The sequence below is a fragment of the Actinoplanes sp. TBRC 11911 genome (assembly GCF_012933445.1).
Taxonomy (GTDB): Bacteria; Actinomycetota; Actinomycetes; order Mycobacteriales; family Micromonosporaceae; genus Actinoplanes.
On the sequence record NZ_JABBNC010000001.1, the window covers coordinates 572,431 to 629,027 of the forward strand.

The 56,597-nt window shown below is 69.6% G+C and carries 53 protein-coding genes and 2 pseudogenes (2 of these 55 only partly in view); 24 read left to right on the forward strand and 31 right to left on the reverse strand.

What is annotated here, in order from left to right; all coding sequences use genetic code 11:
* On the reverse strand, positions 1-2,380 hold the start of the coding sequence (locus tag HH310_RS02440) for a protein kinase domain-containing protein (protein WP_169173685.1). The gene continues 2,975 nt to the left of window position 1, outside the view; the window shows 2,380 of its 5,355 coding nt (coding positions 1-2,380); its start codon is at positions 2,378-2,380; its stop codon lies off the left edge, out of view.
* A 207-nt stretch (positions 2,381-2,587) separates the two neighbouring features.
* Between HH310_RS02440 and HH310_RS02445 the strand changes: the two genes are divergently transcribed.
* Positions 2,588-3,376, forward strand: a complete 789-nt coding sequence (locus HH310_RS02445) for an SDR family NAD(P)-dependent oxidoreductase (RefSeq protein ID WP_169173686.1) — start codon at positions 2,588-2,590, stop codon at positions 3,374-3,376.
* A gap of 1 nt (position 3,377) precedes the next feature.
* Here the strand turns inward: HH310_RS02445 and HH310_RS02450 are convergent, their stop codons facing one another.
* From HH310_RS02450 to HH310_RS02465, 4 genes are read right to left on the reverse strand one after another with little or no spacing between them, the layout of a single operon-like run.
* The gene (locus tag HH310_RS02450) at positions 3,378-3,845 is read right to left on the reverse strand and encodes a hypothetical protein (RefSeq protein ID WP_169173687.1); all 468 of its coding nucleotides are present in this window, start codon (positions 3,843-3,845) and stop codon (positions 3,378-3,380) included.
* Positions 3,846-3,861: 16 nt separating this feature from the next.
* The gene (locus HH310_RS02455; protein WP_169173688.1) at positions 3,862-4,662 is read right to left on the reverse strand and encodes a hypothetical protein; all 801 of its coding nucleotides are present in this window, start codon (positions 4,660-4,662) and stop codon (positions 3,862-3,864) included.
* Positions 4,663-4,681: 19 nt separating this feature from the next.
* Entirely contained in the window at positions 4,682-5,005 is a 324-nt protein-coding gene (locus tag HH310_RS02460; protein WP_169173689.1) for a hypothetical protein, read from the reverse strand.
* A gap of 6 nt (positions 5,006-5,011) precedes the next feature.
* Positions 5,012-5,764: a hypothetical protein gene (locus HH310_RS02465; RefSeq protein ID WP_169173690.1), complete on the reverse strand. Its 753-nt coding sequence runs from the start codon at positions 5,762-5,764 to the stop codon at positions 5,012-5,014.
* Between the two features lie 90 nt (positions 5,765-5,854).
* Between HH310_RS02465 and HH310_RS02470 the strand changes: the two genes are divergently transcribed.
* Entirely contained in the window at positions 5,855-7,126 is a 1,272-nt protein-coding gene (locus HH310_RS02470; RefSeq protein WP_169173691.1) for a glycosyl hydrolase family 8, read from the forward strand.
* Here HH310_RS02470 and HH310_RS02475 read toward each other — a convergent pair.
* Entirely contained in the window at positions 7,101-7,757 is a 657-nt protein-coding gene (locus HH310_RS02475) for a TetR/AcrR family transcriptional regulator (protein ID WP_169173692.1), read from the reverse strand. The genes HH310_RS02470 and HH310_RS02475 overlap by 26 nt on opposite strands.
* Before the next feature lie 160 nt (positions 7,758-7,917).
* Between HH310_RS02475 and HH310_RS02480 the strand changes: the two genes are divergently transcribed.
* Positions 7,918-9,234 carry an MFS transporter gene (locus HH310_RS02480; RefSeq protein ID WP_169173693.1) on the forward strand — a complete coding sequence of 439 codons (1,317 nt, stop codon included), beginning with the start codon at positions 7,918-7,920 and terminating at the stop codon, positions 9,232-9,234.
* Between the two features lie 62 nt (positions 9,235-9,296).
* Here HH310_RS02480 and dxs read toward each other — a convergent pair whose 3' ends face one another.
* The 3 genes and pseudogenes from dxs to HH310_RS02495 all read right to left on the reverse strand — a co-directional run bounded on the left by dxs (position 9,297) and on the right by HH310_RS02495 (position 14,687).
* Positions 9,297-11,195 carry a 1-deoxy-D-xylulose-5-phosphate synthase gene (dxs, locus tag HH310_RS02485; RefSeq protein WP_169173694.1) on the reverse strand — a complete coding sequence of 633 codons (1,899 nt, stop codon included), beginning with the start codon at positions 11,193-11,195 and terminating at the stop codon, positions 9,297-9,299.
* Between the two features lie 4 nt (positions 11,196-11,199).
* A pseudogene (locus HH310_RS02490) lies at positions 11,200-14,075 on the reverse strand (multifunctional oxoglutarate decarboxylase/oxoglutarate dehydrogenase thiamine pyrophosphate-binding subunit/dihydrolipoyllysine-residue succinyltransferase subunit); the annotation flags it as partial.
* Positions 14,076-14,117: 42 nt separating this feature from the next.
* Positions 14,118-14,687, reverse strand: a complete 570-nt coding sequence (locus HH310_RS02495) for a TetR/AcrR family transcriptional regulator (protein WP_169173695.1) — start codon at positions 14,685-14,687, stop codon at positions 14,118-14,120.
* Between the two features lie 79 nt (positions 14,688-14,766).
* Between HH310_RS02495 and HH310_RS02500 the strand changes: the two genes are divergently transcribed.
* On the forward strand, positions 14,767-15,570 hold the full coding sequence (locus tag HH310_RS02500; RefSeq protein ID WP_312033772.1) for an aminoglycoside 3'-phosphotransferase: 804 nt from the start codon (positions 14,767-14,769) through the stop codon (positions 15,568-15,570).
* Here HH310_RS02500 and HH310_RS02505 read toward each other — a convergent pair.
* Positions 15,540-16,505, reverse strand: coding sequence for a helix-turn-helix domain-containing protein (locus HH310_RS02505; protein WP_169173697.1), 966 nt, complete (start codon positions 16,503-16,505; stop codon positions 15,540-15,542). The two genes, HH310_RS02500 and HH310_RS02505, sit on opposite strands and share 31 nt — an antisense overlap.
* Before the next feature lie 249 nt (positions 16,506-16,754).
* Here HH310_RS02505 and catA point away from each other — a divergent pair, with 249 nt between their 5' ends.
* Positions 16,755-17,588 (forward strand): catechol 1,2-dioxygenase, encoded by an 834-nt coding sequence (gene catA, locus HH310_RS02510; RefSeq protein ID WP_169173698.1) that lies wholly within the window; start codon positions 16,755-16,757, stop codon positions 17,586-17,588.
* A 5-nt stretch (positions 17,589-17,593) separates the two neighbouring features.
* Here catA and HH310_RS02515 read toward each other — a convergent pair whose 3' ends face one another.
* On the reverse strand, positions 17,594-17,839 hold the full coding sequence (locus HH310_RS02515) for a hypothetical protein (protein ID WP_169173699.1): 246 nt from the start codon (positions 17,837-17,839) through the stop codon (positions 17,594-17,596).
* Positions 17,840-18,034: 195 nt separating this feature from the next.
* Between HH310_RS02515 and HH310_RS02520 the strand changes: the two genes are divergently transcribed.
* The 4 genes from HH310_RS02520 (at position 18,035) to HH310_RS02535 (ending at position 20,752) form a co-directional block, all read left to right on the forward strand.
* Positions 18,035-18,595 (forward strand): hypothetical protein, encoded by a 561-nt coding sequence (locus HH310_RS02520; protein ID WP_169173700.1) that lies wholly within the window; start codon positions 18,035-18,037, stop codon positions 18,593-18,595.
* Positions 18,596-18,627: 32 nt separating this feature from the next.
* Positions 18,628-18,993 (forward strand): hypothetical protein, encoded by a 366-nt coding sequence (locus HH310_RS02525; RefSeq protein ID WP_169173701.1) that lies wholly within the window; start codon positions 18,628-18,630, stop codon positions 18,991-18,993.
* Between the two features lie 1,006 nt (positions 18,994-19,999).
* On the forward strand, positions 20,000-20,257 hold the full coding sequence (locus tag HH310_RS02530; RefSeq protein ID WP_169173702.1) for a hypothetical protein: 258 nt from the start codon (positions 20,000-20,002) through the stop codon (positions 20,255-20,257).
* Positions 20,258-20,272: 15 nt separating this feature from the next.
* Positions 20,273-20,752, forward strand: coding sequence for a hypothetical protein (locus HH310_RS02535; protein ID WP_169173703.1), 480 nt, complete (start codon positions 20,273-20,275; stop codon positions 20,750-20,752).
* Between the two features lie 88 nt (positions 20,753-20,840).
* Here the strand turns inward: HH310_RS02535 and HH310_RS02540 are convergent, their stop codons facing one another.
* Both HH310_RS02540 and HH310_RS02545 read right to left on the reverse strand, forming a co-directional pair.
* On the reverse strand, positions 20,841-21,044 hold the full coding sequence (locus HH310_RS02540) for a cold-shock protein (RefSeq protein WP_109600809.1): 204 nt from the start codon (positions 21,042-21,044) through the stop codon (positions 20,841-20,843).
* Between the two features lie 340 nt (positions 21,045-21,384).
* Positions 21,385-22,077 carry a hypothetical protein gene (locus tag HH310_RS02545; protein WP_169173704.1) on the reverse strand — a complete coding sequence of 231 codons (693 nt, stop codon included), beginning with the start codon at positions 22,075-22,077 and terminating at the stop codon, positions 21,385-21,387.
* A gap of 184 nt (positions 22,078-22,261) precedes the next feature.
* Between HH310_RS02545 and HH310_RS02550 the strand changes: the two genes are divergently transcribed.
* From HH310_RS02550 to HH310_RS02560, 3 genes are all read left to right on the forward strand, one after another.
* Entirely contained in the window at positions 22,262-22,546 is a 285-nt protein-coding gene (locus HH310_RS02550) for a hypothetical protein (protein WP_169173705.1), read from the forward strand.
* Between the two features lie 79 nt (positions 22,547-22,625).
* Positions 22,626-23,414, forward strand: a complete 789-nt coding sequence (locus HH310_RS02555) for a maleylpyruvate isomerase family mycothiol-dependent enzyme (protein ID WP_169173706.1) — start codon at positions 22,626-22,628, stop codon at positions 23,412-23,414.
* Between the two features lie 85 nt (positions 23,415-23,499).
* Positions 23,500-23,814: a hypothetical protein gene (locus HH310_RS02560; protein ID WP_248293561.1), complete on the forward strand. Its 315-nt coding sequence runs from the start codon at positions 23,500-23,502 to the stop codon at positions 23,812-23,814.
* A 37-nt stretch (positions 23,815-23,851) separates the two neighbouring features.
* Here the strand turns inward: HH310_RS02560 and HH310_RS02565 are convergent, their stop codons facing one another.
* Entirely contained in the window at positions 23,852-24,565 is a 714-nt protein-coding gene (locus HH310_RS02565) for an alpha/beta hydrolase (RefSeq protein ID WP_169173707.1), read from the reverse strand.
* 116 nt (positions 24,566-24,681) lie between these two features.
* Here HH310_RS02565 and HH310_RS02570 point away from each other — a divergent pair, with 116 nt between their 5' ends.
* Positions 24,682-25,335 carry a TetR/AcrR family transcriptional regulator gene (locus HH310_RS02570; RefSeq protein WP_169173708.1) on the forward strand — a complete coding sequence of 218 codons (654 nt, stop codon included), beginning with the start codon at positions 24,682-24,684 and terminating at the stop codon, positions 25,333-25,335.
* On the opposite strand, the gene HH310_RS02575 is transcribed toward HH310_RS02570, so the two are convergent.
* The 3 genes from HH310_RS02575 to HH310_RS02585 form a co-directional block, all read right to left on the reverse strand.
* Positions 25,336-26,757 carry a DHA2 family efflux MFS transporter permease subunit gene (locus HH310_RS02575; RefSeq protein ID WP_169173709.1) on the reverse strand — a complete coding sequence of 474 codons (1,422 nt, stop codon included), beginning with the start codon at positions 26,755-26,757 and terminating at the stop codon, positions 25,336-25,338.
* 51 nt (positions 26,758-26,808) lie between these two features.
* Positions 26,809-27,240, reverse strand: coding sequence for a MerR family transcriptional regulator (locus HH310_RS02580; RefSeq protein WP_169173710.1), 432 nt, complete (start codon positions 27,238-27,240; stop codon positions 26,809-26,811).
* 62 nt (positions 27,241-27,302) lie between these two features.
* The gene (locus tag HH310_RS02585; RefSeq protein WP_211191626.1) at positions 27,303-28,256 is read right to left on the reverse strand and encodes an MsnO8 family LLM class oxidoreductase; all 954 of its coding nucleotides are present in this window, start codon (positions 28,254-28,256) and stop codon (positions 27,303-27,305) included.
* Between the two features lie 320 nt (positions 28,257-28,576).
* Between HH310_RS02585 and HH310_RS02590 the strand changes: the two genes are divergently transcribed.
* On the forward strand, positions 28,577-29,389 hold the full coding sequence (locus HH310_RS02590) for an AraC family transcriptional regulator (RefSeq protein ID WP_169173711.1): 813 nt from the start codon (positions 28,577-28,579) through the stop codon (positions 29,387-29,389).
* Between the two features lie 91 nt (positions 29,390-29,480).
* Here HH310_RS02590 and HH310_RS02600 read toward each other — a convergent pair whose 3' ends face one another.
* Positions 29,481-30,779 (reverse strand): FtsX-like permease family protein, encoded by a 1,299-nt coding sequence (locus HH310_RS02600; RefSeq protein WP_169173712.1) that lies wholly within the window; start codon positions 30,777-30,779, stop codon positions 29,481-29,483.
* Entirely contained in the window at positions 30,776-31,510 is a 735-nt protein-coding gene (locus tag HH310_RS02605) for an ABC transporter ATP-binding protein (protein WP_169173713.1), read from the reverse strand. Before HH310_RS02605 ends, HH310_RS02600 begins: the two co-directional genes overlap by 4 nt.
* Before the next feature lie 84 nt (positions 31,511-31,594).
* Here HH310_RS02605 and HH310_RS45195 point away from each other — a divergent pair, with 84 nt between their 5' ends.
* Positions 31,595-32,482 (forward strand): TetR/AcrR family transcriptional regulator C-terminal domain-containing protein, encoded by an 888-nt coding sequence (locus tag HH310_RS45195; protein ID WP_312033776.1) that lies wholly within the window; start codon positions 31,595-31,597, stop codon positions 32,480-32,482.
* On the opposite strand, the gene lysX is transcribed toward HH310_RS45195, so the two are convergent.
* The 3 genes from lysX to HH310_RS02625 are packed head-to-tail and all read right to left on the reverse strand — an operon-like array spanning position 32,483 to position 37,306.
* Positions 32,483-35,842: a bifunctional lysylphosphatidylglycerol synthetase/lysine--tRNA ligase LysX gene (gene lysX, locus HH310_RS02615; protein ID WP_169173714.1), complete on the reverse strand. Its 3,360-nt coding sequence runs from the start codon at positions 35,840-35,842 to the stop codon at positions 32,483-32,485. It abuts the gene before it with no gap.
* Positions 35,839-36,699 carry a hypothetical protein gene (locus HH310_RS02620; RefSeq protein ID WP_169173715.1) on the reverse strand — a complete coding sequence of 287 codons (861 nt, stop codon included), beginning with the start codon at positions 36,697-36,699 and terminating at the stop codon, positions 35,839-35,841. Before HH310_RS02620 ends, lysX begins: the two co-directional genes overlap by 4 nt.
* A 31-nt stretch (positions 36,700-36,730) precedes the next feature.
* A complete protein-coding gene (locus tag HH310_RS02625) occupies positions 36,731-37,306 on the reverse strand; it encodes a hypothetical protein (RefSeq protein ID WP_169173716.1) in 576 nt (191 codons plus the stop codon).
* Between the two features lie 137 nt (positions 37,307-37,443).
* Between HH310_RS02625 and HH310_RS02630 the strand changes: the two genes are divergently transcribed.
* Positions 37,444-38,262, forward strand: coding sequence for an alpha/beta fold hydrolase (locus HH310_RS02630; protein ID WP_169173717.1), 819 nt, complete (start codon positions 37,444-37,446; stop codon positions 38,260-38,262).
* A gap of 70 nt (positions 38,263-38,332) precedes the next feature.
* Here HH310_RS02630 and HH310_RS02635 read toward each other — a convergent pair whose 3' ends face one another.
* From HH310_RS02635 to HH310_RS02650, 4 genes are all read right to left on the reverse strand, one after another.
* Positions 38,333-39,496 carry a monooxygenase gene (locus HH310_RS02635; protein WP_312033777.1) on the reverse strand — a complete coding sequence of 388 codons (1,164 nt, stop codon included), beginning with the start codon at positions 39,494-39,496 and terminating at the stop codon, positions 38,333-38,335.
* A gap of 120 nt (positions 39,497-39,616) precedes the next feature.
* Positions 39,617-40,402 (reverse strand): cyclase family protein, encoded by a 786-nt coding sequence (locus HH310_RS02640; RefSeq protein WP_169173718.1) that lies wholly within the window; start codon positions 40,400-40,402, stop codon positions 39,617-39,619.
* Between the two features lie 41 nt (positions 40,403-40,443).
* Entirely contained in the window at positions 40,444-41,259 is an 816-nt protein-coding gene (locus HH310_RS02645; protein ID WP_169173719.1) for an alpha/beta fold hydrolase, read from the reverse strand.
* Positions 41,260-41,336: 77 nt separating this feature from the next.
* Positions 41,337-43,664, reverse strand: a complete 2,328-nt coding sequence (locus HH310_RS02650) for a tetratricopeptide repeat protein (RefSeq protein ID WP_169173720.1) — start codon at positions 43,662-43,664, stop codon at positions 41,337-41,339.
* A 165-nt stretch (positions 43,665-43,829) separates the two neighbouring features.
* On the opposite strand from HH310_RS02650, the gene HH310_RS02655 reads away from it, so the two are divergent.
* The 3 genes from HH310_RS02655 to HH310_RS02665 all read left to right on the forward strand — a co-directional run bounded on the left by HH310_RS02655 (position 43,830) and on the right by HH310_RS02665 (position 47,068).
* Complete coding sequence (locus HH310_RS02655; RefSeq protein ID WP_169173721.1) at positions 43,830-44,771, forward strand: AraC family transcriptional regulator; 942 nt, start codon at positions 43,830-43,832, stop codon at positions 44,769-44,771.
* Positions 44,772-44,906: 135 nt separating this feature from the next.
* The gene (locus tag HH310_RS02660) at positions 44,907-46,301 is read left to right on the forward strand and encodes an FAD-binding oxidoreductase (RefSeq protein ID WP_211191627.1); all 1,395 of its coding nucleotides are present in this window, start codon (positions 44,907-44,909) and stop codon (positions 46,299-46,301) included.
* A complete protein-coding gene (locus HH310_RS02665; RefSeq protein ID WP_169173722.1) occupies positions 46,298-47,068 on the forward strand; it encodes an MIP/aquaporin family protein in 771 nt (256 codons plus the stop codon). Before HH310_RS02660 ends, HH310_RS02665 begins: the two co-directional genes overlap by 4 nt.
* Here the strand turns inward: HH310_RS02665 and HH310_RS02670 are convergent.
* From HH310_RS02670 to HH310_RS02680, 3 genes and pseudogenes are all read right to left on the reverse strand, one after another.
* Positions 47,042-47,320 carry an acyl carrier protein gene (locus HH310_RS02670; protein ID WP_169173723.1) on the reverse strand — a complete coding sequence of 93 codons (279 nt, stop codon included), beginning with the start codon at positions 47,318-47,320 and terminating at the stop codon, positions 47,042-47,044. The two genes, HH310_RS02665 and HH310_RS02670, sit on opposite strands and share 27 nt — an antisense overlap.
* A gap of 118 nt (positions 47,321-47,438) precedes the next feature.
* A pseudogene (locus tag HH310_RS02675) lies at positions 47,439-47,591 on the reverse strand (alpha/beta hydrolase); the annotation flags it as partial.
* Between the two features lie 122 nt (positions 47,592-47,713).
* On the reverse strand, positions 47,714-49,156 hold the full coding sequence (locus HH310_RS02680; RefSeq protein WP_312033779.1) for an MFS transporter: 1,443 nt from the start codon (positions 49,154-49,156) through the stop codon (positions 47,714-47,716).
* 54 nt (positions 49,157-49,210) lie between these two features.
* Here HH310_RS02680 and HH310_RS02685 point away from each other — a divergent pair, with 54 nt between their 5' ends.
* Complete coding sequence (locus tag HH310_RS02685) at positions 49,211-49,627, forward strand: MerR family transcriptional regulator (protein ID WP_169173725.1); 417 nt, start codon at positions 49,211-49,213, stop codon at positions 49,625-49,627.
* 51 nt (positions 49,628-49,678) lie between these two features.
* Complete coding sequence (locus HH310_RS02690; protein ID WP_169173825.1) at positions 49,679-51,145, forward strand: ATP-binding protein; 1,467 nt, start codon at positions 49,679-49,681, stop codon at positions 51,143-51,145.
* Between the two features lie 71 nt (positions 51,146-51,216).
* On the opposite strand, the gene HH310_RS02695 is transcribed toward HH310_RS02690, so the two are convergent.
* Together HH310_RS02695 and HH310_RS02700 are read right to left on the reverse strand one after the other, a co-directional pair.
* Positions 51,217-52,362 carry a glycosyltransferase gene (locus HH310_RS02695; protein WP_169173726.1) on the reverse strand — a complete coding sequence of 382 codons (1,146 nt, stop codon included), beginning with the start codon at positions 52,360-52,362 and terminating at the stop codon, positions 51,217-51,219.
* A 176-nt stretch (positions 52,363-52,538) separates the two neighbouring features.
* Positions 52,539-54,203, reverse strand: coding sequence for a kelch repeat-containing protein (locus HH310_RS02700; RefSeq protein WP_169173727.1), 1,665 nt, complete (start codon positions 54,201-54,203; stop codon positions 52,539-52,541).
* Positions 54,204-54,472: 269 nt separating this feature from the next.
* Between HH310_RS02700 and HH310_RS02705 the strand changes: the two genes are divergently transcribed.
* The 3 genes in view from HH310_RS02705 to HH310_RS02715 are tightly spaced (each overlapping or abutting the next) and all read left to right on the forward strand, a layout consistent with a single transcriptional unit that may run on beyond the window.
* Positions 54,473-55,594 carry an ABC transporter ATP-binding protein gene (locus HH310_RS02705; RefSeq protein ID WP_169173728.1) on the forward strand — a complete coding sequence of 374 codons (1,122 nt, stop codon included), beginning with the start codon at positions 54,473-54,475 and terminating at the stop codon, positions 55,592-55,594.
* Positions 55,591-56,244 carry an ABC transporter permease gene (locus tag HH310_RS02710; protein WP_169173729.1) on the forward strand — a complete coding sequence of 218 codons (654 nt, stop codon included), beginning with the start codon at positions 55,591-55,593 and terminating at the stop codon, positions 56,242-56,244. The genes HH310_RS02705 and HH310_RS02710 overlap by 4 nt, the downstream gene beginning before the upstream one ends.
* Positions 56,241-56,597, forward strand: the beginning of a protein-coding gene (locus HH310_RS02715; RefSeq protein ID WP_169173730.1) for an ABC transporter permease. The gene runs 447 nt beyond the window's last position; 357 of the gene's 804 nt are visible here — the first part of the coding sequence; the start codon lies at positions 56,241-56,243; its stop codon lies off the right edge, out of view. Before HH310_RS02710 ends, HH310_RS02715 begins: the two co-directional genes overlap by 4 nt.

The window sequence follows — 56,597 nt, forward strand, 5'->3', positions numbered from 1 at the left end:
CGATGGCCTCGGTGAAACGGTTCCGGTGCGTCAGCCCCTTCACCTGCAGCGCGGTCGCGGCCCGGCGGTCCAGCACGGTGGCGGCCAAGCCCTCGAGCGCCCGGTAGTCGTCGTCGGCCTCGTCGAGACGTCCCAGGCTGAACAGCGCGGCGTGATGCAGGGTGTGCAACTCGATGAGGGCGTCGGTGCCGGAGTCGTCGGCCAGCGTGAGCGCGGCCGACAGCAGCGCGTGCACCAGCGCGAACTCGCCGATCTGCGCCACCTCGTCGGCGGCGCGTCGCAGCAGAGCGGACACCGCGCGGCGTTCGCCGGGCTCGGTGACCGCGGCGGCCACCGGCAGGTATTGCTCCGCGGCGACGGCGAAGAGGGACGGCTCGGCCGCGAGCCGCCGCGCCATGGCCAGATGCAGCTCGGCGCGCCGGTCCGGGCCGAGCCCGTTCAGCACGTCCTCCCGGATCCGGTCGTGCCGGAACCGCACCGCGTCCTCGGCGCCGGCCTCGGTCGCCAGGATGCCGTCGCGCAGGGCCGGCTCCAGCAGGTCCGGCACCTCGCCCGGTGCGGCGATCGCGATCTCGAGCACGCTCAGCTTGGCGCGGCCGCCGAGGCAGGCCATCGCCTCCACGGCCCGGCGGGACCGCTCCGGCATGGCCGCGACCCGGGCCGCCGACAACCCGCCGGCCTCGGCCTGGGTCAGATGCGCGCGGACCGCCGCCGGGTCCCACCGCCAGCCGTCCGGCGCGGCGGTCAGCACGCCGTCGCGGCGCAGCGCGTTGAGCAGTTCCACGGTCTCGTACGGGTTGCCGTGGCAGTGTGGCTGCAGCACCTCACCCAGTTCGTCCGCGGCGGCGGGGGCGACGTGCAGCGTCTCGCTCAGCATGGCGACGAGGTCGGGCCCGGTGAGATTTTCCAGCGCCACGTGCGGCACCGCGGCCTCGCTCCAGCGCTCCAGCATGGCGGCCAGCGCGTGCGACGGGTCCACGTGGCCTTCCCGGTACGCGGCGACCAGCAGCAGACCCTCGGACCCCTCGTTGCTGAGCACCATGTCGACGAAACCCAGCGGGACGCCGCCGCCCCACTGCAGGTCGTCGATGAAGACCACGAGCGGGCGTCTCTTGGACGCCACCGCGCGCAGCGCCCCCGCGGCCACCATCTGCGCGCGCACCCCCGCGGTCAGCGGGTCACCCAGCTCACCCGGCCCGAGCAGCGTCGCGAACTCGGGCACCACCGTGGCGAGCAGGCCCGCGTTCGCGCCCAGCGCGCGCAGCATCCGGACCCGGATCGGGGCGACCTCGTCCTCGGGTTCGGCCAGCAGCAGCCGCCCGAACGAGGTGAAGGCCTGCTGGACCGCGTTGAACTCCTGATCCCGGCGGTACTCGTCGAACTTGCCGGCCACGAACCAGCCGCCGCTGGCGGTCACCACCGGCCGCAGCTCGTCGGTCAGCGCCGTCTTGCCCACCCCGGGCACGCCGCTGATCACCACTCCGGCGCATCGCCCGGCCAGCGCCTCCGCGAACGCCGCCTTGAGCACGGCCACCGGCTCGTCGCGGCCGACCAGCCGGGACGGTGGCAGCAGCCGGACCGGGAAGTCACGCTCGCCGACCCGGAACCGGCCGGGCTCGTCGCCCATCCGCGACAGGTCGTGCACCAGGCCGTCGGCCGACTGGTACCGGTTGTCCGGTTCCTTCTCCAGCAGATGCAAGATGATCTTCGAAAGCGGTTCCGGGAGGTCGGCGGGCGGGTCCGGCAGCCGGGCCAGGTGATCATGGATGAGACGCAGCGGATCGCCGGTGCCGAACGGGGGCTCGCCGGTCCCGAGTTCGTACAGGACCGCGCCCAGCGCGTACAGGTCGGCCCGCTGGTCGACGGCGCGGCCGGTCCGGCCGGTCTGCTCCGGCGCCAGGTACGCCAGCGTTCCCGGGATCTCGTTGTGGTGGGTGAACTCCGGGCGGATCTCGGCGATCGACGCGGCCAGGCCGAAGTCCACGAGAGTCGGCGTGCCGTCCGCGGCGACCACGATGTTGGCCGGGGTGAGGTCGCGGTGAATCACCTCGCGGCGGTGCACCTCGGCCATGGCGCGGGCCAGCGCCAGCGCGAACCCGGCCAGGTCGTGCGCGGGCAGCGGTTTCGGCAGATCCGCCAGGGTGCTCTCGCCGGCGTCGGCCAGCACGATCGTGCCGTCGTGCGACGACTCGTCGGCCAGCTGAGCGACACCCGTGACGCCGCGCATCCGCTCCAGGATCGCGGACTCGTGCCGCAGCCGGCGCCCGGCGTCCGGCCCGAGGGGTTCCTTCATGATCAGCGTGCGGCCGGCGCGCGACAGCCGGGTGACGCGTGTGCGGGCGCTTTCGTGCACGACCGCGAACCGAACGGGCGGATCCACGCCGTCCACCATCCCGCACCTCCACGCCTGACCGCAGACCGTACGCCCTGGTCCGCCCCCATCCTTACGCGTACGGACAGGCGAACGCGACTGTTGACCGTCCGGAGATCGGCACACAGCGCGAACGCCATCAGTACTGGACGTTACGTGAAGCAGCAGTTTACGTTTGACGCGACGTGTTCACAATCACAGAACGGGAGGCGCGTGATGGCCGGACGCGTGGCCGGAAAAGGCATCGTCATCACCGGCGCCGGGAGCGGCATGGGCCGGGCGATCGCGCTGGGCATGGCGGCCGAGGGCGCCGTCGTGGGCGTGCTGGACGTGGACGCGGTGGCCGCCCAGCGGGTCGCGAGGGAGATCGCCGGCATGTCCGCGCCGCCGGCCGTGGCCCTCGCGGCCGACGTGTCGCAGCGCAAAGAGGTCGCCGCCGCGCTGGACGCGTTCGTCGCCCAGGCCGGCCGGCTGGACGTGCACTTCAACAACGCCGGCTTCAACCGCCCGATGCACCTGCTCGACGTGACCGAGGAGAACTGGCACTCCATCATGGACGTGAACGCCCTCGGCGTGCTCATCGGCATCCAGGAGGCGGCCAAGCGCATGATCCCGAACGGGCGCGGGAAGATCATCAACACCTCGTCCATCGCCGGCCGGCAGGGATATGCCAGCTTCGCGCCGTACTGCGCGAGCAAGTTCGCCGTGAACGCCCTGACCCAGGCCGCCGCACGAGCCCTGGCCGAACACAACATCACGTGTACGGCGTTCGCGCCCGGCGTCGTCGACACTCCGCTGTGGACGCAGCTCGACGCCGACCTGATGGGCATCGGCGACTCGGCCCGGCCCGGCCAGGCGATGGCCGACTTCGCCGCGGGCATCCTGCGCGGGCGACCGGCCGAGCCCGGCGACCTCGTGGGCACGGCGCTGTTCCTGGCGTCGGCCGACTCCGACTACATCACCGGCCAGGTCATCATGGCCGACGGCGGGATGGTGCTCGTCTGACCTACGCCGCGAGGGCCCGGTCGTGCGCCTTGACCATCGTGTTCGCGCCGTTGCCGAAGACGTAGAGCGCCACGCCCATCAGCAGCGCGGTCCCGAGGCTCCACCACTCGCCGGACAGCCCGCGCACCACCCCGAACACGATCAGCGCCAGCAGTGTCGTCAGGCAGGCGAGGCGCACCCGCCGGCTGACCCGTCGTGCCGCCTCCAGCGCACCGCGCGCGACGGTGCCCTGATCGAGCGTCCGGCGAATCCGGCGCGTCGTCACGGTGAGAACGATCGCCGCCACCCCCAGCACCACTCCGCCGGCGGCGAGCGGCAAGCCGGCCGCCTCCCCGGCGACGAGCAGCGTGATGCCCCCGACGGTGAGCGGCGTGACCAGGATCAAGACGATGATCAGAGCCAGGAGCATGCGGGTGCCCGCGCGCTGCATCAGGGCCGGGTCCGGTACGCGTACGCGGTCGTCGCTCATGTCCTCTCCGGGGACGTCAGGAGGTACGGAGGTGCCAGTTCGTGGTGTTGTCGTCGCTGAGGCTGCCGTCCGCGATGATCCCGGTCGTCGAGCGCGGCCAGTAGCCCTGCGGGAAACCGTCGTTGTTGTTGACCCGTTGTAGCAGGTCCTTGTACTGGGAGGAAATCGCTGTCAGATAGGCGATCGAGGCGCCCACGACCGCGGTGATGATGCCCAGCGCCTTCAATGTCGACGCGGCCGCACCGGCTGCGGCGGGTGGTGCGCCGACGCCGGTGGAGGCGGCCGCTCCCCAGCCGGTCAGCTCGATGATGAACGGAACGATCGCCGCGAGGATGCCGAGCCAGAACGCGATGATCCCGCCGGCCACCTTGGTCAGCGCGTCGTCGAGATCGTCGGTGGCCGCCTTGATCGCGGCCAGGGCCTTGCTCTGATCCGGCAGCGTGCCGAGGTAGGCGGTCGCGGCCGGGCCCTGCCACCGCTCGTCGATCTCGGTCTGGCCGGTGGTGGCCTGCGACATGAGGTCGGTGGCGCGCTTGCCCACCTGCTCGGTCCACGAGGTGCCGTGATTCCACAAGGTCCACGGGACGCCGGGGCGGGTGAAGAACTTGCCGATCTCGGAGCAGAGCTTCTCGATCAGGTCGACCAGCCGGTTCAGCATGTCGGTCACGCCGTCCCAGAGCGGCCCGAGCCACCGGCCGACGCTGTTGCACGCGTCGATGATCTTGTTGGTGAGGTCGACGGCCTGCTGCAGCCCGTTCTCGACCCGGGCGAGGGTGTCGTTGAACTCGGCGTCCGACAGCGGCAATGCCACGCCCATGGCGACGATCTCCTGTCCGTCAGTAGATGCCGGTCATCCGGTGCACGGTGTTGATCTCGTCCTGCTCGTAGCCGTCGGCCGCCGCCCGCAACGCGCCGGCCAGCTCGTTGAAGTTCTCGGCGCCCTCGTTCAGCAGGCGATACAGCCTCATCTGCAGGAGCTGGTAGGTCTCCGTCAGGCCGAGCTGGTCGGCCAGGTAGGAAAAATGCAGCGCGCTCAGCTGCAGTTGCCCGGCGACACCCGCGGCGTCACGTAACTCCGCGGCGCCCGCGTCCCACGTCGAGGCGTCCTGGCGCAGCGCCCCGATCGCGGCCTTGACCTGCTGTTCGTTCGGCGGTGGCACGTCGGTTCACCTCTGCGGGTCGGTGGGCGGGGCGGCGAGGCCGAGGGTGGACAGCAGCGTGGCCGGGTCCGAGGTGAACCGCTCCAGCTCCGGGAAGGGCCACCGGCCGGTGATCGAGGAAGCCTCATCGGCAGCGGCGTAGCCGTCGCGGATCGCCGCCGTGATCGCCGCTCCGACGTCGCGCCCGGCACGCTCGCCGACCCGTAGCCCGGTCAGCTCACCACCGGTCAGCGTCGCCGTCACCTGGTCGTGGGCATCGCGTCCGGTGGTGATCGCGCGGCTTCGGGCGCTCGCCTCGCGGGCCAGGTCGTCGAGGCGGTCGGTGGCGTCCTGCAGCAGATACCAGAGGTCGCGGACCGTGCCGCCGTCGGCCGCGGTCGACGGCGGCGCCGAGAGCCTGGTGCCGGCGTCGGTGCCGACGGCCGCCGCCCACGTCTCCATCCGCCGGTTGCCCGCCTCCCGAAAGGCGAACAGCACGGCGTCAGCCAGCTCCTGGGCCGTCAGGTGCGCCCGCCACCCCGGCAGGACCTCGACCGTCTCGATACGCCCGGCGGCGGTCAGCACGACGCGTACCTGCTCCGAGGAGTCCCGCGCGGACGCCTCCGACGACGCCGCGGCGGCCGCCCGGAATTGGCCGTCCAGGATCGCCGCCTCGCGCCCCAGCTCCGCGAGCTCGGCGAGTAGGTCAGACAAGGGGGCCGCCACCATGGACTCCACTCCGTCGGCCAGCAAAGCACTCAGCGTAATCGATGCGTTCAACGCCGCGTAGCATGTACAGATGTACGCACGTTGCGAACAAGAGCAAGCGGCCGGTGTGGCGCCGCACCGCCGGTAGTCGAAATGCGCAGGGTGTCCCGGCTTGCCGGCGTCGTCACCGCCGGTGTGCTCGTGGCATCGTCGGGCTGCACGCAATCGCCCGCCCCTGTGCCGACGCCGTCTTTGTCGCCGTCGCCCGCAAAGCCGGCGCCGTCGCAGCAAACGCCGCCATCCGCGTCCACTATCTACCCCTTCGCGGCAATCCGCCCTTCGGCCTCCCAACCCGCCCAGGACGCCGCCCTGATCCGCTACTACCGCGCCTGGCAGAAGGCATTTGTCCGCAAGCAATGCGGTTCCGGCCAATACCAGGTCTACGCACCCGACGCCGACTACCCCTTCGTAGCCGAGGCGCAGGGCTACGGAATGGTGATCACCGCGTCGATGGCGAATCGGGAACCGAGCACGAAACCGGTATTCGACGGCCTCCTCACCTACGTTCTGGCCCACCCTTCGGATCGCCATCCCGATCTCATGGCGGCCGAGCAGGATCGCGCCTGCCACGACCGCGGCGGCGCGAGCTCGGCAACCGACGGCGACATGGACATCGCGTACGGGCTATTGCTCGCCGATGTCATGTGGGGAAGCGAGGGCCGCTACGACTATCGCGCGCTCGCGTCACGCCGCATCCACTCGATCAAGGCGAATACGGTGCATCCCGGCTCGAATCTCATGCTGCTCGGCGACTGGAGCGGCCCCGACGACCCGGCCCTTTATCGCACCTCGCGCACGTCGGACTGGATGCCGCAACACTTCACCGCCTTCGAAAAGGCGACAAAGGATCCGGACTGGTCCGCGATCCGGGCCTCGCATCGTCGCGCCGTCGCCCACATCCAGTCCCGATACAGCCCGGGAACGGGTCTGCTGCCGGACTTCGTGGAATCGAGAGGCGGCAATGTCGAACCCGTCCGGGGTGAGGTCCTGGAGACCCGGCACGACGGCGACTATCACTTCAATGCCTGCCGTACGCCGTGGCGCCTCGGCGTGGATGCCATCACGTCCGGCGACAAGTCGTCGACCGCGGCGGTACGAAAGATAAACGCATGGTTCCGTGAATCGACCGGCGACGATCCGAACCGAGTCGGCTCCGGTTACACGCTCGGCGGCGAACGCTACGACCCGGATCGCGACAACGCCTTCTGGGCGCCCCTGGCGGTGGCCGCGATGACCGACCGCACCGGCCAACGGTGGCTGGACGCGCTGTGGGCCAAGATGGCCGGCAGCACGATCGATCCGGCGAACTACTTCGGTTCCACGATCCAGCTCCAGGTGATGCTGGTGGTCACCGGTCACTGGACGGCGCCGTGACGGCCCGCCCGCGCCGCGGCCGAAATGTCTCCAGGTAGTCCAGCGCGCCGTTCAACGCGTCCCGCAGCGGCGCCTCGTCGCGGGCACCCTGCGCGAGCAGCATGCCACCCTGGTACGCCGCCATGAACACGTGCGCCAGCCGGTCCGGGTCGGCGTCGCGGCGCAGCACGCCGCTGTCCCGCATCGCCGTCAGACCGCGCCGGAACATCTCGCGCCACCGCTCGAAGCCCTCGGCGATGTCGTCGTGCAGTTCCAGATCGCTCTTCATCACCTCGGCCACCAGCGACCCGAACGCACAACCACCGGCCAGCACGTCGGCGCGATTCAGATATGACTCGGCCCAGGTGTGCAGCGCGGCGACGCGGTCCAGCTCGCCCAGCGGGGCTTCGCGGTGCAGCCCGGACAGCGCGTCGGCACGGTACGCGATGACCGCCCGGACCATGCTGCGCTTGTCCGGAAAATAGTGGCTGAGCTGGGAACCACTGACCCCGGCGGCCTTGCGGACGTCTTCGTTGCTGGTGTTCTGCACACCCTTCACGTAGATCAGCTCGGCCGCGGTGCGGACGATGTGCGCTCGGGTCGCCTCGCCCTTGGTCGTGAGCCGGCGCGCCGGCACGTCAGTCGTTGGCATGCATCGAAGCATAGCGCGACTGGGCCACGTGACCCAAGTAACTGGGCTTGTCAACCCATAAACTTCGACCTTTACTGGGCCCATGAGCCCAAATTCTCCAACAATTGCCACCCCTCCCCGTACGCCTGAACCAGCCGCCCGCAGCCGACGATGGCTGATCATGACGGTGCTCGGCGCCGTCTCGTTCATGGCCCAGCTCGACTTCTTCATCGTCAATGTGGCCCTGGACGGCATCGGGAAATCCTTCCCGGGCTCGACCGGATCGACGTTGTCGTGGGTCCTGAACGCCTACGCCGTCGTGTTCGCCGCGGTCCTGGTCGCGGCCGGCCGCTTCGCCGACCGTTACGGCCGCCGGACCGTCCTGCTCGTCGGCGTCGCCGTGTTCACCCTGGCGTCGGGGCTGGCCGCGGTGGCGCCCAGCCTCGGCTTCCTCATCCTGGCGCGAGCGATTCAGGCCATCGGCGCCGCGATGATCGTGCCGACCTCGCTGGGCCTGCTGTACCCGAGCTTCCCGAAGCACCAGCACACCCTGGTCGTCGGCCTGTGGGCCGGAGTGGCAGCGGTCGCCGCCGCCGCGGGCCCCCCGGTCGGCGGGCTGCTCGTCACCGTGGACTGGCGGTGGATCTTCCTGATCAACCTGCCGATCGGCGCGGCGACGATCATCGGCGGCCTGAAGTGGCTGCCGGAGCACCGCGAACCCCGCGGGAGCCGGCTGCCCGACATCCTCTCGGCCGTCAGCCTGCTCCTGGCCGTCGCGTTCCTGATCCTCGGAATCGTGCAGGGCCACGACTGGAGCTGGGGCAACTGGCGGACGATCGCGATCTTCGCGGTCGCGGCGGTGCTCGCCGCCGTGACCATCCGGCGAAGCTGGTCCGCGGCCGCGCCGATCATCGAGCGGGACCTGTTCCGCAACCGGCAGTTCACCGCCGCCACGATCACGTTGCTCGCCTACTTCACCGGGTTCTCGATCTTCCTGCTCGGCAGCGCCCTGTTCATGCAGAACGTCTGGCACTTCAGCGCACTCCAGACGGGGGCCGCTCTCACCCCGACACCGCTGGCCGGGATGGGCTTCGCGACCACGGCCGGCCCGATCCAGCGACGTTTCGGCCGCACGCTGCCCGCGGTGGCCGGGGCGCTGCTGATGGTCGCGGCCGCGGTCTACTGGCTGGTGGCCGTGGGCGACCACCCCGCGTACGCCACGACGATGCTGCCCGGCCTGATCCTGATGGGCATCTCCGGCGGTCTCTCGCAGGCGCCGATGTTCGCGGTGGCGGGCACGCTCAGCCCGCACCGCGCGGCCACCGGCAGCGCCGTGCTCAACATGAGCCGCCAGGTCGGCAGCGCCGTCGGCGTGGCGGTCCTGGTCGCCTTGACCGCGGCCGGCGCCGGCGTGCCCGGGTTCGCGCACGCCTGGTGGGTGATGGCCGGCACCGGCCTGTTCGCCGCCGCCACCCTCGTCACCCTCCGACGACCTTGATCACCGCGAATCAGCCGCCCGCGTACGCTTCGGTCACCCCGTACGCGGCCGGCTGATTCGCGTCAGCGCGCCATTCGCCGGGCCGGCACCAAAGGGGTAGCCCATCCGATGACCCGCCGGCCGATGCTCTCCGCCGTGAGGCCGATCCGGGCGCGAACATCGCCGACCTTCCCGTGCTCGAGGAACTCGGTGGGAACGCCCACCTCCCTCGTCGGCGTGTCGATGCCGGCCTCGCGGATCAGTTGCGCGATTCGCGATCCGACTCCGCCGCTCAAAATGCCGTCCTCGATCGTCACGATCAGCCCGGCCTGGCGCGCGAGTTCGACGATTTCCGGTGGCAACGGTTTGACCCAGCGCGGGTCGACGACCCGGACGGTGAATCCCGCCTCCACCACCGCGTGGGCGGCGGCTACCGCATCCACCGCCATCGCTCCCACCGAAATCACGAGCACATCGGCCGTACCGACGTCATCGGACTCGAACAACACATCGACCGCGCCGAATGACCGCGTCGCCGGCACCTCCGCGACGAGCGGCGTCTTCGGAAAGCGCACCACCGACGGCCCCGTTTCGATGGCGACCGCCTCGCGCAGCTCGGCCCGCAAGGTCAGCTCGTCTCGTGGCGCCGCCTGCGCGATCCCAGGCACCATGCCCAGCATCGCGTAGTCCCACACCCCGTTGTGCGTCGGCCCGTCGGAACCCGTGACCCCGGCCCGGTCCAGGACAATCGTGACCGGCAACCGATGCAGGGCCACGTCCATCAGCAATTGGTCGAACGCCCGGTTGAGGAACGTCGCGTAAATCGCGACGACGGGATGCATGCCACCCGATGCCAGCCCGGCGGCCGAGGTCATCGCGTGCTGTTCGGCGATGCCGACGTCGTAGAACCGGTCCGGGAAGCGCCGGGAAAACGGGCCCAGCCCGGTCGGTTCGCACATGGCCGCGGTGATCGCGACCAGGTCCGGCCGCGCCTCCCCGATGCTGATGATCTCGTCGGAGAACACCGAGGTCCACGTCCCGGCCGGCCGCGCCAGCAATTCGCCGGTGTCCGGCCGGAAGGGACCGGGCGAGTGCATTTGCTCGATGTCGTCGTTGACGGCGGGCGGGTAGCCGCGGCCTTTCTGCGTGACGACGTGCACGACGACCGGCTTCCCGAAGTTCTTGGCAAGGGTGAGGGCCCGCTCCACCGCCGCGAGATCGTGGCCGTCGATGGGCCCCACGTATTTCAGGCCCAGGTCCTCGAACATGCCTTGCGGAGCCAGCAGATCCTTCATACCCCGCTTGATCCCGTGGAGAGCGTCATAAACCGCGGACCCAATGTACGGCGTACGGCCGAGCAGTTCTTTGACACCGTCGAGCGCGCGTTCGTAGCTCGGCTGCAACCGCAGTCCCGCCAGATGGTCGGCCAGTCCGCCGATTGTCGGCGCGTAGGACCGGCCGTTGTCGTTCACAACGATCACCACAGGGCGATCGGCCGCGGCGATGTTGTTGAGCGCCTCCCACGACATCCCACCGGTGAGCGCCCCGTCCCCCACGACCGCCACCACCGGCCGCCGATCGCCGCGAATGTCCCTGGCCTTGGACAGACCGTCGGCGTACGAGAGGGCGGTGGAGGCGTGGGAATTCTCGATCCAGTCGTGCGGGCTCTCCGCGCGGCTCGGGTAACCCGAAAGGCCGTCCGTCTGACGCAGGCTGCCGAAATTGTCTCGCCGGCCGGTGAGAATTTTGTGCACGTAGGTTTGGTGGCCCGTGTCGAACAGGATCGGATCGGCCGGCGAGTCGAACACCGTATGTAGCGCAACGGTCAACTCGACCACGCCCAGATTGGGTCCGATGTGTCCCCCGGTCTGCGCCACCGTCCGCACCAGCAGGTCCCGAATTTCGGCGCACAATCGCACTCGCTCGTCCACACCCAGACGGCGCAGGTCGGCCGGGCCGTCGATGCCGGCTAGAAGACTCACTGGATCACCCTTTCAAGGCTTCGTCGATGAGTTCCCTCTGTTCCTGGGCATGCCGTTTACTCGAACCGGTCGCCGGCGCCGCCGACGCCGGACGGGACACGAGCCGAAGCGGCCGCGCACCGATCGAACCGAGCTCGCTCAGCAGGAACGTCCAAGCGCCCTGGTTCCTCGGTTCGTCCTGCACCCACACCGGCTCGGCGTTCGGATACGACTCGACGACGCGCGTCAATTCCGCGGCGGGCAGCGGGTAAAGCTGTTCGAGCCGCACCACGGCGACGCTCGGATCCGGCCGGCCGAGCAGCTCGTAGTAAAGCTTTCCGCTGACCAGCAGCACCCGGCGCACCGCGGATCTGTCGATCGCCCGCCGATCGTCGAGCACCGGCTCGAACGTGCCAGCGGTGAAGTCCGGCAGCGCGCTGGTCGCCCCGCGCGTGCGCAACATGGATTTCGGGGTGAACACGACGAGCGGCTTCCGCGGACGCGCGTAGGCCTGCCGGCGGAGTAGGTGAAAGTACGACGCGGGGGTCGACGGTTGCGCCACCGTCATGTTGTCCTCGGCGCACAGTTGCAGGAAGCGTTCGATACGGGCCGAGGAATGGTCGGGTCCGCTGCCCTCATATCCGTGGGGAAGCAGGAGGGTCAGTCCCGAGCGTTGTCCCCATTTCTGCTCGGCCGAGCTGATGAACTCGTCGATGACGATCTGGGCGCCGTTGGCGAAGTCACCGAATTGCGCCTCCCACAGCACGAGGGCGTCCGGTCGTTCCACCGAGTAGCCGTACTCGAAGCCCAGCACGGCGTACTCGCTGAGCAACGAGTCGTAGAGGGAGAACCGGCCTTGATTCTCCGCGATGTCGCTGAGCGGAAGCCATTCCTGCCCGCTGGCTCGGTCGTGCAGCACCGCGTGCCGCTGAGCGAACGTGCCGCGACGGCTGTCCTGACCGGTCAACCGGACGGGAACTCCTTCCACCAGCAGCGAACCGAACGCGAGAAGCTCGCCGAAGGCCCAGTCGACGTCGCCGGCGCGGCTCATCTCCACCCGCTTGCCGAGCAATTGCCGGACCCGTGGATGGACCGCGAATCCGGCGGCTGATCGCCGAAAGCGTCGCCCACCAGCGCGATCACATCCCCGCTCACCCCGGTTGTTTCGGGCTCCAGCACGGCTTCGGGTGCCGTCGCGGCTTCGGGTTCGCCGGCCCGCGCCTCGGCGAAGGCCCTCTCCAACCGGGTCTGAAATTCCTTGTTCGCCTGTTCGTATTCGTCCGCGGTGAGGTCGCCACGCCCGACCAGCGCCTCGGTATACAGGCTGCGGACACTGCGCTTCGCCTCGATCAGGCGGTACATCCGCGGCTGCGTCATCGACGGATCGTCCGCCTCGTTGTGGCCGCGCCGCCGATAGCAGATCAGGTCGATGACAACGTCGCGGTGGAATGTCTGCCGGTACGCGAAAGCGAGCTGAGCGGCCCGCACCACGGCCTCGGGATCGTCACCGTTGACCCGCAACACCGGCGCCTGGATCGTCTTGGCCACGTCGGTCGAATAGACCGAGCTCCGCGCCGCACCGGGCAGCGTCGTGAAACCCACCTGATTGTTGATATTGATGTGAATCGTTCCACCCGTGCGGTACCCGGGCAGCTGCGACATCTGCATGGTTTCCCCGACGACGCCCTGGCCGGCCATGGCCGCGTCACCGTGGATGACGATGGGCAACGTGCCGAACGCGCCGGCGGGCCCACGGTCCTGCCGGGCACGCACGATGCCCTGAAGGACGCCGTCCACCGCGTCGAGGTGGGACGGGTTCGCCGCGACGTAGACCGCAATCGTCTCGCCGCCGGTGCCGGTGAAGATGCCCTCGGTGCCGAGATGGTATTTCACGTCGCCGGAACCGCCGCCGACGTCGTCCGAGCCGGCCCCTTCGAATTCGCCGAAGATCTGACCGTAGGTCTTACCGGCGATGTTCGCGAGCACGTTGAGGCGTCCGCGATGCGCCATCGCGATGGCTACGCTTTCGAGCCCGCTCTCGGCCGCCCCGCGCAATATCGCGTCCAGTAACGGGATCGCCGACTCGCCGCCTTCGAGGCTGAACCGCGTCTGCCCGATGTATTTCGTCTGCAGGAAGGTTTCGAACGCCTCCGCCTCGGTGAGCCTGCCCAGGATCCGCATCTGTTCGTCGTGGGCCGGCTTGGCGTACGGCAGTTCGACCCTCTCCCGGATCCACCGTCGTTGCACCGGATCCTGGATGTGCATGTATTCGACAGCGGTGGTCCGGCAGTAGGCGTCCCGCAGCACGCCGAGAATGTCGCGCAGTTTCCGTGGCTGCTCGTCGCCGGTGACGAATCGCCGGTCGAGATCCCAGAGCGTGAGTCCGTGGCCGGCCAGGTCCAGGTCGGGATGGGACCGCTGGACGTATTCGAGCGGGTCGACGTCGGCCACGAGGTGCCCGCGCGCCCGGTAGGCATCGACGAGTTGCTGAACGCGCGCCGTTTTCTCGACCTCGTTCGCGTGGATGTCCGGCACCCATCGGATGACGACCAGGAACCGGGACCCGTCGGGTTTCGCGACGTCGACGGCGATGCCGAGGTTCACCTGGTCGGGCGTGACGGTGTACGGCTTTCCGTCCAGCTCGGCGTAGGAGACGTTCTGCCCCGGGAACTCCTTGAGCGCTCGCACGAGAGCCCACCCGATCAGCGGGGTGAAGCTCACCTTTCCACCACGAGTCCGGGCCAGGTGATTGTTGATGACGATCCGGTTGTCGATCATCAGCTTGGCCGGGATCGTGCGCACGCTCGTGGCCGTCGGCATGCTCAGGCTGGCGTTCATTTTCGTGACGAGCGACTTGGCCGTACCGCGGATCCTGGTTTCCGATCCGGTCCGATTCGTCGGCAAAGCCCGTCCCACTTCCGTTCCGTCGTGTGCGTGCAAGGCTCAGAGACCGTTGACGGCGGAGTCGACGATGCGGGCGAGACGGGCCGGATCGCTGCGCGTCTTCGCCAGCACGCTCAGCCCCACCACGGTCGCGAGCAGGGAACTGGCGGTCTCGCCGGCCGGGCGGTCCGAGCGGAACTCACCGCTGTCGCGGCCCCGCTCGATGGCGTCCCGGAAGGCGGTCTCGATGCCGTCGAAGACGTCACCCGCGGTCGCGGCCACGGATTCGTCCACCTGCCCCAGTTCCGCGATGGCGTTCACCAGGAAGCACCCGCGCTCGTGCGCGCCGGCCCCGGACAGACGCTCCACGGCGGCCCGCACCCTCGGTCGCATCGGGCCGTCACCCGCCAGGCCCTCGGCGAGCGAGTCGAGACGCTCGGTGGCGTACCGGCGAAGGGCCAGGCCGAACAGGTGGCGCTTGCTCTCGAACGAGCGGTACAGGCTGCCCTTGCCGATGCCGAGCTCATTGACCAGCTCGACCGGGGTGGTCCCGGAATAGCCCTGCCGCCAGAACAGGTCGACAGCCTTGTCCACGGCCTCGTCCGGCTCGAACTTCATGGGTCTGCCCATGCGCCGACAGTACTGTACCTCCGGGTCAACTACGCCCTCCGCGTGGGCTGTGTCACTCGGACCGCGCGACAATGGGCCCGTGATCGCCCATTCACCCCAAGGCCCGGTTGTGGTCCCCCCGGCCGTCATCGAGGTCGCCGCGGGCCGCCCGGCGCAGGCCGTGTGGCAGAACGAGTTGGGGGGCTTGACCTTCCAGATCGGCGCCGGGGCCGGCCGGCAGTTCGTCAAATGGACGCCGGACAGCAGCGGGATCGACCTGTCCGCAGAAGTGGCGCGCCTGCGCTGGGCGGGTGCTTTCCTCGTGGTGCCGCGCGTTCTCGACGAGGGCGCTGACGAAGCGGGGTCCTGGATCGTCACGGCCGGCCTGCCCGGGCGGTCGGCGGTGGACGACCACTGGAAGCGTGACCCCGAGACGGCGGTGCGCGCGATCGGCGCCGGGTTGCGGGCGATGCACGAGACCCTGCCGGTCGCCGGATGCCCGTACGACTGGGCGGCCGGGAGACGACGCGAAGCGGTGCGAGCGCGAGCCGCGGCCGGCCGGATCGATCCGCGGCGGTGGCCCGAAGACCTCCGGCACCTCGGCACCACCGAGCGGGCGCTCGGCATCCTGGCCGACATGCCGCCGGTCGACCGTCTCGTGGTCTGCCACGGCGATCCGTGCGCACCCAACACGCTGATCGGCGACGACGGCGTCTACACCGGGCACGTCGACCTCGGCCGCCTCGGCGTCGCCGACCGCTGGGCCGACCTCGCCGTCGCCACGTGGAGCACGCAGTGGAATTACGGTCCCGGCTGGGAAGAACCACTGCTCGAGGCCTACGGGGTCGACGCCGACCCGGAGCGGACGACCTACTACCGCCTGCTGTGGGAGCTGGCGGACTGAGACCGCTCTTGCGCCTCGTGGCGCCATTGTGCCGGCGTGATCCCGTACCGGCGTACGAAAGCTCGTTCGAAGGTTCTCAAGTGGGGAAATCCGACGCCTGCCGCGATCTGGGCGATGGCCCGCCTCGCGAAGCGCGCGTCGGAGAGCATGGCCCGCGCCGCGAGCAGACGCTGCTCCCGGATGTAGAAGCCCGGCGTGACGCCGGTCCGCGCGAACAACTCATGCGTACGCCGCACGGAGACGTGATGCCGGCGCGCCAGGGCGGAAACCGTCAGCTCGGGGTCCGCGAGCCGTTCCCGCACGTGATGCCGCATCGTCTCGAGCAGCACCGCGTCCGCGTTGTCGCCGCGAAGCATCGCGTCCGTCGAGCCGCGCAGAATCATCGCCAGCATGTCGATCCCGACGAGGCCGGCCGCATGACGTTGCGCCGCCGAAAGACCGTCCGCGACCCGAGTCAGTTGCTCGATGTACGCGGTGAAAAGCTCCATGGCGGCCGACGCCGCGGCCACGGTGCGGGCCAATGCCGCGGTTATCTCCGCCGACGGCAACCCCAACGCGGACCGGGGGAAGTGCAGAAGCAGGCTGTGCACCGTCGTTTCGACGTTCAGGTCCCAGGCACTGCGCGCCTCGTACAGCACACCGCTGCCCGGCCCGAGCGATGCCACCCGTCCGCCCTGGCGCACCGTCGCGGTCCCGGCCCGGTGCACGGAGAAGAACAGGAGGTCGTCTCGACGGGCGTGTGCCGCCATCCGCTCGGTGCGAAACGTGTGCAGCGGCGTACCGTGGGCCTCGGTCAGCGTCACCACTTCGCCGAGTTCGTGCGCCGCGAACATCCCCCGGAATTTGTCGCGCGGCGTAGCAACCACCGGCATGTAGGTCGCGGCGGCCACGCGCTCGAGATCCGCGGCCGACTGCAGCGTGTACGTCAACACCATCCGGGGCAGGCTACGTCGCCGGCCGCAGCCCCTTCAGTCCTCGTTCTGTGACGCCAGAAGCGCGCCACCCAGGACGGGCTCGACAAGAAGAACGCCGCCGCCCGGCAACCGGCCGTCACCGCATAATGCATTAATGACGGTGGTCACGTGGCCATCGCTACATCGTTGTTTCGGTTCCGGACTATCCGTGGCGAGCTATAACAGATTCGTTTGGCCCGCCCCGGGCATCCCGATCCGAAGGAACGAATCATGTCTGAGAAAACGACCGCGGCCGCGACCGGGGCGTCGGCGACCGAACACTTCCGGGCCACCGTTAATGGCGCCGCCGACGTTCCGCCGGAACGGGTCGACGCACTGGTGAACGACGTTTTGCAGAGCGTGCACGCGACGATCCGGGCGCACCGTGTCACCTATTCCGAATACGACGCTTTGAAGGCGTGGCTGATCCAGGTCGGCCGGGACGGCGAGTGGCCGCTGTTCCTCGACGTCTTCGTCGAGCACGTCGTCGAGGAGGTCGCCACCGCCGGCCGCGCCGGCAGCAAAGGGTCGATCGAGGGCCCGTTCTACGTGCCCGGCGCCCCGGAATTCGGTGCCGACGCCACGCTGCCGATGCGCGACGACGAGCAGGGCGTCCGGCTCACCCTGCACGGCCAGGTCCGCAGCGTCGACGGCACGCCGCTGCCCGGCGCCAAGGTGGACATCTGGCAGGACGACGCGGCCGGCTTCTATTCGCAGTTCGCGCAGAACATTCCGGAGTGGAACCTGCGCGGCGTCATCACCGCCGACGAGAACGGCCGTTTCCGGATCCGCACGATCCAGCCGACGCCCTACCAAATCCCGATCGACGGCGCGACCGGCGCCCTGATCCGCGCGGCTAACTGGCCGGCCTATCGCCCGGCGCATCTGCATCTCAAGGTTTCCGCGGCCGCGCATCAGCAGATCACCTCGCAGCTCTATTTCCCGGGTGACCCGCACAACGAGACCGACATCGCAGACGCCGTCAAGCCCGAACTCATTCTCCAGCCCACCCCGGCCGCCGACGGAATCGACGTCGAATACGACTTCATCCTCGATCCCGCCTAGCCGAATCAGGTGTGGAAGATCCAGCGCTGCCGCTCGTCCGCGACGGTGAAGCCGAGCCGGAGCATGTTGTGCAGTGACGTGTTGTGCTCGCCTTCCCCCTCGCCGATGGTTTCGGTGATCAGGTCCCCGACGCGGATCCCCGCGCCCGGTAGTAGCCGATCAGCTCGGACACCAGATCGCCGGTCACCAGCGCGTCCGACCCGAAGCCGATCGCCCTGTTCCAGAACTAGGTGGGCCGCCCGGTCATACAAAACACCACTCCCCCGGCGAGGCGGCCGACGCCGAGGCCCAGAGCGGACGCGGTCGCCGCCGGCACCCGGCAGCGAAGTCGAACAGCGCTTGCGCCTCAGCAACTTCAAATCCATAGCGTCCATCTTGCCGAAGCCCCCGGCAAACAAAGTTGCGTGCGGCGTCAAGCACTCGCGCCGTTCTCCTAAGCTTGCCTCGTGACTGAGGAGTCCGTGCTGATCGACCTGGACACACCACCCACCCGGACCCCCACCGTCGCGCCTCGCTGGCGCCGCCTGGCCGACGGGAAAATGTCTGTCCTCGCGGCGCTCGGCCTGATGATCGCGAGCGCTGGCATCGGCGCCGCGCTGACCGTCGCGTACCGCGCACATCACGTTCGCGTTGTGAGCATCTCCGCCGACGTTTCCCTCGACCCGACACCGCGCGTGACGGTCACCGATCGACAAGTCCGGCTCGACGGAAGCGTGACGATCACGAATGTCGGCACCTCTCCGATAAGCGTCGTCGGTCTTCACATGGAACCGGCGCTGGCGTCCCTGAACGGCACGGCCTCGAACGGCGCGATCTATCCCGGCGTGGCCTCCGTCATCAGCGCCACGGTGCGGATGACGTGCGGCACTTACTCGCCGCCCACGCTGAACACCAAAGCGTCGATGGTCGTAGCGGTATCGATGAACGGCGATTCTTCCGAGACCCGGGTCACCTTCGACTACGGAGAATGGGAAATGCGGATGTTATTGGCGTGCGCACACGGGTGAGAGGCGGACATCGTGGGGTAAACCTACTGGTCATGGCGAAGTATTCGGTCAATCCCGCGGCAGTACGGCGCGCCCGTGAACTCATTAAGGCCCGGCAGTACGTGCTCGACAGCGACTGGGGCACCGCCCAACCACGCGCCGACGCCGAGAACACTTTTCTGGAGCGACATACCTGGCAGGAGTACGCCGAATGGCATCTGGCCCGCACCGACGGCGCCGGTGACGAGACCAAGGCCCGCTACGCCTTCGTCTACGGCGACTTCCGCCGCATCCATCGCACCGGCCTGATCGCCTGTGTCTACCGAGCCGCGGAATGGCGGCACAAGGACGTCGAGCTGGCCGCGCATCACCTGTTGCAGGAACTCGACACGGCAGCGGGCATCACGCCGACCGCCTAGAGGTAGAGACCTTTCGCGTCAGAGGTCTCGGCGCCGGTCGACGTGCTGCCACGCCATCTGGTCGTGTTGGCTGTTGCCGCTCGTGTCATCTGGGCGGGTTGGCTCCGGCGCCGGCAGGCAAGGTCGTTTCGTAGCGCCGGTGGCCAGCATCGCAGCGCCGCCGGCCAGCATCGCAGCGCGGGGTGGGCATTGCTGCGTATCGCCGGGCGCGGGTCGCGTCGGTCGGCATTCACCGCCGCGCTGCAAGGCCATCATGTGGGATTCGTGTCCGTTGTGCGGGATTGGCGTCCACATGGTGGCGGCGGGTCCACATCGTGAGAGTCATATCCACAGTGGAGCGTCTTTTCTCCGCTTTTGTCCGCGCTTGGTTGGCTCCGTTCTTCGACTTTTCGTAGACCTTGGAGAGTTTGAGGCTCGCATGTGGGCGTAAGTCTCCAAGGTCTCGACCAAATCCAGGATGTGGTCGGGATCGTCCACATAGTGGAACTGTTCCGCTGGTTCTCGCGCCGCTCACCCTCCGATGCGGTGGCCTTCCGTGGCGGACCTGATGGCCGTCGCTGTGGGGAGCTGGGACGTTCCGGCCGTGACGGGTGCCCACACCTGCTGTGGGTCGCCGCGGTGTGGGGAGCCACAGTGTCTCCGCCGTCGCGACTCCCCGCACGTGGGTGAGGGGGGCCGCGGTGTGGGGAGCCACAGCCTCCCCGGCGTCGCTACTGCCCACACCCGGGTGGGGCGCCCATTGTGGGGAGCTGGGACCTGCCCGGACCTGGCGGCGCCGCCTCGCACGCGGAACTCCAGGCCGACGGAACCAGCTGAACAGTTACACATAGTGGGATGCGTGAGGGCGGGGCGCGCGCTGACCGGAGCCACGTGTGGCTCGTCCGGCATCTCGGCGGCGGATGTCGGTCGCGGGCTGCGAGTCGCAGAACGAGTTTGCCGCCTTGTGCGCTGGTGCTGGCAGACCAGTTCGCGCACTCTTGCCGGTTGCTCGACCCGTACGGCATCGGTGAGCTTCCCGACCGGCGCCTACCACACCGCCGAGCTGCCGTATCTTTCCGATGTGGACTTCGCGGGGGAGTCGTCCGCGGCGATGGTCGGCTGTTGGACCGCCTTCGCGCGGCACGGAAGCGCATGGACGCCCTTCGACATCCGATCCGGCAACGTCCAGCGATTCGCCAGCGAGCCGGGCGGCGCCACCGGCTTCGCCCGGGACCATCAGGTCGCGCTCTGGCGCGCTTGCGCGTCCCTCCTACGGTCGGCGTGACCTTCTGCCGATCGGATGCCGATGCCGTTCCTGCTGCTCGTTCTCCTCGCCCCGGCCGCACTGCTCGTCACGATCGCCCTCGCCCGGCGGGGTTACGCCGCCGGCCGGACCCGCCTGCGGCGCACCGCCGGCCGGGTCTGGCTGTGGAACGTCGCGGCCATCCTGGGGACGATCGCGATGTGCTGGTACGCCGTCGGATTGCTCGCCGTCGGCGCGGCAGTCGTGAGTGCGGAGGACGGCGGCACCGATTCGTCGCCGCTACGCCCTTGCCGTACGCCCGGAAAGGAGGAGCGGGCGCTGCACGTCGTCGACTACAGCGTCCGCCTGATCCCGCTGCGGTTCGTCTGCGTCACCAGGAACGCCCCGGACTACGCCGCCGAGTCCGTTCCGAATGTCAATCCGGCGGTGCTGGGCTTCACGGTGGCCGCCGTCGCCTGCGCGGGGACGGCTTTCGCCCGCCCGCGCACCGTTCACACTTTGGGGGTGCAGCAATGACGAGCGACGTCACGCCCGAAATAGTGCTGAGGCAACGCCGAACGGCGGCCCCCCTGAACCAGGTAGGCCGCCGTTCGCAGAGCGTGAATCAGAGCGGGCGAATGTTCTCCGCCTGCGGGCCCTTCTGGCCCTGGGTGACGTCGAACTCGACCTTCTGGTTCTCGTCGAGGCTGCGGAAGCCGCTCGTCGCGATCGCCGAGAAGTGGGCGAAGACGTCGGCGCCGCCGTCGTCCGGGGTGATGAAGCCGAAGCCCTTGTCAGCGTTGAACCACTTGACGGTGCCTGTAGTCATGTCTGCTCCTTCGCAGGATGTTCGAGACCGCACTGTGCGGACTCGCACGCCGCCGCGTTGATGACCCCCGCGTCAGAACCGACACGAAAACGAAAAACGCCCGACTAGGTTTTCGATAACCCATCAGGCGTCGAGAACGTCTTTGGAAATCAAAACTGCAACAGGACGAAGCCTAGCACAGGCTCGGCCGATCGTCCGCCCTTGGCCGACCGCGTCGCAAGTCGTCCCGCGTTCGGTGAGATACGGCTCGTGCCGGTCACCCTCCGCACTTGTCGCACAGTCTCGCTCCGCACCCGCACCCTCCACATGAAACCGAGCCGCCTTCACGTTACGTCGATGTCTACCGGCCGAGACTTCCGACGCCTTTCGCGATGACCAGCACCGAGATGACCAGCGCGGAGGTGGACTCGATGCCCATCATGATCTTGGCGCGGGTGGACAGCGGCATGGTGTCGGTGGGGCTGAAGGCCGACGAGTTGGTCACCGACATGTAGGCGTAGTCGACCAGGGTGGGGACCCAGCCGCTGACCTTGCTGGAGCCCTTGTTCACCTCGACGACGGTGTCGTGATCCTCGTCCTGCGGGAACCGGAAATCCGCCTTCGGGAGCTCCTCGCGGGCCAACCGGGTGCGCGCGACAGGTCCACCGCGGTCTAGTTCCCAGAAAGCCAGGGCGTAAACGATCACGTTGGTCAGCCAGACCTGCCCGGCGGCGAACAGCAGCGGCACGGCCTCGGAACTGCCGGTGCTGACCAGTTGCCGGAGCAACAACACCAGCGCGACCGTGTTGACGACCGCGATGAGGCAGACCAACCCCAGCGAGGTCAGCCTGATCCAGCGGTTGTCGCGTGTCATCCGGCGGGGATTGACGCAGACCAGGACCACGAGCAGCACGGTCTCCAGCGCCGGGATCACCAGCCGCGGTCCGAGGATCAGTTGCTCGGGCAGCAGCGCGTAGAGGGCGATCGCCGCGAGGGTGACCAGCGCGGACGGAAGCCGCGCCTCACCACGACGGCCCCGGGGTGTCGGTGCCACCGGGCCAGCATGCACCCGGCACCACGAGTGATCAACGCAGCCGGGGCCAACACGCCGTGGCCCACGTGCCGAATAACGCCGTCGGCTCGAATCGCGTTCTGGCCTGGCACTACGATCGCGATATGCAAAATACTTTCGAGCGCCGCAGCATGTGCTTCGTGGGTGTCGACGCCGCGGTTGCTCGGTGACCGGCGGCCCGCAGGCGACGTTCGTCGTCGAGTACCCGTGTGACCAGTTCTGCCACATCGAGGTCGAGCTGATCGGCGAGCCCGGCCACCTCACCCTGCAGCAGATGCGGGAGAAGGCCGACGAGCTCCACCGGCACGCCCACGAACCGGAGGCGACCGAGGCCCCCGCGCCCGTCGTGAGCCCGGAGGCGGCGCAGCGTCCGGCCGCAACAGTGTTCCGTTCCGCACCCGACCGCGGCGACGACCGCCGTCATGACGGGCGTTCGCGCCAGCGCCGGTAAGGCCGCTCCATCGGCACCGATGATTTTCCCGGACGCGACCGGTCATACCCGGTACCACGACGCTACGGAAGGACATCCGGTGACCGAGCTCAACGCGGACGACGCCCGGCGCGCCATCGTCGAACACACCAGACGTCTCGCCGAGTCGGCCGCCGCCGCCGGGCCCGACGCCACCGTGCCGACCACCCCGGAGTGGACCATCACGGACCTGGTCGGCCACGTGGGCATGACCCAGAACTGGGTCGCCGAGATCATCGAACGGCGCATCACCGACCCCACCAAACTTCCCACCCAGATGGCCGTACGCCCGGACGACCCTCGCGACTGGCCGGCGTGGCTGGCCGAGTCCGCGCAACGGGTCGCCGGCGCGTGCTCCGACGACGCGCTCGACGCGCCGGTGTTCAACCCGGCGACGGACGGGCGTACCGGGACCCGATTCTGGCTGTCCAGCTCCCTCAACGAGGCGGTCGTCCACGGCTTCGACGCGGCCAACACGGCACACCGACCGGCCGACATCGACGCCGGCGTCGCGGCCGCGCTCATCAGCAACCACCTGGCGCTGCTCACCTCCCCCACCTGGGAGTTGCAGCGCGCGGAGTCCGCTCACGCCATCCGCGGCACCGGGCAGACCCTGCAGTGGCTGGCCACCGACACCGCGGACGCGTGGCTCGTCGAGCAACGGCCGGACGGGGCGACGTGGCAGCCCGCCGCCCGGAAGGCCGACGTGACGGTGAGCGGCCCGGCCGGATCGCTGCTCCTGACCCTGACCCGCCGGGTCCCCCTCGCCGAAGCCCCCGGCATCACCGTCGACGGCGACACCGGCCTCGCCCGGCACTGGCTCGACAACACCGCCCACGTCAGCGGCTGACCCCTGGGCCGCGGACTCCCGCGCGTGGCGCGGATCTGACGGGTAGCGTGCACGACGGAGGACAACCGACGAAGGGCAGCGGATCATGAGCAGCGACCCGGAAGAAGCCAGCGACGCCCTGCTCGCCCGGATCGCGCCGGGCATGGCCGTGCTGGACGTCGAGGGTGAGCAGGCCGGCATCGTCGGCGGCGTCCAGTTCGCGGGCACCGAGGTCCTGCCGGAGGCTCCCCTCGGGATCGCCGAGGACCTGGTCGACACCGGCTATGTCCTCATCGACGGCGCCGGCCACCTGGCCAACGACGCCTATGCCGGCGGCGACCAGATCGACGACGTCTCCGACGTGGTCCGGCTGAACGTGCGGCGCCTGGACCTGGTCCGGGCCGAGTCCACGACGGCCTGACATTGTCGAACCGGACAGGGTGGACGGTTGTGGCAGCTCAGCCGAGCCCGGCCCGGTCCAGGATCATGACGAGCAGCTCGGCGAACTCCTTCGGGTGGGAGTAGAACGGCGCGTGGTTGCCCACCGCGCTGTAGACGGCGCCGGTGCGGGCCGCCATCGCTTCTTCGACGACCGCCACCGTCGACAGATCGTTGTCCGGGATGACGTACGCGCTGGGGATGGTCTTCCAGCCGGCCGCCGTCACGGTCTCGAAGTCGCCTCGGACGGTCTGCGGCACCAGCCGGTCGATCGCGGCGGCGGTCTCCGGGTTGCCGGGGTCGGCGTCGAAGAAGACCAGCGGCAGATTCAGGTCCGGGTTCGCCACCGGGCGTAGCCCCGCGAGGGATTCCGGTGCCGGGACGCCCATGATGCCGAACATCGACTCGCCGATGTCGGGAACGTAGGCCGCCACGTAGACGAGATAGACCACGTTGGCCGCGCCGGCGCTCGCCTGGGTGGCCGGGACGCCGCCGTACGAGTGCGAGACGACAACGACCGGTCCGTCGATGGCGTCGATCGCCTCGCGGACCACGCGCGCGTCGTCGAAGATGCCGGGCAGCGGCTCGGGCAGTGATTCGTCGGTGACCGCGCTGAGCAGGTCGACGGTCACTGTCGTCCACCCGAGGGCAGCGAGTTCTTTTTGCACCTTCTCGTACACCCAGCCGCCGTGATGGCCGCCGGGAACGAAGAGGAGGGTCGGGCGCGTCGCCATGATCAGACCTTTCCGAAATACGGTTTTCGTGACAATCGGACTCTGAGTCCGATTGGACGATACTGAGAACCTCACACGCGCGAAACGTGGCCTTCGTCTCGCCGTAGGATTGGCCGATGACCGCTCTCCACCGGCCGGCCGCCTCGGCGGAGCGCCGCGACAACATCGAGGCGGGGGTCATCGCCGCCACCGAGCGGTTGCTCCGGGGCGGCACGGGCTTCACCGAGCTCACCATGAAGCAGATCGCCGACGAGGCGGGTCTGGCCCGCTCGACCCTCTACCTCTACTTCCGGGAGAAGAGCGCGGTTCTGATCCGCATGGGTAACCGGCTGGGCATCGACGCGTACGAGATCGTCAACCGGTGGCATCCCGGCGACCCGAGCGGTTTCGACGGGCTCGCCGAGACGCTGTTCGAGGTGATCCGCTACTACCGCGAACGCGCGCACATCCTCGTCGCCATCCTCGAGGTCTCGGCATACGACCGCACCGTGCGCGAGCACTGGAACGCCGAGCTGGACAGGTTCCTCGACCTGTCGGAGCAGTGGCTGCGCGCCGAGCAGAAGGCCGGCCACGCCTCCCCCGACCTGGACACCCTGACCACCAGCAGGCTCCTCATCTACGGCTGCAACCAGACCATCGCCCTGCACGTCACCACCGGCGACAGCGCCGACGACCACAGGGTCGCCCGGGAGATCGCCGCCAACCAGTGGTTCGGCGGGCTGCGTCGGCCGACACCCGGCGACCTTGCCCAGGGCATGTCGCTGGCGTAGCTATCGGCGCCGGATGACGGTGGCCGCGATCACGACCGCGACCAGGGTGAGCGCGGCGGCCACCACCATGCCGGCGTCGTAGCCGGTGGTGATGGCAGCGGCGGTCTCCGGGTGGCGGTGACCGGCGGTGACGGAGGCGGCCACGCCGGCGAGGATCGCGAGGCCGACCGCGCCGCCGACCTGCTGCGCGGTGGTGATCAGCCCGGACGCGGCACCGGCCTGATGCGGCGCCAGTCCGGCGGTGGCGGCGGCGTAGGTCGGTGCGAACGTCATGCCGTAGCCGACTCCCATGATCAGCAGGCTGGGCAGCACCGATCGGACGTAACTTCCGTGCACCGGCAGGAAGCACAGCCACACCATGCCGAGGACGACCAGGCTCGGCCCCGCGATGAGGAAGGGGCGAGGGCCGAAACGGTGGATCAGCTCGCCCATCCGGGTCGAGATGCCGCCGAGGATGACCGGGAGGGGCGCGAACGCGAGGCCGGTCTGGATGGCGCTCCAGCCCTGAATGTCCTGCATCCACAGGGTGAGCACGAAGAACGCGCCGAGGTTGCCGCCGTACACACAGGCCATGATCAGGTTTGCGCCGGTGAGGTTGCGGAACCGGAACATCGTCAGGTCGATCAGGGGTTGCGCCACCCGCGATTCCCGGAGCACGAAGGCGCTCAGCGCGAGCACCGCGCCGGCGAGGGCACCGATGGTGGCGGCACTCCCCCAGCCCCGTTCCGGCGCCTCGCTGAACCCGAAGACCACGCCCATCAACCCGACCGTGACCAGGGCCGCCCCCGGGATGTCCAGCGAGCGCGACCGGTGCTGCGGCGCGTGGGCGGGCACCAGGCGCGTGACCAGGATGCTGATCACGACGCCGACGGGGACGTTGATGAGGAAGTTCCAGCGCCAGCCGGCGTACTGGGTCAGGACTCCGCCGAGCAGCAGGCCGACCGCGGCGCCGCCGGTGGCGATCAGCGACCAGTATCCGAGGGCCTTTCCCCGCTGCCGCGCTTCCGGGAAGGTGACGATGACGATCGACAGCGCGCTGGGCGCCATCAAGGCGGCGGACAACCCTTGCAGGCCGCGGAAGATGATCATTTCCGGCAGCGAGGTGCTGATCGCGATGAGCAACGAGAACACGGTGAACGCGATCATGCCGGTGACCAGCACGCGCCGGCGGCCGTAGAAGTCGCCGGCGCGCCCGCCCAGCAGCAGGCATCCCCCGAAGGCCAGCACGTAGGCGGTCACCACCCATTGGATCGAGCTGTCGGACGTCCGGAGGTAGGCCTTCATGACCGGAATGGCGACGTTGATGATGGCGATGTCGAGCACCACCATGAACTGCGCGATGCCCACGAGCGTGAAGATCAGCCAGGGCCGGTCCGGTGCGGACGTTCGGTTCACTGCGGGTGCGGACGCGGTCGTAGACATGAGGATTCCCCGATTTGTGGTTACGGCCGGCGACGGCCGGCGTGGTTGCCGTCAGGCGAGTCGTTCGACCAGGGCGCCGGCCTGGTCGTCGAGGGCGTCCGCCGCGGCCGGGTCATCGGCCAGCCGGGCGCGCCAGTGGGCGATGCGGTTGTCGAGGTAGTCACGACGGGCGAGCAGAGCCTGGATCTCCGTGTCCACCTGCTCGCGGTGCGTTTCGAGCAGGTGGATCTTGGTGGCGATCGTCTGCGGACCGTGGCCGCGTGCGGCGATCAGCGTGCGCATCGCGTCGATCGGCAGGCCGGCCGCCCGCAGGTGGGCCAGCGACTCGATGCGCTCGACCATGTCGGGCGGGTAGCGGCGATGACCACTGCTCTCGTCGCGCGGCACCGGATCGATCAGCGCGATCTCCTCGTAGTACCGCAGGTTGGTCACGCTGAGCCCGGTGAGCCGCGACACCTGCTGAATCGTCAGCGCCTCGGTCATGCCTTCGAGTCTGCGGAACCTCCAGCGCTGGAGGTCAAGCGAACCGGACGTCAGCTACCTCACTATTCCCCCATGATGAGCTCGTACGAATGGGCGCGGTCCTTCGGATCGGTGAGCACGGTGACGAGGATTATTTCGTCCGCCGCGAAGGTGTCCGCCAATTCGGTCAGATGCGCCCGGACCACCTCGGGCGGACCGGCGGCGATGGTGGGGCGCATCAGGTCAAGAAAGGCGCTTTCCTCGTCGGTGAATTGGTATTCGGCCGCGGCCGCGACATCCAAGAGGGCCTGTGGTTCCTGCCGGGTGCCGATCCGGCCCAGCAGGATCTCCGCGGGCCGCCCCAGCGCGTCAGCCGCTTCCTGCGTCTCGGCGCACAGCGTGGAGACGCCCAGCATCAGCTTCGGGGTCTCGCTCCATCGCGACGGGCGGAACTCGCGGCGATAGATCTCCACCGACTCCGCGGCGTTGTCCGGCCGTAGCTGATACGCGAACGCCATGGGCACGCCCAGCCGAGCGGCCAGCGCCGCGCCGGCCGGGCTGGACGCGAGCAGCCACGGTTCGGCCGGAACGGCCTGCTCGCCCACGCGCCGGAGGATCTCCGCCACGTTGCTCTGGTACTCCGCGTCGGAGGCCGGTTCCGCACCCCACCGCAATGCGCGCAGCAGCGCCGCATCATTCGAGCCGGGACCGCGGCCGATGCCGAGGTCGATCCGCCCGGGGAAGAACGCGCTCAACGCCTCGAACTGCTCGGCCACCGTCACGGCCGGCTGATTGACCGCCAGGACGCCCCCGGACCCGACCCGGATCGTCGAGGTTGCCGAAGCCGCCCCGGCGATCGCAACCGCCGGCGGAAAAGCGACCAGCGCGGGCGAGCCATGATGCTCGGCGTACCAGATTCGGCGGTACCCCAGCCTTTCCACGGTTCGCGCGACGTCGAGCAGCCCTTGGCCGTCCGGGAACGGATGAGCCGCATCGGCTACCAGCATTTCCAGTGCGGACAACGGAACATCGATCATACTCACGACTTTAGGCAGGCCCGAATATCAAAGTGCCGGCGTCGAATCGAATCGGGCAGGAGACGCCACCGGCCGGGCAGAAATTGTCCTTCCGGACGGGGTAACGTGGAACACACTCTGGACGGGTGTGGTCACGGCCACGCGCGACGGCATGAATAACCCCGCCACGTCAGCGTTCGGGGAGCGTGTCGAGTGACTATCTGACCAGTGCGGAAATGGATCAGCTGGCATGTGACTGTTTCATTCCGACCGTCGTCCATGCCGGGAACGGTTGCCGCGTTCGCTGCACCGAGCAGGTCCTCAGCGAGTCGGTCGGGCTGATGCGAGTGTCGACGCTGGGCGGCTCCTTCCGGGTCGTCCGCACCCAACGCCTCGCCGCGAAATCCACCGGCGACGAAATGCTGGGGATTTCGGTCGGCATATCCGGAAATTCCCGGGTACGCCAGGACGGCCAGTTCGCCGCGCTGAGCCTCGGCGACGCCGTGCTCTACCAGGCTCACAGTGTGTGGGAGCTGGCTACCGAAGGCGACAGCGAGACCCAGCTCATCAAATTCTCGCGCGACATACTGCCCCCGGGGCTACGCGAGATCGACGAGAGCATCCCGCGGCTGCGGGTTCATTCCGCGGCGACGAAACTTCTCGCCCACTATCTCGATCAACTCGACAGGTCCGCGGCCGACCTCACCGCCGTGCAGCGGGCCGACGCCGGCCAAGCGGCGATCGCCCTGCTGGTCATGGCATTGCGCAGCCCTGACGTCGCGGCACCCGACGGTGCGGATCCCGTGCTGCTCGACGTGGTGAAGGCGTACGTGCGGGCTCATCTCTGCGAACCGCTCGGCGCCGAGGAGCTGGCCCGGCGGCACCACATCTCGGTACGGCAGCTCTACCGCCTCTTCGAGCGCATCGACACTACCCCCGGGGTCTACGTCCGCACCCAGCGGCTGCTGGCGGCGCGCAACCTGCTGGTCGACACCAAGTACATCGGACTCTCGATCGGCCGGGTGGCGGCGATGGCCGGATTCGCCAACGTCCGGACCTTCAACCGCGCCTTCCACCAGGAGTTCGGCGCGACAGCGGGCGACTGGCGGCAGCAAGCGAACCGGACCCCGGCGCCCAGCCTGAGTCCGGCGTAGCGCCTCAGCGGCGCGCCAACCGCCGCTCGCCTCCCATGCCGGCCTGGTACGGCAGGTCGTAGTGCGCGAAGACCTCGGATTCGTCGCCGGCTCAAGCGTGGGCCGCGGCGGTGGCCGGGCCCCGCACCGTCCGCCGGGCCGTCTGCACCAGCGCCGCCGCGGTGAGCCCCGCCGCGATCACCGCCACGATGCCGAACGCCAGCGGCGAAGCCTCCGGCCAGACCCGGCCGGCCCGCGCCGAACCGAACGGCAGAATCGTGAACATCGACGCGGCCAGCCCACCCAGCACACCGGTCACCGTGATCAGCACACCTTCCAGCGCGACCATCCCGAGCACCTGGCCCCGGGTCGCGCCGGCCAGCCGCTGCTGAGCGAACTCACGGCGCCGATGGGCGGTGGCAGCGATCAACGTGTTCACGAGCATGATGGCCACGAAGACCGTGATCATGCCGACCACCACGTAGTTGAGCGTCTTGATGTCCTGGGCGTAGCCGGACGGGATCTGCCCCCGCGCCGCACGGTCCTCGATGCCCTGCATGTAGACCGTGCCGGTCGCGATGCCGGTGAAGATGAGCACCGGCATCACCGCCGACGCCAGCCGCGGCTCCCGCAACGCGAGTTCGCCGGGTGCGCCGAAGAGGCGTACGACGGGCAATAAAACGGCCGTGACCAGACGCAGCAGCTCGGGCGCCAGCAGAGCCAGGCCGATCGATGCCCAGATGCCGGCCTGACCGGCGGTCTGCATGGCGTCGATGCCCTTGCCGTCCATCAGCGTCGCGGTCAGCACGGCGCAGTTCGCACCGGTCAGCAGGAACAGCCCGGCGACGATGCGCCGACGCCACGGCCGCTGCCGCCGAGGACCATGAGCAGCCGTACGCCGGGACGTGGCGACACCCGCAACGAGCGAGCCGAGCACCGTGACCCCGAAGCCCACAGTCAACGCGATCGGACCGAATCTGGCATCCACAGTGGAGGCCACCTGACCCGTGTCCCGCAACAGATCCACGAGCACCCGCCCGAGCAGCCACCCGACCGGCACAGCCACCGCCGAGGCGACCAGCGCCACCACGACGGCCTCCCCCACGATCATGCGGCGCAGTTGCGGCCCGGTCGCACCGACCGAGCGCAGCAAGGCGATCTGTTGTTCGCGTTGCCGCACGGCGAGCGTCAGCGTGGACGTGACGGCGAACGCGACGATGATCAGGCACCAGCCGTCGCCGACACTTCCGGTGGTGGACAACGACTCGCCGCTGGTCTCGTCCACATCGGACGCTGTGTCGAGCAGCGACGCGAAGGCCATCAGCAGGGCCGCGCCCAGGAACGCGGACAGGAAGGTGGCGACGAACCCGCCCGGGCGGTGCCGCACGTTGCGCCACGCGACGGCGATCATGCCGCCACCCCCACGCGGTCGCCGAGGTGGGCCAGGCGCTCGGCCACGGCGTCGGCGGTGGGCGCCCGCAGCGACCCGGCCAGCCGGCCGTCGGCGAGGAAGAGCACGGCATCCGCGTACGCGGCGGCGACCGGGTCGTGCGTGACCATGACGACCGTACGCCCGTGCTCGTGCACCACCGACCGCAGCAACGTCAGCACCTGCCGGGCGCTCCGCAGGTCGAGCGCGCCGGTGGGCTCGTCCGCGAAGACGACCGCCGGCTCCGCGACCAGCGCGCGAGCCACGGCCACCCGCTGCCGCTGGCCACCGGACAGCCGCTCCGGCAATTCGTCCGTACGGTCGCCGAGCCCCAGCTGCCCGAGGACCATCCGAACGCGGCGGCGGTCGGCCCGGCGCCCGGCCAGGCGCAACGGAAGCACGACGTTCTGCGCGACGGTCAGCGACGGCAGCAGGTTGTAGTCCTGGAAGACGAAACCGACCCGGGTCCGCCGGAACTTCGTCATCGCGGTGTCCTTTGTGGCCGTCAGCTCGGCGCCGTCGATGAACACCCGGCCGCTGGTGGGCCGGTCGAGCCCGGCCGCGCACTGCAGCAGCGTGCTCTTGCCCGAGCCGGAGGGACCCATCACGGCGGTGAAGCTGCCGGCCGGGAACGCGGCGGTCACCCCGTCGAGGGCGGTGACGCCACCGTCGTACGTTCTGGAGAGGGACTCAAGCCTTACCACGTCAGTCATGAGTACACCGTACGAGCGCACTACCCCGGAAATCGGTAGTGCTAGCACCCCTGTGTGGGTAGTGCGCCGGGCTAAGGTGCACTAGTGCAGACCGTGTCCCGCCGGATCGCCGCCGAGCTTGCCGCCCGCATCGCCGCGGGCGAGCCGCCGCCGGGCGAACGCATCATGTCGACCCGCCAGATCATGGCCGAGTACGGCGTCGCGATGGCCACCGCGACCAAAGTGATCGCCCACCTGCGCGACGAGGGCCTGGTGCGCGCCCGGCCCGGGGTCGGCACGGTGGTCAGCGGCAACGCCCCGCCGCCGGGCACCAGCCCCGACCGCGATCTGGTCGTCCGCACCGCCATCACGATCGCCGACGCCGAGGGCCTGCAGGGGCTGTCCATGCGCCGCCTGGCCGGCGAGCTGAGCATGCCCACGATGTCGGTCTACCGCCACGTCCAGGACAAGGAGGAGCTGGTCCTGCTCATGATGGACAAGGTGATGGCGGCCAACCCTCCGCCGCCCCGGCTCGATCCGGCCCGCGACGGCTGGCGCGCCTGCCTGGAAGCCCTGGCCCGGCTGCAGTGGTCGATGTACCGCCGGCACACCTGGCTGGCCCAGGCCGTGTCCTTCACCCGCCCGCTGCTGGCCCCGCACGCGATGGCCCACACCGAGTGGGCGATGCGCGCCTTGGAAGGCCACGGTCTGGACCCGAGCACCCAGTTCCGGGCCGCGGTGACCATCGCCAACTACGTGCGCGGCACGGCCGTCAACCTGGAGGACGAGGCCCAGGCCGTCCAGGAGACCGGCCTGACCGATGAGCAATGGATGCAGGGCCAGGAGCAGCGTTTCACCGACGTCCTGGCCACCGGCAAGCTGCCGCTGATGGCCCGTTTCGTCGCCTCCGAGGATCCCGAGCTGACCCTCGACATGCTGCTGGAGTACGGGCTGCAGCGCCTCCTCGACGGCTTGGCGACGCAACTCGCGTAGTCAGTTCGGCCGGACGATCGGGAACAGGATGGTGTCCCGGATGCTCAGTCCGGTCAGGTTCATGACCAGGCGGTCGATGCCCATCCCCATGCCACCGGTGGGTGGCATGCCGTACTCCAGCGCGATGAGGAAGTCCTCGTCGACCTGCATCGCCTCGGGGTCGCCGGCGGCGGCCAGCAACGACTGGGCCACCAGTCGCTCCCGCTGGTCGATCGGGTCGATGAGCTCGGAGTACGCGGTGCCCTGTTCGGCGCCGAAGATGACCAGGTCCCACTTCTCGGCCAGGCGCGGGTCGACGCGGTGCTGCCGGGTCAGCGGGGCGTTGTCCTTCGGGAAGTCGGTGTAGAAGACCGGCGTCGTGGTCGTGCCCTCGCAGAGCTCACCGTAGATCTCCTCGAGCACGAAGCCCCACGACGCCTCCTCCGGCAGTTCCAGCCCGATCCGTCCAGCATGGACCATCAGAGTCCGGAAGGGGGTGTCCGCCGTGATCTCCTCGCCCAGCTTCTCGGAGACCGCCGCGCAGATCGTTTTGACCGGCCAGTCACCCGACAGGTCGTACTCGACGCCGTCGCGCCGCGCGATCGGCGAACCGTAGACCGCGACCGCCGCCTCCTGAACGATTTCCTGCGTGAGCACCCGCATCGTGTCGTAGTCGCCGTAGGTCTCGTAGACCTCCAGCGAGGTGAACTCGGGATTGTGCTTGAAGTCGGCGCCCTCGTTGCGGAACTGGCGGCCCACCTCGAACACCTTCTCCATGCCGCCCACCACCAGCCGTTTGAGGTGCAGCTCGGTCGCGATGCGCAAATACATGTCGAGGTCGTACGCGTTGATGTGGGTCTCGAACGGGCGCGCGTTGGCACCGCCGTGCACCTGTTGCAGGACCGGTGTCTCGACCTCGACGAAACCGCGCCGCCGCAACGAGTCGCGGACGCTGGCGACCACTGTGGAGCGTTTGTAGGCGATGTCCCGCGCGTCCGGTCGCACGATCAGGTCGACGTAGCGGTTCCGGATGCGCGACTCGGCGTCGGTGAGGCCACGATGCTTGTCCGGCAACGGGCGCAAGGACTTGCTGGTGATCCGCAGCTCGGTGGCGGCCACCGACAGCTCGCCACGGCGCGTGGTGACCACCTCGCCGGTGACGCCGACGTGGTCGCCGAGGTCGACGTCGTGGCGCCACAGGTCGTAGGTCTCCGGCGGCACACTGTCGCACGCCACCATGATCTGCAGGTCGCCGCTGCCGTCCCGGAGGGTGGCGAAACCGAGCTTGCCCATGTCGCGTTTGAGCAGCACGCGACCGGCCACCGAGACCTGCTTGCCGGTGCGGGTGTCGGGTGGCAGGTCGCCGGCCTCGGCACGCACCTCAGCGAGCGTGTGGGTGCGGCGATGACCGACCGGGTACGGGTCGATGCCGCGCTCTCGCATCCGGCGCACTTTGTCACGGCGTACGCGAACCTGCTCTGGCTGTTTCATCTTGGAAAGCGCGTCGGCGAGCGCGTCCGGTGGCGCCGGGATCAGCGCCCGGACCTTCGCGGCATAGTCCGCCCCGGCCCGGTCGAGATGGTCCCCGTCCGTTTCGGCACCCCGGCGGCGCAGCAGGCTCAGATGCGGAGCGGTCAGGAAGCCCTCGGCGTTCCCGGCGGCCGTGCCCACCCGCGGCAGGTCGGAGGTGTATTCGAAGCAGAGGAACCGCGGCTCCCAGTCCGGCAGATACTTGGCGTTCGAGCGGTAGAGCGATTCGAGCTGCCAGTTACGGCTGGCCAGCACCAGCGACTGCCGCCACAGCCGCGCGATCGGGCCGGCACCGATCTCCGCACCCCGTTCGAACGCCTCGCGGAACATCGCGAAGTTCAGCGAGACCCGCCCCGCGCCCAGCGTCGCCGACCGCTCGGCGAGCGCCGCGACCATCAGCTCGACGAGACCGTTGTCCGCGCTGGGATCGCGGCGCATGAGGTCGAGCGAAAGCCCGTTGCGGCCCCACGGCACGAAGCTGAGAAAGCCGCGCAGCCGCCCCTCGCCGTCGCGTGCCTGCACCATCACGCACTCGTCGTCCAGCGGATCGCCGAGCCGGCCGAGCGCCATCGAGAAGCCCCGCTCGTCACCGCCGTCGCCGCGCCACTGCGCAGCATCCGTGTTCATCGCCTCGAAGTCGGCCGGCGTCAGCGCGCCATGGCGGCAGACCACCGTCGTGTAGCCCCGCCGCTGCAGCCGCGCCACCGACTGGCGCACCGCTTTCAGACCGGGCTTGCTGAGCGAGAACGTCCCCAGATCGAGCACCGCCTCGTCACCGATCTCGTACGCGGTAAGACCAATTCCCGCGTACGCCTCGGCACCCTCCCGCCCGGCCCCCATGACCGCGAGCGACCAGCCGCCGGAGCGGGCAAGACGGCGCCACGCCTCGATCGCGGCCGGCCACCGGGCCGGATCGCCGAGCGGGTTGCCGCTGGCCAGCGAAACCGAGCCGACCACCCGGTAGGAGACCCCGGCGGTGGCGGTGGCCGGATCGCCGGTGTCCCAGACGACCGCCTTGTCGCGCCGGGTCGCGAAGTAGCCGAGCGAGTCGTGGTCCCCGAAGTCGCGCAGCAGCGTGCGCACCCGCGCCTCGTCGGCCGCGTTGAGCATGTGCGTGGTGCGCGGCGCCCGGAACAGCAGATGCGCCGAGGTCAGCACCACCGCGGCGCCGACCAGTCCGGTCACCACCCGCACCCACAACGGCGCGGTGATCACCGGGCCGTCGGAGACCCGCCCGAGGTCGCCGAGCATGGAGTCGAAGACGTGCAGCGCCGCCGCCGGCAGGCTGTCCGCCGTCCCGAACCGGCGGACCAGCACCGCGCCCACGCCCAGCACGGCCAGGCCACCGACGACGAAGCAGGCGACGGCCGCGGCGATGCTGCCGGCGACCTGACGCGACGAGAACTGGTCACGCACCCGGATCGCCACCACGATGACGCCGGCGATGAACACGAAGCCCACGGCCGTCGTGATCCGCGGGTCCGAGGCCAGCGCGACCAGGCGCCCGACCTCCGGGAGCACGAGCCACCAGATCAGCAGCAGCCACCAGGCCGCGCGCAGCCGCCGGCGCAGCGCCACCGCCATGGCGATCAGCAGCGCGGCATAGGTGAAGCCGGGCACGATCGGGATGGTGAGCGACGAGACGACATCGGACGACCGGATGAAGTAGCGGTGCCAGGGCGGGATCACGGTGACCAGGACGACCAGGGTCGCGAACGCGAACATGGCCAGCGCGAACCGGTCCGGCCAGCGGTCGTCGTACAGGCGGCCCGGCCGGGGTTTCTCGGGCGCCGCGGACTCGGGCGAGTGGGCCACGGACGCCTTCTGGGGCCGATCGGTCACCGTTGTCATGAGCGGCTCGCTCCTTCGAGGGTCGCGGCTTGAGGCTGGATCTCGCCGTGCCGGGCGAGGCTGAGGGCACCGGCGACCGCAATGATGAACCCTGCCGCGGCCACCGCCCCCCAGCCGGGTCGGGGCCGGTCCCCGAGCAGCAGCAGGCCGACCGCGGCCGGGACGACGGTCTCCAGCACGACCAGCGGTGCGGTCGCGAGGGTCACCGAGCCCCGCTGCATCGCGGTGGAGTAGGTCAGCAGGGCGACGGCGGCGCAGAGAACCAGGCCGTAGGTGGCCGGATCGGTGAGCACCCCGCCGACCGTCAGCGGCGACGGCAGCACCCGGGTGGCGACGGCGACCACGCCGTAGCCGAGCCCCGCCACGCCGCCCAGGGCGGCCGCACCGGTGGCGCCGCGGATCCGAGCCAGCGGGACGGCGGCGGCGGTCAGCAGGACCGCCGCCACCAGAACACCCCAACTGACCGATCTGGTCGTCTCGACCGTTTTGTCCTCGGCGGCCGACAGCGCCACCAGCACCAGTCCGACGATGACGACAGCAATGCCGATCTTGTCGGCCCGGCGCAGCGGCATCTTGAGCACGAGCGCGCCGAGCACCGCGGTGACCGCCAGGAAGCTCGCCACGATGGACTGCACGACGAACAGCGGCAGCGAGCGCAGCGCGGCGAGCGAGAGCAGGAACGCGAGGCCGTCGACGGCCAGACCCAGCAGGTAGAGCCAGGACCGCGAGAGCCGGACCATCAGACGCACGTCGAGGCCCTCGGCCGGGGCCGTCCGGCGGACGGCGAGCGCCTGCAGCACGGAGGCGACACCATAGCCCAGGGCCGACCCGAGCGCGCCGAGGAGCCCGAGGACCATGCGCACGACACTAGCTGCGCAAACAGCCAAGTCAACCGCGGCGCAGCCACGAGTCCGCGTCGGTGGCGGGCGGGATCCGGACGTCCCACACCGGCGTGCCGTCCGGCACCACGCCCCAGCGCACCGGCACCACCCGCAGCAGCCGGCCGGCCTCGGCCATCAGCAGCACCGCCAGCGGCAGTTCGACGAGCACCGCGCTCGCGACCGACCCGGCGAGGCCCGCGCGGTGGCTGGTCACCAGGTCCAGACCGGCGTCGCAGACCAGCAGCACGCCGGTGGCGAACCCGACCAGCACGCTCAGCAGGCGGCGGCGTAACCCGAGGACCAGCGTCGCCACGATCAGCACCATGAGCAGAACGTCGAAGCCCACCCAGGCGAGCTTCCAGTGGTGCACGGAGTAGTCGGACGGCAGCGTCACGGCCAGGTAGGCGATCCACGGGGCGAGAAAGACCGCGCTGACCACCAGCACCGCCAAATGCACCTGGCGCGGCCCGGCGAGGCGGCGCCGCGCCGGGGCGGCATGACCCGAGGCGGCGGCCAGCCGGCCGATCAGCACGCGGCGCTGGTCGTCCGACATCGCGGCGATGTCGTCATCGGTGAGCACCATTCGATCGTGCCACCGCCGCCGCGTGCATGGATCGGGGCCGCCGCGGGACCGTCCGACTGTGTGCCGCGTCTCCGGGCCGTCGAGACCAGTGATGACGACGGGGGCGACCGGCCGCCGTTCCCCTTGATGCTCTGACAATGTTCCGTACCAGGAAGTCAAAGGCAATCGGCGGCGCGGCCGCGACCCTGATCGCGGCGACCGCGGTCACCGTCGCCCTCCCGGGCTTGGCACAGGCACACGACGGCGGCCAGAAGCCCACCGTCGTTCTCGTCCACGGCGCGTTCGCCGACTCGAGCGGCTGGGATGCCGTCACGAAGAAGCTCCTCGACGACGGCTACCCGGTCGTCGCCGACCCGAACCCGCTCCGCGGCGTCGCCTCCGACGCCGCGGCGCTGCGCAGCCTGCTGACCACCATCAGCGGCCCCGTCGTCCTGGTCGGCCACTCGTACGGCGGCAGCGTCATCTCGGCCGCCGCGACCGGCGACACCAACGTCAAGGCGCTGGTGTACGTCGCCGCCTTCCTCCCGGAGACCGGGGAAAGCGCGTCCGGGCTGAGCGCGAAGTTCCCCGGCAGCACCCTCGGCGCCGCCCTCAAGCAGGTCCCGCAGCCCGGCGGCCGCACCGACCTCTACATCGACCCGACCCTGTTCCGGCAGCAGTTCGCCGCCGACGTCCCCGCCGGCCAGGCCCGCCTGTACTCCATCGACCAGCGCCCGATCGACGCGGCCGCCCTGGACGAGAAGTCGGCCGGACCGCAGGCGTGGCACACCATCAAGAGCTACGACCTCATCTCCGGAGCCGACAAGAACATTCCGCCGGCCGCCCAGGAATTCATGGCCAAGCGCGCCCACAGCGTCACCCAGGTCGTCAACGGCGCCTCGCACATGGTCTTCGTCTCGCACTCGGCCACCACCGCCGCGTTCATCGAACGCGCCGCGCGCGACACCGCGAAGTAGCCCCGAGCCGCGAGTGGCGGGTCCGCCATCCCGCCACTCGCTTTCTCGCCGACGCTTGCGCGTGCATCCGTCAGGACAGGGACCCGATCAGCAGACCGAGGCACATCTCGTCCGCGGTGCCGTCGCCCCACACCACGTAGCGCGGCGGGAGCTGACGAAGCTGCGGCAACAGCTTGCGCAAACCCGCGTCATGGGTGCAGGTGACCCGCAGGACGTCGTCGCGGGTGAGCCGCACCGGCGCCGGCAGCGGGCGGAGGGCCTGGTCGTCGAAGTTGTACTGCGGGATGTCGAGCAAGGTCCGCGCGCCGGCCGTTCCCGGGTTCAGCTCGATCTTGATGGAACGGCCGAGCAGGTGCATGTGGCCGGCCGCGGCGTACACGGTGGCCTCACCCGGCATCGGATAGTCGCAGTGCTGGACGTTCCCGGGGACCGGCCGGCCGCCGCTGCACTGCTGCGCGAGGCCGTCCGCCGTGCCGCCGACCTCCGCGCCGAAGCGCCGGCCGACGTCCTTGACCGCGGCGGCCCGATCACAGAGCGGGCCGCTCTCCTGGGCGGTGCAGGGCAGCTCGATCGGCGCCCCGAGCTGGAACGTCTCCAGCTTCTGCATGGCCGCGGACTGCCCGGCGAGGCGTAACCGGATGCTCGACTGGTCGGTCTGGCCCGACTTCCCGCCGGTCGCCAACAGGTTGTAGTGCACCTGCATGACCAACTGGCTGCCCGGCGGCATCTCGTATCCCAGATGCTCGCCGAGCAGCACCTCGTTCGCGCCGGGCGCCCAGTGGGCCACCCACGCGTCGCCGGTGACGCCGGAGTCGCCGAAGCACTGCCAGCCCTCGCCCGGAGTCTTCTGGTCGAGCGCCCGAGCCTCGCCGACCGCGTCGGGAGCGATCCGGAAGAAGATCGCGTGGTGCACGATATCCGCGTTCTGCGGCAGGAACTGGCTGCCGGTCAGGTAGGACGTGGTGGTGATGTGCGGATCCACCAGGAAACAGCGGTACTCGTCGGTGCCGCCGCCCGGCGCCACCGGCGTGTACGGCTGGGGCATCTTCAGCGTGGTGAAGCTTTCGCCGGCCCGCAGCGGCGCCGTGGTCAGCGGGCCTTGCTGGTGGCCGCTGTGGGCCGACGAGCTCGGGGGTGGCGCGGCCGCCGGTTCACCGGTGCCGCCGCACGCCGCCGCCACGGCTAAGACGGCCGCCACGGCCATGATCCGCTTGCCCATCCCGGCGCGTCCCACCCCGTGCCCCCTCACCGTCGGCCCGAGACGACGCTCACCGGCGTCGCTTCCCCGGATTCTTTCGGAGACCGGCCCCACGCGCATCCGGGTTCCTCCCTGGGTGCGTTCCCCGGTTACGCGTCACCAGGTCGCGAACACCCGGGCCTGCCCGCCCGACCCGTCCTGATAGGGAATCAACCCCACGGTCAGCGTCGCGCCGCGCCGCGGAACCCGGTCCAGGTTCGCGATGTTCTCCACCCCGTATCGGTCCGCGCCGGTCAGGATCAGATGCGTGTCAAAGGTTTCGGAGACACCCGGATCGATGCTGAGCGTGTCCACCCCGAGGCTGCGGATCCGCCGCTTGTCCAGCAGCCATTCACAGGCCGCCGCGCTGAAGCCCGGGAAGTGCAGCCCGCCGGCCGCGTCGCTTCCCCGGTACGCCCGTACGTCCCCCGACTTACGGGCCCAGCCGCTGAACATGACGACCGCCGCGTCGCGCGGGATCCGGTCGTATCGGCGCTCGTACGCGACCAGGTCGGCCACGCTCACCGTGGTGTCCGGTTCCCGGGCGGCCCGCGCACTGATGTCGACGATCACCAGCGGCGTGATGAGTTCGGCCAACGACAATTCCTCCGACGTACGCCCACCCGCCGTGAAGTGGGCCGGAGCATCGACGTGCGTGCCGAAGTGCTCGAGGATCCGCCACTCCTGCATGTAATATCCGTCCGCCTCGATGCTGGTGGCGGTGCGCCGCACGGGCTCCTCCCCCGGCTCGAACGCGGGAAAGGCCGTGGTCACCGGGTGGGTCAGGTCCTGTAACCCGCTCCGGCCGGCCGAGGCCATCGCCGGCGTGGGCGCGGCGAGCGCGACGGCCCCGGCCGACGCACCGAAGAGCAGAGAACGTCTGGTAACGGTGTGAGTACACATAGTCGTAAGTTAGTCGTCATCGCCGCCGCGCCGAACCCACCTCAGATCTTCGCGGCGAAAGCACGCAATTCCTCGTTGAAACGTGTGGCGTCCTCACGGAACGGTGTGTGGCCGACGCCCTCGTAATAGGAGGCGGTGGCGTTCGGGATCAGCGCCGCCAAATGTTCGCTCATGGCGGGCAGGATGACGCGGTCCAGCGTGCCGTGCACGATCAGCACCGGCAGGTCGAGGTCGGCATAGAGATCGTCGTGGTCGATCGTCCGGCTCAGCAGCGCCTCGCGCACGGCCGGCGGCACCACCGCGGTGTAGCCGAGGACGCGATAGAACTCGTCGGGCCCCGGCTCCCGCTCCCGGCACAGACGCACGAACGACTCGACCGCGCGCATGCTCTCGGCGACGTCGGTGGCGAGCAGTCCGGGCAGGCACCCGGCGAATTCCGGGCCGAGGAAACGCATCGCGGAGTCGCCCATTCGCGAGGTCGCGGCGACCAATACGACACCGCCCAGGGCACCCGCGCCGTACGACCGCAGATAGTCACCGATCACAATTCCGCCGTACGACCAGCCGCACAGGATCGGGCGTTCCAGGTCGAGCTCGGCGAGCACGGCGTTGACGTCGTCGGCCCACCGGTCGCTGTCGCCGTAACCGTCCGGCGGTCGCGCCGAGCGACCGTGTCCGCGCAGATCCAGCGTGACGAGCCGGAATCGGTCCGCCAGGTCGGATCGCAGTTGTGCGTCCCAAGCCATTCCACATTGCGAAAGCCCGTGCATGAACACCACGGCTTGCGCGCCGACCGGCCCGGCCTCTTCGACGTACAGTTCTGTTTCCCCGCCACCGGGGATGCGATGAGTAGTCATGAACGCACACGCTAGGAACGGGCGGTCCGGAGCACATCGGGATGATTGACGACTCCGAGGCGTACGGGAATCGGTAATTATATGGATCGTCCGGCGGCCCAGACGGCGATCTGGGCGCGCGACCGCATGTCGAGTTTGTCCATGATGTGCGCGATGTGGCTGGCGACCGTCTTCTCGCTGATCCCCAGCTCGGTGCCGATCCGGCGGTTGGTGAGGCCACGCGCCACGAGTGCGCACACCTGACGTTCCCGCGCGGACAACGGGTCGGAGTCGGGCGCCGGCACCGTGGCGAGCCCGGCGGCCTCGTCGGCCGGCAACGTCAGCCCCACGGCCCACGCACGTTCAAATTCCACCGGCGACAACCGCTTGCGTACGGCGTGCAGGTCGGCCACCAGCACCACCCGGTCGGCCGGAGCGAGCGGGACCCCGATGCGTTCCAGCAACGCCTGCGCGGCCGCGAACAAGGTGACGGCACGGTTGTCGGCACCCGCGTCCGCGGCGACCCCGGCGAGGCCCGCCAGACATTCGCCGATGCCTTGCCGGTTTCCGGTCTGCCGCTGCAGGGACAGGCTCTCCACGAACCGGCGACGGGCCCCGGCACCGTCATGCTGGATCCGGCTGACCTGACCGAGCTTGTGCAGCGCGGACGCGATCCCGGGGGTGCCGCGAAGCTCACGCCACAGCGCCAGGCTGCTTTCGTAGAGGCCGGCCGCGCGTACCGTGTCGCCGTCCAGCCGCGCCAGGTCGCCGAGCAGGTTGAGCGCCCCGGCGACGCGATCCTTGAGCCCGTGTTCGCGGTAGAGCGCCAGGCTCTCCCGCAACGTGCTCGCCGCGTGCGCGTAGTCGCCCTCGTGATAGGCGACCAGAGCGAGATCGCCGACCAGCGGAAGCCCGCCGACGGTGTCACCGGCCCGCCGGTAGGCGTCCAGGCTCTCGGCGAACAATCCGCTGGCCGCCGAGTAATCGCGCTGGTCGAAGGTGACGTGCCCGAGTACGTGCAGCGCCTCCGCCAGCGACCCCCGGTCGGTCCGGCGCCGCCCGAGAGCGACGGCTTCGTCGAGATGCGCCCGCGCGGCGTCGCTGTCGCCCTGCCGCCAGGCCAGCGTGCCGGCGCCCAGCAACGCCTGCGTACGCCCCCGGCCCGTGGCCTTGCTCAGCGTCAGCGCTTTGGCCAGCCACCCGCGCCCCTCGTCGACGAGACCGCGCTGGAACCAGAAGTACCAGAGCGCCGCCACGAGTTCGAGGCCGCGATCCGCGTCCGCCCGGGTCGCTCCGTCGCGCAACGTCCAGGCCAGCGCCGTCCGCAGGTTGTCCAGCTCGGCCTCCAGGGCGTCGCGCTGACGCTGCTGGTCCGGCCCGCGCAGCCCGGCCTCGGCCGCGACCGCCACCCGATGGAAGTAGACGGCGTGGTCCCGCCGGGCCGGCTGCTCCTCGCCGGCCGCGGCCAGGGCCTCGGCGGCGTACTCACGAATCGTCTCCAGCATGGTGAACCGCGGTTCGCCGGTATCGGCCGCGCGCCGCAGCAGGCTCTGGTCGAGCAACACGTGGGCAAGGTCGGCGGCCCCGGGTGCCAGCGCCTCCAGCGCCGGTAGCGAGCAACCGCCGGCGAACACGGCGAGCCGGCGCAACAGGGCCTGCTCGTCGGGGGTGAGCAGGTCGTAGCTCCAGGCGATGCTGACGCGCATGGTCCGCAGCCGCTCCGGGAGGTCGCGGGCACCGCCGGTCAGCATCGGCAGCCGGCGCGTCAGACGTGCCAGCAGGGCCGCCGGCCCGAGCATCGTGGTGCGGGCCGCCGCGAGTTCGATCGCCAGGGGCAGGCCGTCGAGCCGCCGGCAGATCTCCGCGACCCGGTCCAGGTCGTCGGCGCCGAAGACAAGGTCCGGACGTACCTCGTGGGATCGTTCGACGAAAAGTCGCACCGCGTCGTACTCGGCCAGGCGCTCGGCGGGATCCCCTGGTGCCGGCAGCGACAGCGGGGGCACGTCGATAACCCGCTCGCCGGAGATCCCCAGCCGGGACCGGCTGGTGGCGAGCACCGTCAGACCGGGGCAGGCCACCAGGAGCTCGGCCAGGAACGGCCCGCAGCCCAGCAGATGTTCCACGTTGTCCAGCAGCAGGAGCGTGCGGCGCGGGGACAGGAACTCCCGCAACGCCTCGTCGACCGTCTCGTCGGGCGCGCCGACGCCGAGCGCCCGCGCCACCGTGACCGCGACGAGCCGTACGTCGCCGATCGACGCGAGCGGGACGTAGCCGGCACCGTCGAAGCCCGTGTCGAGCTCCAGAGCCGCGTGGGCGGCCAGCCTCGTCTTGCCCACGCCGGACGGGCCGGTCAGCGTGAGCAGCCGCACCGACGGGCGCAGCACCAGCTCCCGGACGGCGGCGATCTCCCGGCGCCGGCCGATCATGGTGGACAAGCTCGCTGGCCGGCGTCCGATCCATGTCAATCCGGAAGGCTTCATCACCGACCCGACCTCTCACGGCCGCGACCCGCCGCGATTGTACGACCATTCGCGCGGCCGCCGCTTGATCCAGCAAGCCGAGCAACCCTCGGATATCATCGAGATCGGCTCATGGACGCGATTAGCACGCTCATCCGGATGGCGCGGCTGGACTGCGCCGTCGACCTGCGCTGCCTGGTCTCGGGCTCCTACGTCCTCGACAACCCGCCCGCGGCGCCCGGAAACGTGCCCTTCCACGTCCTCCTCGAGGGGCACTGCAAAGCGGAGATCGGCAACCGCACGGTGGATCTGCGCGCGGGCGACGTCCTCGTCCTGTCCCGCGGCCAGCGCCACGTCATGCGGGTCATCGCCGACACCCCCACCCTTTCCGCCGAGCGTCAGCAGGGCGACGCGATGGAGACCGTACGCGACGAGGGCACACCGACCGTCGATCTCTTCTGCGGGCATTACCTCTATCGGCCGGGCGCGGGCGAGATGCTTTTCGCCGGCCTGCCCGACGTCATGCACGCCTCCTTCGATCTCGTCACCGGCTCGCCCCTGCTGCTGCTCGGAGACCTCATCCGCCGGGAGGCGACCTTCGACGGTCCGGGTGCCGGGGCGATGCTGGCGTCGCTGTGCGAGGCGGTCCTCACGCTCGTGCTCCGCGGCGACGGCCGGCTCCACCCCGCCGCCACGATGCCCAGCGCGCCGTGGACCGCCGTCCCGGACGCGGGTCTGCGCGCGGTGGTCAACGCCGTGGTGAGCGAGCCGCAGCGGAACTGGACGATCGCCGAGCTGGCCCGCATCGCCGGTGTCTCCCGGGCCACCCTGACCCGGCACTTCTCCGCCACCACCGGGATGGGCGTCGCCGATTTCGTGACCCGCACCCGGATGACGATCGCGGCCGAGCTGCTGACCAGCACCACCGGCAGCATCGACGACATCGCGGCCGGCGTCGGGTACCGATCGGCGTCCGCGTTCGGCAAGGCGTTTCGCAGCGCCACCGGCAGCACACCGGCCCGGATGCGCCGCGATGCCACCGAACAGGTCCGCACGCGAGCGAACCAAACCTGAAGTACAAGGACACTTTCGGTACGCTTGTGCTATTTCCTGCCCCTATTCCGTGGGTCCACGCAGTATCGTTTTCGGCACGTGATTTGACCCACCGAAGTCCCGTGAATAGGTGCCGGAGACTTTCGTCTGGTCAGTGTGACTGACTTGAATTCGTGGTCCGAAGCCACGGCCCGCCTGAACCGAATCCTGTCCGGCGACATTGACGCCGAGCACATCCTCAGCCCCGGCGACAGCCGATTCCAGGAAGCAGCACGCGTGTGGAACGGCGCGGTCGATGCCGCACCGGCGATGATCGTTCGAAGCGGGTCGGCCATCGAGGTTCAGTACGCGGTGCGCGCCGCTCGCGAGGCCGGCGTGCCCCTCTCGGTCAAGGGCGGCGGGCACGACTGGGCCGGGCGATCCGCGGGCGTCCCGGGCGGCCTGGTCATCGACCTGGCCGGAATGCGGCAGGTCGACGTGCAACCGGCGACCCGCACCGCCACGGTCGGCGGCGGCGCCACCGCGGGCGACGTGATCGGCGCGGGCGCCCCGCACGGGTTGGTCACGGCCACCGGCACGTCGGCCACCGTCGGCATGGCCGGTTTCGCCATGGGCGGTGGCTACGGCCCGGGGGCGGCCAAATACGGGCTGGCCCTCGACAATGTGATCTCGGCGCAGGTCGTGCTGGCCGATGGCCGGCTCGTGACCGCCGACGCGACCACCGAGCCGGATCTGCTGTGGGCGATCAAGGGCGGCGGCGGGAACTTCGGGGTCGTCACGTCCCTGGAAATGCGGATGCACACGCTCGAGACCGCGCTGTCCGGATTCCTGATCTTCGGCCCGCACCAGGCCGCCCAGGTGTGGCACGGCATCGAGGACATCGTCGCCGACGCGCCGGAGGACCTGCTGGTCGACAGCGCCTTCATCACCTCGCCCGAGGGCGACCCGGCCATCCTGGTCTCGCCCACGTGGCTGGGCGAGCACGCGGCCGGCGAACCGTACCTGGACCGGCTCCGCAGCCTCGGCACGGTATTCGCCTCGCAGATCGGCCCGGTCCCGTGGTCCGCGATGATCGGCTTCGTCGACACCATCGCGCCGCCCGGCCGCCACTACCGGCTGCGCACCCGCACCGTCGCCGGGTTCTCCGACGACGTCGTGGCGACGCTGCTCGCGGCCGGCAATGGGCGGACCTCGCCGTTCTCGACGCTTCCGCTGCACTCCTTCCGCGGCGCGGCCGCGCGCGTGCCCGCGGACGCGACCGCCTTCGCGCTGCGCGTGCCGCATTACATGGTCGAGATCATCGGCTCGTGGGAGCCCGGCGATCCGCGCGCGGACGAACACCGCCGGTGGGTCGAGCACACCGCCGACGCGCTCGCCGAACACGCTCTGCCCGGCGGCTACGTCAACCTCCTCGGCCCCGACGAGACCGACCGGGCCGCGGACACCTTCGGCGCCAACACCGCCCGGCTGCTGGCCGCCAAGGCCACCTACGACCCGCAGAACATCTTCAACGCCGTGCCGCTTCCGCAACGTCCGAAAGGTGCCTCATGACCGACAACCAACCGGCGGGCCTGTTCGGCCATCCGTTCAGCAACACCCTGCGCGCCGCCGTCGGCGAATTCGTCGGGACGTTCATCCTGGTCCTCGCGATCACCGCGACCGCCGTCGCGGCCGCGCTGGCCAAGCCGGTGGCCGGGCCCGCCTACAGTTCCGCCGCGATCCCGATGGCGGGCGCTTTAGCGCTGGCCGCCGTGATCGCGGGATTCGGGCACGTCACCGGCGCACACGTGAACCCGGCGGTGACCATCGCCCTCGCCGTGCGCAACCGGTTCCCCTGGCGGGCCGTCCCGGCATACCTGATCGCCCAGTTCCTCGGCTCCATCGTGGCGGCCCTCATCGTCTGGATCATGTACGGCGATCGGGGACGCGACCGCGCACTGCTCGGCGCCCCCGTCCCGGCCGTGGGTGCACTGCGCACGCTCGGCATCGAGGCCGTGATGACCTTCATCCTGGTCTGCGTGGTCTATGCCGTGGCCACCGACCCGCGTGTCTCACGGGCATCCGCCGCCGTCTGCATAGGATTCGCTCTCGGCGTCTGCATCTACATCAGCGGGCCGGCGACCGGTGCCGGCGTGAACCCGGCACGGGCGTTGGGTCCGATGCTCGTCGCCGGCCAGTGGACGAGCTGGTGGGCGTACCTGGTGGGCCCGGTCGTCGGCGGTTTCGTCGCGGTTTGCCTGTACGACTTCGTCCTGCGCCCGACGCACCCGATCCTCGAGAGCCCCGCGCCGTCACCCGGCCTCGTCGTCGGCCGGTGACCGCAGGCTGACGACGGCGCGAGCCGTCGCGTCGATGGTGGGGTTCTCGGCCAGCAGGCTCGGCGTCAGGCCTGCCCGCCCGAACGCCTCTTTCAGGTCGATGACCAGTTCAATCATGGTGACCGAGTCGACGCCCAGATCGGTGAAGGTGACATCGGTCCGGACGTCGTCCGGCGATATCTCCAGCTCACGCGCGATGGCGTGGATCAGAACCCGCCGGATGTCGTCGATGTCCACACGATGACCGCTCACGCCCGGGTCAACGTCGGTCAGAAGCGAAAGTTCGCGGCGCCGGGCCTTCGCGTGGAGGGGTACGCGATGGGCCCGGCGCCGCTGAGGGGGCTCGGTCAGGACTTGAAGAGGTTTCCTAAAAGGCCACCACGCCCTCGTACGCGGCGTTCGCGGCACCCATCATGCCTTGGCGCCACCAATTTTGGATCAGCGCCTCGGACGGCTCGGCACCGGGCCGGTTGAACCCGTAGAACGGCCCGGACGCGATGTCGATATAGAACTGCGAACGGTTGGCCGGCATTGCTTCCCCTTTAGCAGCGTGTCAGGATCTGATTCCTGAAGCACAGCATCGCCGGGCGGGGTGCACGAAGACATTCTTTGCACGGCCTGGGGCATTTCCTGCCCGGCTCGGGATCAGTTCGGCACCACCCGCCGGGTGCGGTGCGCGAAGCCGGCACCCACCAGAGCGGCCCCCGCCACGGCGATTCCGGTGACGGCCAGAGCGTGCCCGGAGGTGACCGCCGACGCCGGGAAAGAGACGCGGCTGAGAAACAACGTGCCGGGCAGCGAGATACCCACCACCTGGCCGAGCTGAATAATCGTGATCAGGACGCCGCTCCCGTCCGCCGCGTCCGCGGTGTCGACGTGGCTCAGCCCCCGATTGAACAGCGGGCCGTACGTGCATCCGGAGGCCATGGCGAGCAGCACGAGCACGACCATCGTCGCCACCCCCACACCGTGACCGTCACGCAGCAGCAGCCCCGTGCCGGCGTCGGTGAGAGCGATGACCACCAGTCCCCACGTCGGTAGCAGCCGGTGCAGCCGGCGCGGCAGCCGATGCCAGGTGAGCGCCGCGACGCCGAATCCGATGGTGAACAGGGAGACCAGCCCACTGGTCAGCGCGCTGTAGCCCAGCGCGTCCTGCATGTGCAGAGCGAGGGCGAACGTCAAACCGGAGAATGACGCCCACTGCAGGAACAGCGCCGTCGAGGCGGGGACCAGCCCCGGGGACCGCAGCACCCGGAAGGAGATCAGCGGACTGCCGCCCTCCTTCGCGACCCGCCGTTCCACCTGCACGAAAAGGGCGAACGCCAGCACGCTGGCGAGCAGCGACGCCCAGGTCCAGGCCGGCCAGCCCAGCTCGTGGCCGAGCACCAGCGGCACCACGAACAAGCCGATCGCCACCGCGAGCACCAGCAGCCCGCGCAGGTCCAGTTCGCGCTCCCGGTTGACCGCACCGGCCGGGAACAGTCGCCGGCCGACGATCAGCAAACCGACGCCGATCGGCACGTTGACCAGGAAAGCGGGTCGCCAGCCGCTGCCCGCGATGTCGGCGGAGACCAGCAGCCCGCCCAGCCCCTGCCCGATCACCGTGGCCGCCGCGATCACCGCGGTGTAGATGCCCAGCGCCCGCAACCGGGACGCCCCGGTGAAGGTCTGCTGGATCAGCGAGATCACCTGCGGCACCATGACGGCCGCGCTGAGCCCCTGCGCGAACCGGAAGCCGATGAGCGAGCCGGTGTCCGGCGCGAGACCGCAGGCCAGCGAGAACACGGTGAACCCGGCCAGGCCGAACTGGAACGCCCGCCCGTAGCCGTGCCGTTGCCCCAGCCGGGCCCCGGTGATCAGGAAGACCGCGTACGCGATGACAAAACCGGCGACGATCAGCTGCAGTGCGGCCCCCGAGGCGTGCAGGTCGTTCTGAATGGTGGCGGTCGCCACATTCACGATGGTCACGTCGAGCGAAGCCATGAACTCACCGGCCAGAATCACCGCGAGCAACAAGAAGGGCCGCCGGGAAGGAGCTGGTACTCGTTCCGCGTGCGCGATTTGCGATGGACGAAGTCCGATTTTCACGTAACGAGTCTCGAACCCTCACACCCATGTGAGGGTCAATGTAGGCTTGCGCACATGAAAATCGGAGAGCTCGCGGAGCGTACGGGCGTGTCCCGCCGCCTGCTGCGCTACTACGAGGAGCAGGGCCTCATCGTGGCCGCCCGCGCCGGCAACGGCTACCGCGAGTACACCGAGGGCCACGTCGACGTCGTCCGGCAGATCAAGGGATTGCTCGACGCCGGCCTGCCGACCCGCATCATTCAGGACCTCCTGCCGTGCCTGGACCGGCCACAGACCATCTACGTCCCCGACGTGACCCCCGACATGATCGTCACGCTGCAACACGAACAGGCGCGCCTGACCGAACGCATCGACAACCTGACCCGCAACCGCGACGCGATCGCCGACTACCTGCAAACAGTCATCCGGGTCAAGTCCGCAAACAACGGCAAGGCCCACGTCACGATCGGCCCAGTTCCGTCTCCCAGCTGAGCGGAAGTATGGTTCCCAGAACTATACTTCTGTAATACTCGGGTCGTGCTCATGGACAAGCCGCAACGCATATTCGGCCGCACCCGCGAGTGGAACGGCCTCGCCTCCTTCGCGACCCGGTCGATCGAAGCCACACAGGGTGGGGCGTCGCTGGGCGTGGTGAGCGGTCGACGCCGTCAGGGCAAAAGCTTCCTGCTGCAGGCGGCCACCGAGGTGGCCGGCGGAATGTATTTCGCGGCCACCGAGGCCACCGAAGCGGAGTCATTGCGACTGTTCGCGGAGGCCCTCGCACGGCACACCGGTGAGTTCATCGAGCCGTTTCGAGACTGGAACGACGCGATATCGCGTATGTTCCGCAGCGTCCGTGACCAACCGGCAATCCTCGCTATCGACGAGTTCCCCTTCCTGTCCAAGGCCTCGCCGGCATTGCCCTCGATCATCCAACGCGAACTCGGGCCCGGCGGCAGCGGCAGGACAAGCGCCGCACGCCTTCTGCTGTGCGGATCCGCGATGCCGGTGATGGGGGGCCTCCTCGCCGGACAAGCGCCGCTGCGTGGCCGAGCCAGCCTGGAGCTCGTCATCCAGCCCTTCCGGCATCGGGAATCGGCGCGATTCTGGGGCTTGACCGACCCCAGACTCGCGGTCCTGGTCCATGCGGTGGTCGGCGGGACACCCGCCTACCGTCATGAGTTCACCCAGGGCGATGCACCCACCGCGATCGATGATTTCGACGCATGGGTGATCCGGACCATCTTGAACCCGCAGACACCGCTGTTCCGGGAGGCTCGATACCTGCTGGCCGAAGAGTCCGCTATCCGCGACCCTGCCTTGTATCACTCGGTGCTGGCGGCGATCGCCGCCGGCAACAACACCAACGGCGGAATCGCGAGTTTCATCGGCCGCAAGTCCGACCAGATCACCCACCCGCTCAACGTGCTGGAGGACTGCGCACTGATCGCCCGTGAACCGGACACATTCCGGCCGGGACGAGCCCGCTACCGAATCGTGGAGCCGCTGATCACGTTCTACGAGGCGGTCATGCGCAAACGCTGGGCCGAGCTGGAGATTCACCGGGCCGAGCAGGTCTGGGCCACGACCCGGCAGACCTTCCTCACCCAGGTGGCCGGTCCACACTTCGAAGCGCTGTGCAGGGCATTCACCCTGGAATCCGGTGACATGCTGTTCACCGAGCACCCCTCGGAGGTCGGATCGGGCACGGTCAACGACCCGGCAAGCCGCACGCAGATCGAAATCGACGTGGTGGCGCTGGCCGCGCAGCAGTCGAACAATCCCCGACGAATCCTGTCCCTGGGCGAGGCCAAGTGGGGCGAGGTCATCGGCCACCATCACCTGCAGCGCCTGGCCACCGCACGCGACCTGCTGCGGCTGAAGGGCTACGACACCGACACCACCGTGCTCACGCTGTACGGCGGCGCCGGCTTCACCGACGAACTGACGGCCGCCGCCGCAATGGACGATCGCATTCTTCTCGTCGGCCTCGAGCGCTTGTACTCATGACGGGATCGCGCGTGACGCACCCCAGCTTGTGCCGCTAGGCACCGCCCGGGCCGCGAACCGGTCACGGCGGCTCATCGCTCGACCACCCCGCTCCGGCTCCATTGTTCGAGCGGGGCCACCAGCGCCGAAGGCGGTGGCTGCAGGTCGTTCTCCGCCTGAATCCGCGCTGCCCCGGCACGCAGGCGGTCATCGGTGAGCAGGCGGGCGATCACGGCGTTGTCGATGTCGTCGATCGATGCGACATGCCGCCCGAAGCCGTGCTGCTCCGCGACCCGCGCGTTGAGGTACTGGTCGGCCGCGTGCGGCACGATCAGCTGCGGTACGCCGGCCGCGACCGCCGACATGAAGGTGCCGGCCCCTCCGTGATGGATGATCCCGTCGCTGTGCCGCAGCAGCTCGATCAGCGGCGCCCACGGGAGCAGCCGGACGTTGCCCGGCAGGTCGCCCACTCGCCGAGGATCCGCGTCCTCGGCTGCCGGAAGCAGAAACTCGGCGTCGGCCGCCGCGAGCACCGGCGACAGCGCGGCGAGCCGGGCGTCACGAGCCTCGGCTCCGAGGACCGTCCCGAAGCTGATCACGATGCGCTTGCCGGGCCCCGCCGCCGTCATCCCCAGCGGGAGCACCGCGGAGCCGTGCGGCGAGATACCACGCACCGAAAGGGTGTGGTCCTCGCTCTCGCGCAGGCTCGGCGGAACGACCTCGATGCTGACGGCGCGCGGCGGTGCGCCGAGGCCGTGCCGGTCGTAGAGGTCCCGCAGATGCCCGGCGATGAGCCGGCTGAGCATGCGTCCGCCGACTATCCCCGATTGATGTTCCACGGCCGGTATTCCGGTCACCGCCGAGACAAGCGGGATCGCGCCCTGAAAGGGGTCGTACATCAGCAGATCCGGCGCCCAGTTGTTGGCAACCGCGAGCAACGACGTCAGCGTGCGCCGGCTGAGAGCCGCATTGGCGAGAGCCGGCGCCGCGAAAACAGCCTCCGGCGTCCGTCCGGGAGACGCGAAACGCGCGCCGGGCGCATGCCGCTCATACATCTCGGACAGCGCGGTGCCGTCACCCACGTCGACCACCGACAAGCCGAGGCCGAGGTAGACCGTGAGATCCCCGCCATACGCCGCCAGCAACACCTCGTGGCCGGCCGCCCGCAGGGCCTGCAGTGTCGGCAGCGCGGGCAGCAGGTGCCCGGTCGACGGAGGAGCCGAGAAAAGAACTCGCATAACCCTTTCACGTGCGCGATCACAACAATTTCCCGGTACGCGGGTGACCTCGCTCACCGCCAACGGGCAAGCTGCCGACGACGATCCGCGGGAAGTCCGAGTGAATGATGGCGCCGGGAGGGCAAGTCGCGGTCCGCGGGGCGGCCACCGTGGATGGCCGCCCCGCGGATGCGTGGCTACGCGGTTTTGAGTGTCACGTCGTGCGCGACGAGGTCACCCTTCTTGATTTTCACGGTTGCGACGGTGGGCTGGTAGCCGTCCTTCGCGACGATGACCGTCAACGGGCTGTTCCGGGCGTCCAGCCACAGCTGGTAGTGACCGTTCTTGTCGGTGGTCAACGTGTAGTCCGACGCCCACGAGTCGATCTGAACGGTTGCGCCCCCGAGCGGCGCCGAGCCGGGCGAGCCCAGCACGGTGCCGGTCACCTCGGCCCAGGTCTTCGGCGGCGCGATGGTGAGTGACACGGGAACGCTCGCCATCGCGTCCGAGGTGTCGCCGGTGAAGCGGAGCGTGGCGGCGTACGCGCCCGGCTGGGTGATCTGCGGCACCGAGGCGTCCATGGTGACGGCGACGGTCGCGGAGCCACGCGCCGGGACGGTGACCTGCTTACTGGCGATCGACAGCCACGGCACGTCGGTCTGGTCCGCCTGATCGTAACCGGGAAGCAGCTCCACGCTGGTGAGCTGGGTTTCGCCGGCCTGACCACCCACCTTGTAGAAGCCCAGGGCACCGCCGGTGCGGTAGGTCGCCACGTTGGCGCCCGGCAACTCGTTCCAGGCGTTGGCGGCCGGGTCGAAGGCGAAGCTCTGGTTGGTCACTCCGTCCTGTGTCGCACCCGCTGCCACCACCAGCTGGCCGTTGGCCGCGGAATACGCCGACCCCCACAGCGCGATGGGCATGTCGGGCAACGCGGACCACTTGTTGCCGGCCGGGTCGTACACGTAGGCGGAGTTCAGCGCCTGACTCTCGGCCACATTCGTGCTGGTCACGCCGCCGGCGCAGTAGAGCTTGCCCTGAATGCCGGCGCAGGACGCCCAGGAGACCGGAACCGGATAGGCGGCGGGCGTCGACCAGGTGTCCGTTGCCGGGTCGTACGCGGTGACCGCCGTCGTGCCGCAGTCGAACTGCACGCAGCCGCCGACGGAGTACAGCTTGCCGTCGAGCACCGCGGATCCGGAGGCGAAGAAGACCCGCGGCGCTGCGGACGGCCCCTTCGACCACGTGTCGGTGGCCGGGTCGTAGACGTCCACACTGGAGTCGGACGCGACGGCACCGCCGCCGTAGACGTAGAGCTTGCCGTCGATGAAGCCGTGTACCGGGTCCTGCCGCATGTCGGGCGAGGACGCGAGTGGGGTCCAGGCCCCGGCCGCCGGGTCGTAGGCGTACAGGGCAGTGCTGTCTTCGAAGAGGTTGCCGAACGCCTCGGTCGTGTCGCCGAACGAGCTGTAGATCTTCCCGGCGTTGCTGTCCACCGCGCTGTCCGCGATCGGGATCGGGAAGTCGGCAGCGGTCTGCCAGGCATCACCGGCGACGGTCGTCGCGCGCGTGGCGTTGCTCGTCGTCTTCGGCGCGGCCTTGCCCACGGCATGCGGCAGGGGCGAGACCGCTTCCTTGACCATGTGCAGGGTTGCGCCGTCACCGGCCGGTGCGACCGTGCCGGGTATAGCGGAAATTCGTACGGTGGCCGGGGTCTTGCCAGTGTTTTTCACGGTGAGCTTCTGGGTGGTGGCCTTGCCCCACCCGACCGAGGCGGTCACCGTACCCGGAGTGACTGTCACTTTGCCGGCGGCGAACGCGGGCGCCTGCGTGCCCAGGACGGCAAGCGAGGCCGCGATCACCACTGCCACTGCTGTCCGAGCGGGATGAGCCCCCGCAAGGGTTTTGATCTTCACGCCGGTGAGTCAACTGAAGGTGAAAATCATTGTCAAATAGCGATGGTACGTCCTGTGGGGGTACACCCCGGTGTCCCGCATGGACCGGTGGTACAGGTCACGCAGCCGGTGACGGACCGGGGCCAGCGCCGGTGCCAACTCTGATGCGAGAGCCCGGAGCCCGGCCGCAAGCTGGGCGGATAGATCGATCCCGCGGCCGCCGCGTGAGGAGCCCATCAATGATCCGCTTCAACTCCGTGACGAAGCGCTACGCCGACGGCGGCGTCGCGGTCGACTCGCTCGATCTCGTCATCGACTCGGGCGAGATCACGGTCCTGGTCGGGCCGTCCGGATGCGGGAAGACGACCACCCTGCGAATGATCAATCGAATGGTCGAACCGACGTCGGGACACATCCTGCTCGACGGCCGCGATGTCACCCAGATCAAACCGACCGAACTGCGTCGCGGCATCGGCTATGTCATCCAGCAGGCCGGGCTCTTCCCCAACTACACCGTGCTGGACAACATCGCCACCGTCCCGCGACTGCTCGGTAAGACCCGGCGCGCCGCTCGCCGCCAGGCGCTGGAACTGCTCGGCAAGGTCGGTCTCGACCCCGCGCTCGCCGGCCGATATCCCGCCCAGCTCTCCGGCGGACAACAGCAACGCGTCGGCGTCGCGCGCGCCATCGCCGCCGATCCGCCCGTGCTGCTGATGGACGAGCCGTTCAGCGCCGTCGACCCGGTGGTCCGTCAGCAGTTGCAGCGCGACCTCCTGCAGTTGCAGGCGGACCTGCACAAGACGATCGTCTTCGTCACCCACGACATCGACGAGGCCATCACCCTGGGGGACCGCATCGCGGTGATGCGCAACGGCGGCCGCCTGGCCCAGCTCGCCGCCCCCGCCGAACTGCTCTCCCGACCGGCCGACACCTTTGTCGCCGGCTTCGTGGGCCGCGACCGCGGCTACCGCGCTCTCGGTTTCGCCTCGGCCGGCCACCTGCCCCTGCACGACGAGGCCGTCCTGCGGATCGGTGAGCCGCGCGGCGCCGCCCGCGACCGCGGACAGGACGGATGGGTGCTGGTCGTCCAGGACGCGCTACCGCTCGGCTGGCTACGCACCACCGCGCTGGACGACGCCGCGGACGACCCGGTCACCCCCGAGATGCTCAACCTCGGCGGGACACTGGCCGACGAGAGCGGCACCCTGCGCGAAGCGCTCGACGCCGCCCTCTCCGCACCGTCCGGCCGCGGCGTCGTCGTGCACGAGGACGGGACGTTCGCCGGGACGGTCACCGCCTCCGAGGTATTGGCGCGAATCGAATCCCGGGCCGCCCATCTGCGCGAGCAGGCGACCCGATGACGGCACTGTGGGACTATCTGCGGGACAACCACGCCGAGATCCAGTCGTGGGCCGTGACCACCCTGTGGCTGTCGTTGCTGCCGCTGCTCGCCGGTCTGGCGCTGGCGTTACCGGCCGGCTGGCTGGCCGCCCGGCACGCGTGGACCCGGGACACGTTGCTGGCCCTCAGCGGGGCGCTCTACACGATCCCCTCGCTGGTCCTGTTCCTGGTCCTGCCGGAACTGCTCGGCACCCGGATCCTGTCGGCGGTCAACGTCGGTGTCGCCCTGACGATCTACGTTTTCGCCTTGCTGGTCCGTACGATCACCGACGCCCTGACCGCCGTGCCCTCGGAACTGCTGGCCGCGGCGACCGCCATCGGCCACAGCAACCTGCAGCGGCTGTGGGCGGTGCAACTGCCCGTCGCCACCCCGGTCATCGCGGCCGGCCTGCGAGTGGCCGCCGTCTCCAACGTCAGTCTCATCTCGGTCGCCTCGATCATCGGCGTCTCCCAGCTCGGGCAACTCTTCACGCTCGGCGAAAGCACCGAGACGCTCACGCCGATCGTGCTCGGGCTCATCTTCTTCGTCGTCCTGGCGTTCCTCTACGACGGCGCCATCCTGGCCCTCACCAGAGTCCTCACCCCCTGGCGGAAGGCGGCCCGGCCATGAGTAGCGACCTGCCCGGCTTCGCCTCCCTGGGCCGCTGGCTCAACGATCCGGACAACTGGCTCGGCTCCGGCGGCCTGCTCGCCCACCTGCGCGAACACCTCGCCTTCACGGTGGTCATCGTGCTGGTGGCCGCGCTGATCGCGATCCCGGCCGGCATCTGGATGGGCCACACCGGCAAAGGCATCCTGCTCGCCGGCGGGTTCGCCAACGCACTGCGCGCGGTCCCCGCTCTCGGCCTGCTGATCCTGCTGATCGTCGAGCTTTCACCCCACATCCATTCCCGTACGGGGGTCGGAAATCTGCTCGCCCCGGGAGCCCTTCCGTACTTCATCCCCGCGGCACTGGTGCTGGTA

What these genes read in the sequence shown, in the direction of transcription:
- HH310_RS02480 (WP_169173693.1), top strand. Translation starts at nt 7,918, where the DNA reads ATGACGGTGCTCGGCGCCGTCTCGTTCATGGCCCAGCTCGACTTCTTC.
- HH310_RS02655 (WP_169173721.1), top strand. Translation starts at nt 43,830, where the DNA reads ATGGACGCGATTAGCACGCTCATCCGGATGGCGCGGCTGGACTGCGCC.
- HH310_RS02650 (WP_169173720.1), bottom strand. Translation starts at nt 43,664, where the DNA reads ATGATCGGCCGGCGCCGGGAGATCGCCGCCGTCCGGGAGCTGGTGCTG.
- HH310_RS02630 (WP_169173717.1), top strand. Translation starts at nt 37,444, where the DNA reads ATGTTCCGTACCAGGAAGTCAAAGGCAATCGGCGGCGCGGCCGCGACC.
- HH310_RS02605 (WP_169173713.1), bottom strand. Translation starts at nt 31,510, where the DNA reads ATGACTGACGTGGTAAGGCTTGAGTCCCTCTCCAGAACGTACGACGGT.
- HH310_RS02495 (WP_169173695.1), bottom strand. Translation starts at nt 14,687, where the DNA reads ATGGGCAGACCCATGAAGTTCGAGCCGGACGAGGCCGTGGACAAGGCT.
- HH310_RS02450 (WP_169173687.1), bottom strand. Translation starts at nt 3,845, where the DNA reads ATGAGCGACGACCGCGTACGCGTACCGGACCCGGCCCTGATGCAGCGC.
- HH310_RS02565 (WP_169173707.1), bottom strand. Translation starts at nt 24,565, where the DNA reads ATGGCGACGCGCCCGACCCTCCTCTTCGTTCCCGGCGGCCATCACGGC.
- HH310_RS02505 (WP_169173697.1), bottom strand. Translation starts at nt 16,505, where the DNA reads ATGGTGTTGACGTACACGCTGCAGTCGGCCGCGGATCTCGAGCGCGTG.
- HH310_RS02695 (WP_169173726.1), bottom strand. Translation starts at nt 52,362, where the DNA reads ATGCGAGTTCTTTTCTCGGCTCCTCCGTCGACCGGGCACCTGCTGCCC.
- HH310_RS02705 (WP_169173728.1), top strand. Translation starts at nt 54,473, where the DNA reads ATGATCCGCTTCAACTCCGTGACGAAGCGCTACGCCGACGGCGGCGTC.
- HH310_RS02560 (WP_248293561.1), top strand. Translation starts at nt 23,500, where the DNA reads ATGAGCAGCGACCCGGAAGAAGCCAGCGACGCCCTGCTCGCCCGGATC.
- HH310_RS02575 (WP_169173709.1), bottom strand. Translation starts at nt 26,757, where the DNA reads ATGTCTACGACCGCGTCCGCACCCGCAGTGAACCGAACGTCCGCACCG.
- HH310_RS02540 (WP_109600809.1), bottom strand. Translation starts at nt 21,044, where the DNA reads ATGACTACAGGCACCGTCAAGTGGTTCAACGCTGACAAGGGCTTCGGC.
- HH310_RS02645 (WP_169173719.1), bottom strand. Translation starts at nt 41,259, where the DNA reads ATGACTACTCATCGCATCCCCGGTGGCGGGGAAACAGAACTGTACGTC.
- catA (WP_169173698.1), top strand. Translation starts at nt 16,755, where the DNA reads ATGTCTGAGAAAACGACCGCGGCCGCGACCGGGGCGTCGGCGACCGAA.
- HH310_RS02475 (WP_169173692.1), bottom strand. Translation starts at nt 7,757, where the DNA reads ATGCCAACGACTGACGTGCCGGCGCGCCGGCTCACGACCAAGGGCGAG.
- HH310_RS02585 (WP_211191626.1), bottom strand. Translation starts at nt 28,256, where the DNA reads ATGATCGATGTTCCGTTGTCCGCACTGGAAATGCTGGTAGCCGATGCG.
- HH310_RS02665 (WP_169173722.1), top strand. Translation starts at nt 46,298, where the DNA reads ATGACCGACAACCAACCGGCGGGCCTGTTCGGCCATCCGTTCAGCAAC.
- HH310_RS02445 (WP_169173686.1), top strand. Translation starts at nt 2,588, where the DNA reads ATGGCCGGACGCGTGGCCGGAAAAGGCATCGTCATCACCGGCGCCGGG.
- HH310_RS02455 (WP_169173688.1), bottom strand. Translation starts at nt 4,662, where the DNA reads ATGGGCGTGGCATTGCCGCTGTCGGACGCCGAGTTCAACGACACCCTC.
- HH310_RS02640 (WP_169173718.1), bottom strand. Translation starts at nt 40,402, where the DNA reads ATGTGTACTCACACCGTTACCAGACGTTCTCTGCTCTTCGGTGCGTCG.
- HH310_RS02600 (WP_169173712.1), bottom strand. Translation starts at nt 30,779, where the DNA reads ATGATCGCCGTCGCGTGGCGCAACGTGCGGCACCGCCCGGGCGGGTTC.
- HH310_RS02580 (WP_169173710.1), bottom strand. Translation starts at nt 27,240, where the DNA reads ATGACCGAGGCGCTGACGATTCAGCAGGTGTCGCGGCTCACCGGGCTC.
- HH310_RS02710 (WP_169173729.1), top strand. Translation starts at nt 55,591, where the DNA reads ATGACGGCACTGTGGGACTATCTGCGGGACAACCACGCCGAGATCCAG.
- HH310_RS02685 (WP_169173725.1), top strand. Translation starts at nt 49,211, where the DNA reads ATGAAAATCGGAGAGCTCGCGGAGCGTACGGGCGTGTCCCGCCGCCTG.
- HH310_RS02690 (WP_169173825.1), top strand. Translation starts at nt 49,679, where the DNA reads ATGGACAAGCCGCAACGCATATTCGGCCGCACCCGCGAGTGGAACGGC.
- HH310_RS02525 (WP_169173701.1), top strand. Translation starts at nt 18,628, where the DNA reads ATGGCGAAGTATTCGGTCAATCCCGCGGCAGTACGGCGCGCCCGTGAA.
- HH310_RS02620 (WP_169173715.1), bottom strand. Translation starts at nt 36,699, where the DNA reads ATGGTCCTCGGGCTCCTCGGCGCGCTCGGGTCGGCCCTGGGCTATGGT.
- HH310_RS02590 (WP_169173711.1), top strand. Translation starts at nt 28,577, where the DNA reads ATGCGAGTGTCGACGCTGGGCGGCTCCTTCCGGGTCGTCCGCACCCAA.
- lysX (WP_169173714.1), bottom strand. Translation starts at nt 35,842, where the DNA reads ATGACAACGGTGACCGATCGGCCCCAGAAGGCGTCCGTGGCCCACTCG.
- HH310_RS02535 (WP_169173703.1), top strand. Translation starts at nt 20,273, where the DNA reads ATGCCGATGCCGTTCCTGCTGCTCGTTCTCCTCGCCCCGGCCGCACTG.
- HH310_RS02570 (WP_169173708.1), top strand. Translation starts at nt 24,682, where the DNA reads ATGACCGCTCTCCACCGGCCGGCCGCCTCGGCGGAGCGCCGCGACAAC.
- HH310_RS02625 (WP_169173716.1), bottom strand. Translation starts at nt 37,306, where the DNA reads ATGGTGCTCACCGATGACGACATCGCCGCGATGTCGGACGACCAGCGC.